Genomic DNA, 56,997 nt, shown 5'->3' with positions numbered 1-56,997 from the left:
GGATAAAGTTAATTCGCGGACTGCATTGTAATTTCTGGAGGCTAAAGGTGTTGTATATTCTCTCGTGTATAAAACGAGGGACCTGCCATGCCATAAATTTAAGTTGGTGGTAACTATGAATACGAAAAAGGTTTTTCTGCTCAGTTATGATATTTTTCTTTTCTCAGGGATAAAAGCGTGGTTGCCAAATCTGGTGTTGGTCGATGCGCGGGCATTTATTTCTGGTTCACAGTCAATTATTCCACGGCATCCATCCTGTTTACTGGTGATCGATAACCGGTTACCATTATTCCAGGTCAGGAAGTGGTTTCAGAGAAATAGCACGCAGTTTATCAATATAAACTGTATTGTTCTTCGGATGAATGAAAATCGTTCTATTAATCGGGGGTATGAGGAGTATGCATTCATTAATGGACGGGAACTATCGGATCAGCTGATTTCTCAGTTGAGAGCCAATCTAATGGCTCCCAATGAGGTTGTGGAAGTCACTAAAGGTTCAGCGATATTTACTTTTCATTTGACTGAGTTTGAAGAGAAAATGCTGTATGCATCTTTCACAAAGGAAAAATTGCACGATTTTTGTCATGCTAACTCGATAACAATTAAGTCAGTGTATCGATATCGGGAACGAATTACCGCTCGTCTGGGATTTTCTCATTTTAATGAAACTATCATTTTTTTAACCAGGAATAATCTATTGCATGAAGGTTCCTCGACGAACAGTTATTCTGGTAAGAATGTAATATACGGCGAAGCATATGATGTCTCAGATTCTAGTCGACTGAGTATGGCAATAAGGAATGAAGAGATCATTCCTTATTTTCAACCCATCGTAAATATCAACGAAGATGTCTGTGGTGTTGAGGTTTTGGCTCGTTGGCCACAGGGAGATAATTATGCTATTTCTCAGCGTGAGTTTATACCGCTGGCTGAAAAATGTGGCTTAATGAATGAGTTAACGAGCTATTTAATGAACGCCGTCGCGCGTAATCTGGTCGGCGGAAGCGAGGATTTCAATAAAACTTTATTCGTCTCTTTTAATGTGAGTCCATCAGGTTTAAGTAACCCCGTCTTTTATTGGGAGTGTCTTAATTTTATGGAAATAACGCAAAGGCTACCGATAAAATTGATGATTGAAATAACTGAAAACCAGACTCTCACTATTACTCCTGCAATCAAAGAGCTGATACGATCGTTGCGAAACAGAGGGGTTCTGTTTGCTTTAGATGATTTTGGGACGGGATACGCTAACCTTTGCTATCTCAATGAGTTAGACCTGGATGTTATAAAAATTGATAAAACGTTTATCAAAGCTATTAAAGAAGTTGAGCAACATATCCCTATGCTCGAGTCAATCATTCACCTTTCCGAACTCCTGGGGTTACGCATGGTGGCGGAAGGCGTTGAACATGGCTATCAGCAGCAATGGTTGGGGAAAAATAATGTTGATTACCTGCAGGGTTATCAATTTTTACCGCCAGTGACGTTTGATGATTTTATGCGTTACTACAAGCAGTCTTTAGATTTTTTTGAATCAGCGTCGGATTCTACTTTCTCAACGTAAAGCCTTTCGGGAACATCAGGGGCGGATGCCTCTGATTCTGGTATTTTTGTCGAGGTGAGTACGACAACTCCCGCCTGTCTGGTGAAGGCGACAGTCTGTTGTTAGTGAAGCATCGTTTGTTTATGTATCTAATACGGGGTATTTATAGCGGTATCAGCGTTAATTAAACCGATTCCAAGGTGAGTTCCTGGCCATGCGTCATTTCCTGACAAAATTAAGAGTCTGGTTTCCGCCGCCTCTTATCTTAGTACTTTTTCTCGTTGCGGATGTGCTGACGGCGAGTCCGCGTTTCACATTCGGCGGGGTGAATATCGTGATAAGCGCATTGCTGGCCGGCGTCAGTCTGTTGGTGATATTGCATACCGCGTGGCAGATGCGGATGAAACGTACGACCCTGAATCCGCTGCATGCACATAAATCGACCACGCTTGTTACCGACGGATGTTACGCCTGGAGCCGCAACCCGATCTACCTTGGTATGAGTGGAATCCAGTTGGCCTTTGCTCTTTACATCGGTAGCCTGACTGGAGTACTGGCTGTACCTGTATTTATGCTGGCGGTTGCCAGATTGCATATCGACTTTGAAGAGGAACAACTGCGAAAACATTTCGGGCTGGAGTGGGAGCGCTATGAACAACACGTTCGCCGCTGGTTATAGTAATACCCGACCGCGTATAAGCATGCCTGTAACGACACGATTCGTGCGTAATTGAAACCGGATGATGCAAAAATAGGCGTTTGATTCGCAAGGCCATTGACGCATCGCCCGGTTAGTTTTAACCTTCTACCCCGTGCTCACATTCGTGGACATGTCCTTTTCAGGGCCGATATAGCTCAGTTGGTAGAGCAGCGCATTCGTAATGCGAAGGTCGTAGGTTCGACTCCTATTATCGGCACCATTAAAATCAAATTGTTACGTAAGATCTTATCATTCTCCCACCAAAAAATTATCTTAATGTAACAGCTGGTGTAAGTAAATTCTATCAACGAAGATCAATCTTATCTACTGACCAAAAAGGCCTGATAGGGCTTCGCTCACTATACATCCTTGGCTGCAGGTTTAGTTGTACACTACTCCTAAATTTAATGTGTTGGCAATGTGTTCAATAAAGCTCGAACAAATTAGCTCATTATGATCGGTTAATACTTCAACTTCTGGTTGCATGATTGTTTGTCCGTAAAAAGATAACGCGCCTGCCGGGTAGTAGCAGGCGCATTACGCAATAGGTAAACAAGGGAGGAAGTTCAGAAATGTAAATCGGGAAGGTTGTACGCAATGTTCATCGTACTACGTTGTTACGGCTTTGCCGCAACAAGCCAGTTGCCTGCCGTGCTCGCAGAATGTCTACAGCCCGGAGATAAGGGGATTGTTCCTGCCAGTTAAATCCCTTCCTGTCGATACGCACCAGTTCGTATTTTTCCACCAGAAAATTCACGGCATCGGCTAGGGTGATACCGGCATCGATGTGTTCCTTAATCACAGCCTCATTGCAGAATGGCGTGTCGTTTATTGTCAGACCATAGTGCTGTTCCAGCAGACGTGTCAGTAACATTTGCCAGACAGCCACGGGTGACAGGCAGGGCTTCGCCGCCCGCTGAGTTGTTGCAGGTAAAGTTTTCATGTTTACTCTCGTGAAGGTAATTAACTCTGAGTGGGGTAAATGGCGATGTATACGTAGCCGCAACTGCCAAGAGTATCGGCTTCGCAGGTGAAACCGTTGTGGTACAGGGTGACGCAGTGGGCGTGTTGGGGACTGAGTTCACCGGTGGTTAGCATCGACTCCATATGGCGGATAAAGTGCGGGCATGTTTCATCCAGCTTCCGGCATTCGGTGTCACTGAACCTGCCGGTGATGCTGGCCCTGTCAGCCAGATAGTGCAGTCGGTTACCCTCCTGCACCAGACGGGCTCCCAGGCGCGGCGTGATAGCCCGCTGCAGGCCCCTGGTAGGGTTGCTCATTACAGTTCTCCACTATTGCCAGTTCAGGGTGATGCTCATCAGGCAGGTATAGGGCCCATTGCGGTCCTGGCGGCGTTCGGCGTATACCGCGAGGACTCCGGCGATATCCGGAACGTCCCTGCCGGTGTAATGACAGACGCTACCGTGCCACTGGTATTTGCCGGTGCAGTAGCGAAAGATCCGGGACTCAGGATGCTGGCGGTATATCGTCATTGCCCGGCGTTTACTGATAATTTTCATGTCATACCTCACAACAGACCGTGTTCTGCGAACGAATAGATTTGCCTGCCACCGACAATCAGATGGTCAGGGACACGGATATCCACCAGCTGAAGCACCTGAACCAGTCGCTGCGTGAGGGTTTTGTCGGCCTGGCTAGGTGTCGTCTCGCCGGAAGGATGGTTATGCGCGAGTATCACCGCCGCCGCGTTGAAGTGCAGAGCACGTTTGACCACCTCCCGGGGATGCACCTCGGTGCGGTTAATCGTGCCGGTGAAGAGCGTTTCATGGGCAATCAACTGATTCTGGTTGTCCAGATACAACACCCGGAACTCTTCCCGCTCAAGCGCGGCCATATGCAGTCGCAGCCATTCACGTACGGCGTGGGTAGAGGTGAAGGCTACGCCGGGCTCATGCAGGTGGCGGTCCAGAGCCCTGAGCGCTCGCTGAATGAGACGCCGGTCCTGTGGCGTCATCTCGCCGGGTAAAAAGGAAAGCTGTTTCATCTGTTGCTCCTTCGGTCAGTCGATAATACGCAGAATGGCGTGAGCCTCTGGATGTTGCATGGCATACTCCCGCAGGCGGTAATAGTGTGCGGTCATCGCGTCACATTCTGTACGGCAGGCATGGTGGCTATACGCAATCAGGCAGACAGCAATACCTGCTGCTTCTGCACTCATTTGGGCATCGTTACCGTTCAGGCAGTTAAACAGACGCCATGTCTCATCGTTGTCAGGCTCGGGGGACATAAATGCGCCGCCATTGCTGAGGGTGTAGAACGACCAGATACCACCGCTGTAGCCCTCACAGAAGCGGTCCATCCAGGCGAAGATATGCGGCTCCAGGAGTAGCCACTGCGGGATAGCGCCAAAGTACTGTGGCCAGAAATCGATACGCTGTTCATCGGGGACCGGCGTGACGGTCAGTTCAAATTCGGGTTGGTTAGCGGGTGCGAGGTCGTGCTGCGTCTGTGTTGTCATGGGTATGTCTCCGTCAATAAAAACGCCAGCGGCGATGGCTGGCGTATGGGGATATAAAGTGTGTTCGGGGAGGTGAATGCGGGTAAATGCTTCGCGATCAGCGGGTGGCCGTGTCTGTACGGATGCCTGAGGTGCGGATATAGCGGTTAAGACCTTCACCGGCATCCGGCTCAAAGTTCCATGCCCGCCAGACCATCCGGCCTTCAGTATCACGAACCACCAGACGGAAGTGACTGCCCTGGTCGTCTTCGAGTGTGATATTGCTGTACGTGGTAGTGACCGCTTGCGCTTGTCTCCGGGTGAACGGTCCCGGTGACAGCAACACTGATTGGGACATTTGCAGGCTCCTGATAAAAGAAAACCCCGACAACCTAGTGGCTGTCGGGGTTAGTTTGCGGGGGAAGATGCGGCTGTCAGTCGTTACCGCAGTCTCCGGGAGTGGACAGAACTTTCTCAGCGTTCTTCCGGTCCGCAGTGAAGGTCCCTGCTTTGTGGTCATTGACGTAGACGTCGAACTGCCCGGCCTCAGAGATATTGCTGATGAAGTCAAACCAGGCGTTATCGCCGTTACGCCAGCCCAGGCTGGACGGAATAATGTACTGCTGGTGATCCATCACTACGGTGATAGTAGTGTCGTCATCGTGCGAACTGACCATCTTGTCATCGGCAAGGGTAAGAAAGACTGAATGCTGATAGAAACCATTCTGGTCCGGGTTCCCTGTGCAGTTGATGGTAAACGTCTTTCCGCTGGCTTCGGTCACGCTGTATTCCGTATTGCCCTGACCGTAACCCTGCTGCCAGAACCCCGGGATAGCAGAGGCATTAAAGCTCGCGAGCAGTACACCCGCCAGCATAAACCGACTTAGTGAAAGTATTGTCATTCTTGTCTCCTTTGTCGTTGTTTTATTCCTGGTTCTCAGGGTTTGAGGGTATCAGCAGTCGCCCCATCAGTTTGCCGTCATGGGCGTACTCAAAGTATTTTTCTTTGGTATACGGGTCCGTCACCTCCTGGTATTCCAGTTTGATGTTATCGGCAATACACAGCGCATTCATCAGTGGCTGGACGGTTTTTTCCTGCATATCCACGAGGTAGTAGTAACTGCCATCCTCGCAGCCATCGGGCGACTGGCGGGTACGTAAAACCTGCAAGGTGGGACCGGATAAGTAGTCAACCTGTGACCATTCTTCGCTGACATCATCCTGGTGGCTGACCACATCACTGAAACGCGGTGGGGTGAGGTCCTTAAATTTACTGATGGCCTTCAGGTCATCACTTCTGTCATCGCATGCGATGAGAAACAGAGTGGTGGCAACCAGCGCCAGCAGAGGCAGTGTTTTACGTTTCATTATTTTTTTCCTGAAATCAGACGAACCACTTTGGCAAAGACATAAATGCCCACGAAAATACCCACCGGCACGCCGACGAACGGTGTCAGCGCGACACTGGCAGCACCGGCTGCGCCACCTCCCGTCAGCAGTGCGGCAACAGTGGCAAGGGTCAGGGCCGCGAGACTGTCGGACACCCCGGTTTTGTTCAGAATGATGACGATGACAACAATGGCGATAATGGCAATAACGGGCATAGGGCTCCTCCCTGTTGCCGGGTTGATAACAACGCTTACGCTATTCTGGTGGGCTGTCGGCCGGAACAAACGTAAGCAGTGACTGCTGGATAAAGCGAAAATGGGGTAAGGACTGAATAAAGCCCGGGTCTTCAACAAGACGACACAGACTGTCGTTACGCCGGAAAGTCTCCTGCAGGGGCTGAACCAGATGGATTTCATCCAGGGAGAATACGGCGATATGTCCGTCGTGCTCTGCCACCAGATACCAGGCCTGCTGGTGGATAAGTAACCGGCAGGGAGCCAGCCGCTCACAGCGCTGCCCCTCGGCAATCAGAGTCACCCGCCTGCGCCCGGTAATGGCCTGAATCAGTCGCCAGAAAGACAATGCGCCTGATGGCGAAGGAGCCGGACTGGCGGGTGCGATTACGCAGGGAGACTCATCGCACATCAGCAGTGCGTTTACCAGACGACGGTCAAAGCCAGGGAAAAGACCGGCCATCCCGCTGCGGTGGGCAAAGATAAGCACGTCGGGCACCATCTGCGTCTCACTGCCCGCAGTGCGTAAGCGGCAATATCCGGACTGATACTCCAGGTCCAGATACATCAGCCGCTCACGAAAATCACGCCGCAGCGTGCGCACCGACACACCAAACTCAGCGGCAAGCTTACGCACACTCAGCGTTTCCCCTGCCACCAGACGGCTGATTATCAGTGACAGCCTGACAGCCAGCCGGTCATGGCGGCGTTCTGCCTGTGTCATGAGACGTTCTCCGTGAAAGTTAACTGACTGAAAATGATGTGATTACTTTAAAGAGGGGGTCGGACAGGGTATGGACACCACAGAAACTATTTTTCATTTCTGTAAAAGCCAGAGGCAGCGGGGGTTACAGGCCTTCCCTCGGTGAGTGAGGACCGTCAGCACGGTGCGATGCGGACAGGTGGTGTCCGATATTAACAAAGCAGCAACATTAAACGGTCACTGCAGTTGCGTGAGCAGGGCTTCCGCCATCACCCACAGTGCCCGGTTAAGTTTCACGTCCCCGTCGATACCGCGAACGGCACGGGTATGTGACCGTCCTCCTTTGGCATTACGGCCACTGAGCCCGCCCTTAATCAGGTTCTCCTGAATACGCTGGTACGTGGTCCACAGGTCATTGCTCTCATCCTGCCAGCGGCGAGGGGAGAGGATCTGCGATTCAGTCACCGGCTGGTGGTCTTCACCAAAGCGGTATGTGAGGGCGGCTTTTGCCAGTGCCTGCTGTGCCGGGGGTGGCAACAGCAACGACTGCATGGCATCCCGTTTTTCCTCCACCCGGTCAAAAATCCCCAGCACCTCATACGCGCCTTCAATCACCTGACTCACCACGTCCCCCTTGTGTGGCACCCGCACCTCGCCAAACGACTCACCGCAGACGAGCCCGTTCTGACAAACCGCACGAAATAGTCCCGGCAACATCTGATACGAACTGGTTCCATCGTGAGAGTTGAGTAGAATAATTTCCGGCACCTGTATACCGGTGATCTGCCCTTCCCGCCGCAGACGCAGCATATGCTTTGTATGTTCACGACGACCCGGGTCACGCACGCGGGTCTGACAGGCAAAGAATGGCTGGAAGCCTTCTCGCTGTAGGCTGTCGAGCAGGGAGATGGTGGGTATATAGGTATAACGCTCACTACGGGACTCGTGTTTGTCCTCACTGAATACACTGGGCACTACGCGAAACAGCTCTTCACGGGTTAACGGACGGTCGCGACGGATAAGGTTTGCTGCGCCAAAGCGCGAAGCCAGACGGGTCATAAGCAGACTCCTCATAACGGGAAAACAAATAAAAGGGATCCCCGTCGCATCGGCGACAGGGGCAGGGAAGTAACAGGGATGGGTTAAATACTCAGAAGAAGAAATCCCAGACGGCGCGGGCCACTGACACCACCGTGGTGCGCACGGCCTGAATGACGGCCCGCACCGGGGCGGGTATCAGGGGAAAGGCACTGATGCTATCGAGTACGGCCCCGACGGTTTCACCAAAATCGCTACGAGCCTGTTCCCGGACTACCGTCGTGCGAAAGGAAGGATGGAGTTGCGACACCACCGGGCTGGTGGCCTCACGTGGCAGGCACTTAATCATCCGCTCGGCCATCACCTTAAGCCCCCATTGTAGACGGACCGACACAGCACACACCGGATGGACGGGCTGGAACAGCTCATGCAGCAGGCAGATTTTGCGGCTGATATTCTGCTTCTGCGCCGTGGACAACTGTCCCCCACCGCTGGTAGGTTCGGCCTTATCCGACTGGCTGATAACAAACAGCACCTTATGCCGGTAAGCTTCACCAATCACCTGATGGTAAAAATGCTCATCCACCGCCAGTGCCCGATCATCAGCCTTAATCAGCCACAGCACCTGGTCGAGCCGGGGAAGTTGTTCGCGGTACAGCGCAGCATACTCGGTATCGCGAACGCCACTTTCGCCCACGCCGGGAAGGTCCACGATAGTCATAAAACGCTCTCCAACCTGCAGACGAAATCGCAAAGGTACACGGGTGCAGGCCGCCACATCACTGACCGGCGACACCTCACCGGCAAACAGGGCATTGCACAGGCTACTCTTTCCCGCCCCGGTTTTACCCATAATGCCGATCACTGGCTCGTAGTGGGTTAACTGATTTACCTGCTGCAATATACGTTCAGACACCCACTGCGGCAGGCCGGAAAGCGAATGGTTTAATGGCTGCAAACCTTGCTGATTATTCATGACAACTCCTGCAATAAATAAAACTAAAAACGGCAGGACCGTGAAGTTCTGCCGTTATGCTGGTATGTTCATGAAAATGATATATATCTGAATATGGTTTGAATGATGATTTTCTATTGAATCATATTGAATCATCCTAAATGCTTCCAGTACTCGTAAGGAAGATTAATGGTGGCTTTAGGAGGATATAGTTGATTAGGCAACGCTTTATCGATGTGCAAAGCTGCAACAAAAATAAACCCATCCCGAAAGGCCGCAACAGGAACCCATGAAAGATACGCTGTATGCAGATACTTCTTATTTCTCTGCATGTATTCATTAATTCCAATATTGCAAAAATCAATAGCGCGAACATAGCAGATTGATTGGATATCAAACAAATACTTGTCAACAATGAAAAATGGAATTGTTATCTGGATTAAATCGAACTCGAACTTTTCAACAGGATGCTTTTTTATACATAAGTAAACATATTTAGATATACCGTCATCTTCTGGCATATGAACTTCAATATTTTCTTCTATCTTTGCCTTAAACTCTTTTTTGTAAGAATCCCATTCATCAAACATTGGAAGAGAAAAGGACATTATTGGTTCAGATCGAATACGAAAAACAAGTTTCTCAGACAGCAAATGAAGATACTTCAGCGTGGAATCATCTTTATGCTGCTGCGTTTCGAAGTGGCGGACCTCATGATAAAACATGCTAAAAAGCCTGCTTTCAACCTCCTGAGTAATTCTATTTTGATATGTCACAAAATCAAGAATAGGTGCAGTGGATCGTAATAACTCACATATTACTTTCGAACGTGACGTGCCATTGGATTCGGCATACCTGTCGATTGAATCAATCGTTAAATTATCATCGGTGTTAAATGTTATTCTCTTTATCATAACTGTTATGCATTTTGTTGATTATGCATAACAACCTATCACGGAGGTCAGTAAAACGCCAGATCGCACTGCAATACTTCAGATTTCGCGCACACATTTCTTCCCGTGTAAGACCACCCTGCGAACCTGCGATAGAATCCCTGAAACCATCTGTTCTTACTGAATTAAGGTTAATTAGTATTATCCCCCGGAGTTAACCGTTCCCCTCCTGTAATCAATACTCATCCCTGTATAAAAAATACATCACACATCTATCTATTGAACCCCGTTTAGTTTGAGGATAGATCATGAAAGAACCCTACAATGCCAACCCTAATTACCCTATGCATCGTTTTCTTCTCGAAGATATAAACCACCACCTGGATGAAATGTTTGAGCGTTATTCCCGCTTACTGGCTTTTCGTATGGATTTTGGCTGGAAACAAGGAAGTGAACGCTCGCAGCGTAATCTCATGGATGAGATGGAGGGCGAGATACAGCACCTGATGGACGTGGCAATTGGCCGAAAGATGGTTATTGGGTACTACTGGGTAATTGAATACAGACAGCGTAAGGGGTTGCATGTGCATGCCATGATTTATCTTGATGGGCAGAAGCATCGGAAATTCTATCCAACTTCGCGTGCGATAGGGGAAGAATGGCGCAGATTGACTGACGATGAAGGTCTCTTTCATCTGTGTTCCAAGAAAAAGCATTTCGTTGCGAGTTCCGGAACGATAGTGGATCACCGCAATAGGCAAGCAGTTGATGAACTACGTTACGTAATTAGTTATTTAGCCAAATCTGAGCAGAAGTCACGAGGGGTTATTGCAGGTATGAATGCTATACCACCACGAAGCCGTAGAGGCAGGCCCAGGAAGGAGTAGCGACAGGTAAACGTTAAGCTGAAGTTTTTTTACAACAGAAGCCATTGATGTGGAGGAGCTGACGGTAATGATTGGTTTACTAGCAGCTCCGGTTATTCATCTTTAACCGGAACACATCAACATGTATACAAAACCTGCACTACTTGAAGATCAATTCATTGATATGAAATTCATTACCCAGCTTACTGGCCTGAGCGATAAATGGTTCTATAAGCTGATACAGGATGGGGCATTCCCTAAACCGATTAAATTGGGCAGAGCTTCCCGTTGGTTAAAAAGCGATCTGGAAGAATGGTTATATTACCGTATCTACGAATCCAGAAAGTAAAGCGCTCTAGCCCAGAATTAGAAAACCAAAATCGTTATAATGTGTTTTCATCAATACTTAAGACATCAAGATCACTTACCTTCGATTTCGCATCCACTAAGCCCTACCCTGAGCCAGGGAATTAAACCTTGTAGAGGTAAAAGGTGTTCTTTCAGTGACCGCCGAAACTGACAAATCGAATACCTGTCCCTAAACAATACACCCTCTACGGGTCATACGCTTCTGCTACTGGATGCAACAGGAGCCTATCACCGGGAAATGGTGCGCCAGATGGGGCAAACACATGACCATGTGATGACGCCAATGATGCAATTGCAGGACCCGGAGAAGACGAAGGTGATTATCGTGACGCTTGCCGAAACGACACCTGTACTGGAAGCAGCAAACCTGCAGCAGGATCTGCGTCGCGCTGGCATTGAGCCGTGGGCATGGGTTGTGAATAACAGCCTGGCAGCTGCTGAGCCGTCTTCACCTTTCCTGAAGACCAGGGCAAACCGCGAGTTGCCTCTCATCTCTGATGTGGAAGAGCAGTATGCAAAGCGTATTGCATTAACAGCGTTACAGAGCGAAGAGCCGGTTGGTATTGACCTGCTGGAAGAAATGGCGAAGTAATAATGAAGGGGGCATTTGCCCCCTTCATCTTTATTTCAGTCGATTACCTACCTCATCAACGACTTTTTCACCGTCTTCCTTGGTGAAAGCCGCTTTCTGAGCCTCTGGCAGAATATCCAGAACCACCTCCGAAGGACGGCAAAGTTTAGTTCCCAGTGGCGTCACCACAATCGGACGGTTAATCAGGATCGGATGTTGCAACATAAAATCGATTAACTGGTCATCAGTAAATTTATCTTCTGCAAGACCCTGTTCCTCATACGGCTCGACGTTCTTACGCAGTAACGCCCGGACGGAAATGCCCATATCCGCAATGAGTTTGACCAGCTTATCGCGTGAAGGTGGAGTCTCAAGGTAAAGAATAACGGTCGGCTCGATACCGCTGTTGCGGATCATCTCCAGCGTATTACGCGACGTGCCGCAGGCTGGGTTGTGATAAATGGTGATGTTGCTCATATCAGTATCTTATTACAAAGTGAAAGAGAGACGTAGCGCCAGCGCGGCCAGCGTTACAAACAGCACTGGCAGAGTCATGACGATCCCGGTGCGGAAATAGTATCCCCAGGTGATGGTCATGTTCTTCTGTGAAAGGACATGCAGCCAGAGCAGCGTTGCCAAGCTACCAATCGGTGTAATTTTCGGTCCCAGATCGCAGCCAATCACGTTGGCATAAATCATCGCCTCTTTGATAACGCCTGTTACGGTGCTGCCATCAATAGAGAGAGCGCCAACCAGCACGGTAGGCATATTGTTCATGATGGAAGACAGGAAAGCTGTCAGGAAGCCGGTACCAAACGTCGCGGCCCAAAGTCCTTTATCTGCCAACACGTTCAGCACACTGGAGAGATATTCTGTTAGCCCTGCATTACGCAGGCCATAGACCACCAGATACATCCCCAGCGAGAAGATGACTATCTGCCATGGTGCCCCACGCAGCACTTTACCAGTGTTAATGACATGGCCTCGTTTCGCCACAGCAAACAGGATAACAGCGCCAACAGCCGCAATCGCGCTAACGGGAATACCGAGCGGCTCAAGGACGAAAAAGCCAACCAGAAGAAGGATCAACACGATCCAGCCGGTTCTGAAGGTTGCCAGATCTTTAATCGCTTTTGCAGGTGCTTTCAGGAGAGCCAGGTCGTAAGTAGGCGGAATATCTTTACGGAAGAACAGATGCAGCATCACCAGCGTGGCGATAATAGCGGCAATATCCACTGGCACCATTACCGAGGCATACTCAGTAAAGCCCAGTCCAAAGAAGTCCGCCGAGACTATATTCACCAGGTTCGACACGATAAGCGGCAGGCTGGCAGTATCGGCAATAAAACCGGCAGCCATGACGAATGCCAGCGTTGTGCCTTTGCTGAACCCTAATGCCAGCAGCATGGCGATGACTATCGGCGTCAGAATAAGTGCCGCACCATCGTTGGCAAACAGTGCCGCCACCGCCGCACCGAGCAGAACGATATACGTAAAGAGCAAACGTCCACGACCGTTACCCCAGCGGGAAACGTGCAGCGCTGCCCATTCGAAAAAACCAGATTCATCAAGCAGCAGGCTGATAATAATCACGGCAATAAAGGTCGCCGTCGCGTTCCAGACGATATTCCACACCACCGGAATATCGCCCACATGCACAACGCCAGATATCAGAGCCAGCCCCGCGCACAGCATTGCACTCCAGCCGATCCCTAATCCCTTTGGTTGCCAGATAACCAAAACAATGGTCAGGACAAAAATAGCACCTGCCAGTAACATAAAGCCTCCTGACAGGGCGACTTTGCCGCCCTGTATATGCAAAAAAATTAACTCATCAACTCTCTGAGTTTTTCAATACCAGCGGGCTCTGACGCCAGCACCGGAACAAGTGCTATACGGTCAGCGTGCTGATTCTTAACAGCCTCAATCTGAGGCTGTTCCTGACGAGCGCGCTGGCAAAGCAACGGAGAACGCGTATCCGCAATGGAAAGGCTGTTATTGATAATCCAGCCCCACGGATGAATCCCCGCTCTTTCAAGGTCAGCCTGCAGGTTTGCCGCTTCCAGTACCGGTGTGGTTTCAGGAAGTGTAACAAGCAGAACTTTGGTTCTATCCGGATCCTGAAGCTGCATCATTGGGGTAGTAAAATGACCTTTACCCCCCATTTTTTTGGCTATCTCCCGGTGGTAAGCACCGGTAGCATCCAGCAGCAACAGCGTGTGTCCCGTAGGGGCGGTATCCATGACAACAAACCGCTTACCCGCTTCACGAATCACTCGGGAAAAGGCCTGGAACACGGCAATTTCTTCAGTACAGGGAGAGCGTAAATCCTCTTCCAGTAGCCGTTTCCCTGCTTCGTCCAGATCTCTTCCCTTCGTCTCTAGGACATACTGGCGATAACGTTCGGTTTCATCGTGTGGATTAATCCTGCTGACCTGCAGGTTATTCAGGCTGCCGTTCAGCGTTGTACTCAGGTGTGCAGCAGGATCAGAGGTCGTGAGATGCACGTCAAATCCCATGTCTGCCAGCCTGACGGCGATGACCGCAGCCATCGTGGTTTTACCTACGCCACCTTTGCCCATCAACATAATCAGGCCGTGCTCACTGCGAGCGATATCATCGACCAGGCCAGAGAGCGATAAGTTTTGAGGCGTGCACGGAACGTTCATTGCTGGGAGGGGTAATCTCTCTGAGCGGGTGTCCAGCAGTCCCTTCAATGCAGACACGCCAACCATGTTGACTGGCTGTAGTAATAAGGTATCTGTCAGCAGCCCGGATAAACCGGCAGGGAGATTTGCCAGTGCCTTCTGCTCCCGTTGCCATATCGCAGCAGCCAAGGCGTCATGCTCTGCTTCGGCTGCAGGCAGCACACCATTAATCACCAGGTACTGGTTTTTCAGGCCAATCGCAGCCAGTTCTTCATGGGTGCGGGCGACTTCCTGTAGCGTCGATTTCTGCAGTCGTGCAACCAGAACCAGGCGGGTACTTTCAGGATCGGATAACGCCTCTACCGCGTGAACATACTGCTCACGCTGCTTTTCCAGCCCGGTCATTGGGCCAAGACAGGAAGCACCATCTGGATTGCTTTCAATAAAGCTACTCCAGGCACCAGGAAGCTGGAGAAGGCGAATCGTGTGGCCCGTTGGCGCTGTATCAAAAATGATGTGATCGAAGCGGGTCAGCAGGGAAGCGTCTGTCAATAAGCCGGTGAACTCATCAAATGCCGCGATTTCCGTGGTACAGGCTCCTGAAAGCTGCTCGCTGATACTGTTAACAACTTCATCAGGCAACAGACCTTTAATAGGTTCAACGATTCTGGAGCGGTATTGTTGGGCGGCTTCCTGCGGGTCAATCTCCAGAGCGGAAAGTCCAGGAACTGCCGTCACAGGGCGAATGGTGTTACCGATAGCCTGATCGAATACCTGACCGACATTCGAGGCAGGATCGGTACTGACCAGCAAAACCCGCTTACCCTGTTCGGCAAGGCGGATAGCCGTCGCACAGGAAATAGAAGTTTTTCCTACACCTCCCTTACCGGTAAAAAACAGGTAAGGCGGGATATTCTGTAAGAATTTCATATGTCCTCCTGACATATTCAGCAACAGGAAGTATTACCACCACAGCAGCTGGTGGGAGCTAACCCTACCTTCTCCAGCGGAATACCGAACCAGCGAGCCAGCTCAGCGCGTTTTGGGTATCGCCCAGCCATCACCGTTTCACCGTCCAACAGCAGTAGCGGAAGCCCTTCTGCTCCAGATGCTTCGAGGAATGCTTTCGCTTTCTCATTGTGAACAAAGCTCATGGGCTGCTGCACCAGGTTGTAACGTTCAACCTGTACGCCACGTCCTTTCAGCCACTGCACATCAGCAGAAAAATCAACCAGAACCTGATCGACATCTGAGCCACATACGCCGGTACTGCAGCACATTGCCGGGTCAAACACCGTTAACGTCTTCATTCTGAAAACCTCACATTTGAAAAAACATATATGTTCAGGCAAATTTTTTAAATGCAAACAGCCTTACCGCTACCAGAACAGTTTGCCGATGCCAGCTTACGGGCGATGGCCTGTACGTCGTCCTGTTGGCTTAACCAGGCCTGCTCAATCACCTGAGCGGCCCAGGAAGGAATATGTGGGGACAAGCGGTAGTGAACCCACTTGCCCTGTTTGCGATCCAGTAATAGACCACTTTCCCGGAGCATTGCCAGGTGGCGGGAGATCTTGGGTTGTGACTGATCCAGCACTGTACAGAGATCGCACACGCACAGCTCTCCCATCTCTCTGAGCAGCAGTACGATCCCTAGACGGGTTTCATCGGAGAGGTTTTTGAAGAGCTGTAATGATGATAATTGTGGCATAGGCCCTCCTGCTATTATCTCGCAGTTTCTCTCTATAACAGTACAATGTCAAAAATACATTTGAATTTTCATATATGAAGTAAACAAAAAGCTACTCTCTACATCTTTCATGGAAAGAGAGATAATCCAGAGTAACCTTCTATATCAGAAATCCCCGAAGACACTCTCAGGGCACATTTTGTTAGAGTTACAATACACAACAATTGCAAAGTCGCTGTATTAAGCGGGAGGCAGTGCCCAGAGTTCTTCAAGGTTCACATCATCACTGCTGGGTCGATGCTGTTTCAGCAGCGGGTCAATTTTCAATATCATTGGAAGATCAAAAGCGGTTCCAGTGACTACGCAGCAGCCCTTGGCTAGAGTCGGTATGAGAGTCTTAGAACTGGAATCTAACGTGCTGATAGTATTGTCTAGCAGCATAAGGTCGCGATCGTTCACTAATCGATGTATGAAGAAGTTGTGAATCTGGGAAACAATAGTAGGTGAAATATCGGCAGGCCGCTGACTAGATAGTGTGAGGTATACGCCATATTTGCGTCCCTCCTTGATTATTTCTTCAAAGAGTTCAAGCCGGTAGTCTTTCCAGATTTCATGCTCACGGGTGGACTGCTCTGACAAAATATTGTGTGCCTCATCAATGATAAGGTGAAGAGTCCGGCTTGGAGGGCTCTTGAGAGTCTCGGCATCTTTGTGATTTGTATAGAAATTCTTAGCAACAAGCAGTGGTAAGATCTTTTTTATCTCATTCTTGCATTTCTTTAAAGAGATGACATGTAAGAGATGTGGTGGTTGTGGCACATCAACGATTTCAAGAACATTACGCAGAGCCGATATAGATGATTTGGCCCTGGCAAGCACTGGTTGAATGTGTTCGTATTGGGCGTAGCCAAATACAACATCTGAACAGAGTTGGAGGTAGCACCTCAAGATTAGTTCGTCGAATTGATCAATGCCTTCTAAATTAACATTATCATCAAGAATAGGCTTGATGTTAGCGTCAAATCCATTGCCATTTGAATTATAGTACGTACCGCTGGCATGCTTAAAATATTTATCTTTATTAAAATAAATGATTCCCTTCAAATGGTCTTGAAGCAATTCGCAATCAATCATGCGTGCAATTTCACGGCTCAGGTCTAAAGCATCTGATTTCGCTTCGCCTGTACTAAAAACTTTTTCAAAAACCTTTTCCACATATCTTTTGAGTGGGGTAGTTTTAAATTTTTCCTTACCAGATAGAACCCGACGCAGAAATGGCTGTTGTGTGTTTGTAGTTGCCTGAAACAGGAGGCTCAGGGTTTCGACATCCCAAAAATGAGCGCCTTCAATCTTGAATTTATGTTTTGCTTTTTTAGAATCCAGCACTGTGATTTGTTTATTCTTGGCTGGTAGTAGCTGATCTTCCGTGTATTCACCATTAAAATCTATGATAACGAACTGGCTCTTGTGCTGTAATGCTTGGAGCCGCTCATTAAAAAGTGTAGTGTAAAGTTTAGCTAGCGTATTAGATTTACCACTCCCGGTGTTACCAAATATACCCAGATGGCTGTTGAATAAACGCATCCATGGGAGGTTGATTGGTACATTTTCTTTGAGCATAGAGCCAATAGAAAAGCCTGTTTTTCCGTCCGCCCCATAGATTTTCCCTACCATGAGTTCGCTGAGTAGAGATGCCTTGTCTCTGATCATCGGCATGTACTTCACACCTTCAAAAAACTTATCCTCAACTATATAACCGATGGGGCGAACATCCACTTTTCGTACGTATTGGATCTTCTCGGCATCAGCCTCTAGCCTTTTCTCATCCAAAAATTCACCTTCAACAAGGCAGACAATGTCTATAAACCCTCGCTGAATAGTTACGTGTTCCCGAAGTGAAATACCTCTGTACTTAACTCCTCCGTAGTAAATAGTCTCATGATTGGAGTCTTCAAAAATTCGAAGGGAGATACGTACTCCACTCACTGCAATGACCTCACCTACTATGATACTCATATCAGATCCTCCTCTTCAGCTTTTAATGGAGGTTCATAATTATCTGGTTTGAGTGAGAAAACATATTTGTTGAAATTGGTGAAGTCCATATTCATACCTTCAGCTGGTCCAATTACTTGGACGTTTTTCCAAGATTTGAATTCTTCCCGCATATCGTTTGCACTATTGTTGCTATAACAGCAAATAAAAGTATGAAGTTGTGGGTTGGAGAGGGAGCGTTGAATAAGTCTGAGAATGTGTTCATCAGCAAATGAAAAGCCAAATGTGATGAGTATAGAATTTGGTTTTTCAAGCTCATAGCTTAATAGCCTGAGCATCTGGTAGTAGTGTTCTTCGAAGACAGTTTCGTAAAACTTCCACTTCGTGGGGTTAACAATCGGGTGATGCTGCCAACTTACTGATTTAGTGTATGATGGTGTTTTTGAGGTGCTCCAGTGGCTTCTGTTTCTATCAGCTGTCCCTCCTGTTCAGCTACTGACGGGGTGGTGCGTAACGGCAAAAGCACCGCCGGACATCAGCGCTATCTCTGCTCTCACTGCCGTAAAACATGGCAACTGCAGTTCACTTACACCGCTTCTCAACCCGGTACGCACCAGAAAATCATTGATATGGCCATGAATGGCGTTGGATGCCGGGCAACCGCCCGCATTATGGGCGTTGGCCTCAACACGATTTTCCGCCATTTAAAAAACTCAGGCCGCAGTCGGTAACCTCGCGCATACAGCCGGGCAGTGACGTCATCGTCTGCGCGGAAATGGACGAACAGTGGGGATACGTCGGGGCTAAATCGCGCCAGCGCTGGCTGTTTTACGCGTATGACAGGCTCCGGAAGACGGTTGTGGCGCACGTATTCGGTGAACGCACTCTGGCCACACTGGAGCGTCTTCTGAGCCTGCTGTCGGCCTTTGAGGTCGTGGTATGGATGACGGATGGCTGGCCGCTGTATGAATCCCGCCTGAAGGGAAAGCTGCACGTTATCAGCAAGCGTTACACTCAGCGCATTGAGCGACATAACCTGAATCTGAGACAACATCTGGCAAGGCTGGGACGGAAGTCACTGTCGTTCTCAAAATCGGTGGAGCTGCATGACAAGGTCATCGGGCATTATCTGAACATAAAACACTATCATTAAGTTGGAGTCATTACCAACAATCGGTAGCTTATTGTACTCCCCCCAGAAAATATCTATCTGATCTTGTCTGAATTCTAAGGATGGAATACCTTCGGTCCTGTTGCCATCGACACCAAGAAATTCTGAATATCCATTCAAATTTCCAAGTGTCTCTTCTGTCAAAAGGTTAATAAAATCATTGCGATAATTGACTTCAATCTTATCACCGCTTTTTGACCAGTAAACCGAACCGCGAAGGTGGATAATGTTTAGCTGTGGGATGCCATAGTTGCTTCGTTCAAATACTCCAGTTTGACATTGAAACGTACTGAAGTTTTTGGAATGAAGATGCTTGGTATGAAAACCTGAGGTACCATCATTCACCACAAAATCATGTGAGCCCTTCATGAGAAGGCTATCAGCTGTATGGCACAGACATCCATCATAGTTGGTGGTAAAAATATTGATTTTGCGGTTGAGATCTTTCCTTCTATCCAACAACCCCAAAAGGGTTGTTAAAAAAACCTCATAATTCTTGAGGTTTTCTTTTCCTTTATCCGATGTAACGGAACTTGGATCGAACGTCTGTACTGGAAAAATACATGTGTTGTAGTAGTGCATGAATAAAGCGGTTCGCTTCTCTGGCGAGTTTTCAAACTGTGTGGCGAGCGTCTCGATCGTTTCTCGTCGTCCATCTGCATTCTTGATGGCTAGGGACAGCGTCGGGAACAAGTCTGCTGAAGCGCCTGAGCCAATCAGTATGTTGATGTTCTTATTGTATATATCCAGTGGCTGGATCGCCTCAAACATACTTACCTCCCTTATTTACTTTTGTCGAAAATAGCATCAGTGTATAGTCAGACCAAGTTTTGACTTAGGCAAAAAATTTGTAGCAATAGTCACTACTTCTCTGGTTTCCAACTATTGCAGTTAGCAGCATATATTGAATTACATCCGTCCAGACACCTAGACGGATGCTATTGCTTTTCGAGACTGCCTTTCAACCTATCAGCTTGTAATAATTCCTTCCTTGCCTAAATTACTAGTAAAATCACCATACCACTGCATCATCTCCCGCCTCGCCTCCAGATATTGAGCATTGTCATACGTTCCACGAATTGAGTTCTTATCGACGTGATCCAGTTGTAGCTCGATGCAAACCGATTTAAATCCCTGCTCATGCAAAATGATACTCATCCTGTGACGGAATCCATCCCCCTAACACGCCTTACGTAGCATATGTGTTCACTATCACATTGAAAATGTTGAGTACTGTCATGAGATGAGCGGCGTCGAATCAAAACCTCATTCAATTCCAATGAAAACTGACACCCATGATACAAAAACACCATGAATTCATTGACATAAATTGCTACCCGCTGAGATCATATAGCAAACCGCTCCTGAATGAGGAATGAGCAATGGCAGTGAGTATCGCGGAATATTTAGGCCAAAGAACAGACGTGGAACAACAGATTGTTCCCGTTTCAAAGGGCACGCTGGCGCAATGCCCTTTTATGGACCGTACCTGTGACAAAGTAAGTAAAAATAATCATCCAGTCTGCTCCGTCCGCAAACCAGACAGCACTATTTGGATCGTCTGTGAACATAGACTTTGTTCTACCCGCCAAAAAAAGACGATCATCTCAGGTGAGCGTACACAACTTGTCGACAATGTCTTGGTTGAACATCAAAGAGACATTCTAAGGAAAGTAGCAAAACTGATCTATCAGGATCCTGAACTGCAAGACTCAGAGATTGGCGTAAAAAGAGAAGTCAATATTCCTTTACCAGATTCAGATAATAGCTACCACGCAGACTACGTAATGAGAAACTTTTCCGGTAGAGGAAGAGTTGATGAAGTCCTCCTCGAAATGCAAGGTGGCGGAGAAACGAGCAGCACAGGTGCCATTACTCGCCATATTGCCACTTGGGCTGATCTCGAAATCCCAACAAATGAAATTCTAAGAAGGCCAGTGGCAGCAAATACTATCGAAACCAACGCATGGAGACGACAACAAGAACAATTTCTTGTGAAAGGGAATGTTGTTGATCAAACTGGTGGGAAAATCGTTTTTGCTGTAGGTAGCTTACTCTATGACTATTTACATAGACGTTTTAGGAATGCCAATCTCAGGGATCTAAAAGCCCATAACTGGACATTATGCATTTTAGCTTTCAAGGAAGATACATCGGATGAACCACGACCTGGCCCGATTCCGTTGATCATTGATGATTCAAAGACATTATTTACTAACTATTCAACATTTGTAAGATTTCTAACAGATCAGGGCGCACCGCGCCCTGAACTATTCGAAGGATCATTTTTACGTTTAGATAATAGTACTGTTACGATAATGCCTCGTTAAGCATCTGCTGATCTACAAGGACAATTCTTTTTCCTATCCATTCAACAATAGGGACCGCGACAGCGTTCCCTACTGCTCTGAATCGATTAGAGTCCAGTTCTCTGGAAATCCCTGCAGACGCTCGTACTCGGAAGGCAGCATCCGGCGCACATACAGCATCTGAACTTCCTCTTGAGTCAAGAGTGTAGGTTTCTCCGTCGTTCCGGTATCCTTTTGCTTGAGGTCCTGCGGTTGCTTTTCGTCCGATACTTGCATGCTGGATAGAATAGATATCTGCTTTTGATAGGCCTGTATCAGAGGCTCCGGAAGCATTTGCCCTCTCTCCTTGGCCCTGTTTATCAACGATTCTAGTTGCTCCGGGTTCAAAAAGGACTCGAGCGGAGCGCATGTCTCCAAGACTTGCGACAATGTACACTCTTCTTCTACGCTGGGGTGTTCCAAAGTATTTTGCATCCAATACTCTCCACGAAACGCCATACCCGAGTTCGACCAACGTATCGATGACAACTTTGAAGTCTTGTCCATTGTGGCTGTTGAGCAGTCCGGGAACATTTTCAATAACAAGCCATTCAGGTTTTCTTTCTTCGATGAGTTTTGCATATGTATAAAATAAGCCGCTTCGGGCTCCCTCTAAACCTTTCCGTTTTCCTTGGTTAGCTGACGACACATCCTGGCAAGGAAAACCACCACACCAAACACTGCTTTCAGGGATCTCATCAGCATTCAGTTGTGTAATATCAGTATGTAATGGTACATTTGGCCAATTCTTTCTAAGTACTTTCTGGCAAAACTTATTGATTTCGCATTGGAAAACAACTTCCATCCCCGCTTTCTCAAGACCAAGATCGAATCCACCAATCCCTGCGAAAAACGAGGATACCTTGTACTGCTTCAGTGGTTTCTTTTTCATATCGACTTTTTCATCACTTTTTGATCCGAAGATCCTAACGGAAACCAGTCGCGATGGCCACCTTTTTTTCTAACTAAGGCCACTTCCTTGGTATCCAAGCATTGATTAAGAAACAAAATAACTGTGATTATATACAGTGTATTTTAAATTCCAACAAGAGTGTGCTTCTTTGCGATAAGTCTTCCAATTTGGCTACGCTTTCGCATAGTCAAACGGGCTAATCCCTTTCTCGCGATTTGCATCCAGAAAATCCGCCCACCACTGCAGCATCAATCGTCTCTCATCCAAATGTTCAGCCTTATGAATGTATGCCGCTCGAACAGAGTTACGTTCCATATGACTCATCTGTCGCTCTACCGCATCCCTCGACCACAACCCCGATTCAATCAACGAGCTACATGCCATAGTCCTGAAACCATGACCACAAACATCGACCTTTGTGTCATAACCCATAACACGCAGCGCCTTGTTCACAGTGTTTTCACTCATCGGTTTACGCGGATTATGATCGCCAATGAAAACAAAATCGCGCTCGCCACTAAGCTTGTGAACCTGTTTAAGGATTGCCAATGCCTGACGAGACAGAGGCACTAAGTGAGGTGTTCGCATTTTAGAACCACGTTGCGAATGCTTAACACCTTCTATAGCTTCTCGTTCCGCCGGGATTGTCCACATTGCCCTTTCAAAATCGATCTCGGACCAACGGGCAAAGCGCAACTCACTGGAACGAATAAAGATTAATAACGTTAACTCAACAGCCAGACGGGTTAAAGGCCGTCCGGTGTAGTTATCAATTCGGTGGAGTAGTTCAGGTAAGCGTTTCAGTTCAAGTGCTGGTCGATGGACACGATTACTGGAAGCAACTGCCCCAGCCATCTCCTGAGCAGGATTGTAATCGATCAAACCGCTTTGCACTGCATAACGCATAATTGCATTGGTACGCTGCTGAAGACGCGAAGCCACTTCAAGACGCCCTGTAGCCTCAACTACTTTGATAGGCACAAGGAGATCGTAAGCGTCGTCTGAGTACCGTCTGGTCCCGAATCCAGGATCCTGTAACTTAAGCACCCACTTATTTTGCAGGTGGACACCTCATGCGCGCTAAAGAAAGACTTCCCCGGAAACACTATTCCCCTGAATTCAAAATGGAACTGGTCAGGCTGGCTCTTGAAGAAGAAGGCAGTATTGCCGCACTGGCCCGGAAACATGACGTCAATGATAACCTGCTCTTTAAATGGATAAGGCTCTGGCAGCGTGAAGGGCGGGTCTGTCGGCCCCGAAAAAACTCATCGTCGCTTCCTGCCCTGATACCCGTGCAGCTTCAGGCGGGCTCTTCTCTCCCAACCTTCGAACTACCATCCTGCTCTCCTCCCGCTACCTGCCACATAAAATGTCGGGGAGGAGAAATAACACTGACTCATCCCTCTGCTGAACTCATGAGCACTGTCCTGCGCGAACTGATGCGGGGGCCGGTATGATAAATCTTCCCGCAGGCACAAAAATCTGGCTGGTTGCCGGTATCACCGATATGCGCAACGGCTTCAATGGCCTCGCCGCAAAGGTGCAGACCGCGCTGAAAGATGACCCGATGTCCGGCCACGTCTTCATCTTCCGGGGACGCAGCGGCAGTCAGGTAAAACTGCTCTGGTCCACCGGCGATGGTCTGTGCCTGCTGACAAAGCGACTGGAACGTGGTCGCTTCGCCTGGCCCTCAGCCCGCGATGGCAAAGTGTTCCTGACGCCGGCGCAACTGGCGATGCTGATGGAAGGTATCGACTGGCGACAGCCAAAGCGGTTACTGACATCCCTGACCATGTTGTAGCGCTCTTTATCCTGGTTGTCGCAGAATAAGCCTGGTAAAATACAGGCTTATGAACGACACCTCTTCTGACGACATCCTTCTGCTGAAACAGCGCCTGGCCGAACAGGAAGCGTTGATCCACGCCCTGCAGGAAAAGCTGAGCAACCGGGAACGCGAAATAGACCATCTGCAGGCGCAACTGGATAAGCTGCGCCGGATGAACTTCGGCAGTCGTTCCGAAAAGGTATCCCGCCGTATCGCGCAAATGGAAGCTGACCTGAACCTGCTGCAGCAGGAAAGCGATACGCTGACCGGCCGGGTGGATGACCCGGCAGTGCAGCGCCCGCTGCGTCAGACCCGCACCCGCAAACCGTTCCCTGAGTCACTCCCACGGGATGAGAAGCGGCTGCTGCCGACTGAGCCGTGTTGCCCGGAGTGCGGTGGTTCGCTGAGTTACCTGGGTGAGGATGCCGCCGAACAGCTGGAGCTGATGCGCAGCGCCTTCCGGGTTATCCGGACAGTCCGTGAAAAGCATGCCTGCCGTCGGTGCGATCGCATCGTTCAGGCCCCGGCTCCTTCGCGCCCCATCGAACGGGGGATCGCCGGACCGGGGCTGCTGGCCCGAGTGCTGACCTCAAAGTATGCAGAGCACACACCGCTGTATCGCCAGTCGGAGATCTATGCCCGCCAGGGTGTAGTGTTGAGTCGTTCTGTACTGTCGGGCTGGGTGGATGCGTGTTGTCGTCTGCTGGCACCGCTGGATGAAGCCCTTCAGCACTATGTCCTGACCGACGGCAAACTCCATGCTGACGATACGCCTGTCCCGGTGCTGTTGCCGGGCAATAAGAAGACGAAGACCGGGCGCTTATGGACGTACGTTCGAGACGACCGCAACGCCGGATCAGCGCTGGCCCCCGCAGTGTGGTTCGCTTACAGCCCGGACAGAAAAGGTATCCACCCTCAGACCCATCTTGCAGGCTTCAGTGGCGTACTGCAGGCTGATGCCTACGCCGGGTTCAACGAGCTCTACCGCGACGGCCATATAAAGGAAGCCGCGTGCTGGGCCCATGCCCGCCGAAAAATCCACGATGTTCACGTCCGTACCCCGTCAGCCCTGACGGAGGAGGCGCTGAAACGGATCGGCGAGCTGTATGCCATCGAGTCGGAGCTCAGAGGTAAAAGAGCAGAGGAACGGCAGGCAGTCCGGCACCAAAAAGTGCTGCCGCTGCTGGCGTCACTGGAGGGGTGGCTGCGGGAGAAACAGAAAACCCTCTCAAGGCACTCAGAACTGGCGAAGGCGTTCGGGTATGCGCTGAACCAGTGGCCGGCGCTGATCCGCTATGCAGAAGATGGCTGGGTGGAGGTGGATAATAACATTGCCGAAAACGCCCTACGACGGGTCAGTCTGGGGAGAAAAAACTGGCTGTTCTTCGGCTCGGATCATGGTGGTGAGCGCGGTGCGTCACTGTACAGTCTTATCGGGACGTGCAAATTAAACGGCGTGGATCCGGAACGCTATCTGCATTATGTACTTGATGTCATCGCCGACTGGCCTGTGAACCGGGTGGGTGCTCTGCTCCCGTGGCGGGTTACTCTGCCTGCCTGACCAGCTTCACTTCGTCAATACGGTTCTCACTGCACGCTTACTGTTTAACTTTGCCTTCAGCGATCAGGTCTTTTACCGTACCGGCAACATCTTCAATCGGGACATCCGGGTCGACACGATGTTGATACAGCAGATCAATGACATCAGTCTTAAGACGGCGTAACGATCCTTCCACAGCTTCACGGATATGCTCCGGACGGCTGTTTAAAATCTGCTGCTTGTTGTCGTCGCCAAAAGTAAAACCAAACTTGGTGGCGATGACCACGCTGTCACGAAATGGTTTTAAGGCTTCGCCAACAACCTCTTCATTAAGGAAGGGGCCATACACTTCAGCGGTATCGAAGAAGGTGACGCCACGTTCAACCGCTGCGCGAATGAGCTCGATAGCCTGTCGGGTATCGGTCGCCGGGCCATAGCCGTGGCTTAATCCCATGCAACCGAGCCCAAGCGCGGAGACTTCGAGTCGGGATTTACCCAGATAACGTTTTTGCATTGAATGAATACCTCTTTTATCGCGACTTAAACATCAAGTTTGCGGCCCGTCAGCCATTCCACCATCGCCGGGTCGCGGTGAGAGAAGAAGGCGCTGGTTGCGGTGTCGAGGGCGGCAATTTGCAGCATATCCTCAGCGCTGAGTTCTAAATCGAGAATATTGATGTTCTCTTCCATGCGTTCTTTGCGCACCGATTTCGCCAGTGAAATGATGCCTCGCTGGAAGATCCAACTCAGTACAACTTGGCCCACGCTTTTGCCGTACTTCTGGCCAATTGCCGTTAACACGGGATGCTGGAACAGGCCATTTTTACCCTCAGCAAACGGTGCCCAGGCTTCCGGCTGAATACCACGGCTTTGATTCCATGGAACCGCATGCAGCTGCTGGTTGAAGGGGTTAACTTCAATCTGGTTCACCGCAGGGGCAATTTTGTTGAAGGCGATAAGGTCAGCCAGTCGGTCAGGATGAAAATTGCTGACACCAATGGCGCGAATTTTGCCTGCCTGCTGCAGTTCTTCCATAGCACTCCATGCCCCATGGACATCGCCATAAGGCTGGTGAATCAGGTACAGGTCGACGTAATCAAGTTGCAGCCGATTAAGGGAGCGTTCGAACTGGGCTTTAGCGCCTTCGTAATTGGTATCCTGCAGCCAAAGTTTGGTCGTTACAAAGAGTTCGTTGCGGGCGATACCGCTCTGTTTAAGTGCGTTCCCGACCTGGGTTTCATTCTGGTAAGACGCTGCGGTATCGATCAGGCGGTATCCCGTATCGATCGCATCAATAACCGCTCTTTCGCATTCAGCGGCATCCGTCATCTGGAATACACCAAACCCCAGCAGGGGCATTTCTATACCATTGTTCAGTTTTACAGTTTGCATGACGTTATCCTTCAGCTGTTGTGTTGGAAAAGCATAACGCAAACTGATTTATTCGATTAGGTGGGGTAATTAGCTAGGGTTTATTAGATGTGTTCATTAATTTAGAGGGGGCTGAAGGTCGGCTTTGTGCCACATATAGATGTTGTGGCTGTCTCCGCAACAGCAAGTCCTAAATCCAAGTGTTGAACTCTAGCAATTAACGGCCGATGATAAGAAAAGAATAAAGTAAAATCGCTCAGAACCTTCGCTGTTAAATTTTATGAGCTTTTTGCCAGAAGAACGTCTTTCCAAAGCCTATGTAATGCATTTAGAGGGAGTTTTATGTATTTATCAAAACTCGGAATCCGCAACTTTAGAAATTTTGAGGCGGCTGATATTCCCCTGGCAGATAATGTTGTGTTATTAGGGGAAAATCGTGTCGGTAAAAGTAATCTGCTTTTCGCAATTCGACTGGTTATTGATCCCACTCTGCCTGATTCAGCCAGGCAGCTTAAGCTGTCAGATTTCTGGGATGGCTGCGACCTTGAATCAAACCCTCAAATTGAGGTGCACCTTGAATTCGCCGATTTCGACAGTGACCCTTCCCTCTCAGCTCTGTTGACCGATTTTCGCATCGCAGAGGATCCTACCGTAGCAAGGTTGAGCTACATTTTTCGTAAAAAGGAAGAACTCGATGGGGCTCCACGTTCGGGTGAGGACTGTGAGTTTATTGTTTTTGGCGGAGGTCAGGAATCGCGAGCCATTCCTGGACGCGTCAGGCGGCGGATCTCCATTGATATGCTGGACGCGTTACGCGATGCGGAAGCACAACTTGCTTCCTGGCGAAACTCTCCGCTACGCCCCTTATTGGAAGATGCATTCTCTTCACTGAGCCGAGCCGATTTGGATCGCGTAGCAACTGAGCTTCAGGCAGCAACGGAAACCATGGAGAAGTTCCCATCAATTAAGGATCTCGAAGATTCTCTTCGTGGTGGCATTCTTGACTTGGCTGGAACTGCTCACGATTTAGATGCCCGCCTCCGTTTTGCGCCTGCTTACCCGCTCAGATTGATGCGTTCTATCTCTATGTTCATTGATGATGGAAAGAGAGGCATTATTGAAGCGAGCCTAGGTTCTGCGAACGTGGCTCTGATATCACTCAAGCTAGCAGAGTTTGCATGGCGACGTGAAAAGAATGAACGTAATTTCTCCCTGCTTTGTATTGAAGAACCCGAAGCACACCTGAAGTGGTTTACTGAATTTGGCCACCTGAACAGAGGTGATATGCTCACCTCAGAACAACACAGGTGTCATAATGAAAAAAAGAAATTTCAGCGCAGAGTTTAAACGCGAATCCGCTCAACTGGTCGTTGACCAGAACTACACCGTGGCAGATGCAGCCAGCGCTATGGATGTCGGCCTTTCCACAATGACGCGATGGGTGAAACAATTACGTGATGAACGGCAGGGCAAAACACCAAAAGCCTCCCCCATTACCCCGGAACAAATTGAAATCCGTGAGCTCAGGAAAAAGCTACAACGTATTGAAATGGAAAATGAAATATTAAAAAAGGCTACTGTAGATTCAATTGGTCAACGCAACAGTTATGTGAAAACATGGGGTTGCGGAGGTTTTTTGAATGAGACGAACATTTACAGCAGAGGAAAAAGCCTCTGTTTTTGAACTATGGAAGAACGGAACAGGCTTCAGTGAAATAGCGAATATCCTGGGTTCAAAACCCGGAACGATCTTCACTATGTTAAGGGATACTGGCGGCATAAAACCCCATGAGCGTAAGCGGGCTGTAGCTCACCTGACACTGTCTGAGCGCGAGGAGATACGAGCTGGTTTGTCAGCCAAAATGAGCATTCGTGCGATAGCTACTGCGCTGAATCGCAGTCCTTCGACGATCTCACGTGAAGTTCAGCGTAATCGGGGCAGACGCTATTACAAAGCTGTTGATGCTAATAACCGAGCCAACAGAATGGCGAAAAGGCCAAAACCGTGCTTACTGGATCAAAATTTACCATTGCGAAAGCTTGTTCTGGAAAAGCTGGAGATGAAATGGTCTCCAGAGCAAATATCAGGATGGTTAAGGCGAACAAAACCACGTCAAAAAACGCTGCGAATATCACCTGAGACAATTTATAAAACGCTGTACTTTCGTAGCCGTGAAGCGCTACACCACCTGAATATACAGCATCTGCGACGGTCGCATAGCCTTCGCCATGGCAGGCGTCATACCCGCAAAGGCGAAAGAGGTACGATTAACATAGTGAACGGAACACCAATTCACGAACGTTCCCGAAATATCGATAACAGACGCTCTCTGGGGCATTGGGAGGGCGATTTAGTCTCAGGTACAAAAAACTCTCATATAGCCACACTTGTAGACCGAAAATCACGTTATACGATCATCCTTAGACTCAGGGGCAAAGATTCTGTCTCAGTAAATCAGGCTCTTACCGACAAATTCCTGAGTTTACCGTCAGAACTCAGAAAATCACTGACATGGGACAGAGGAATGGAACTGGCCAGACATCTAGAATTTACTATCAGCACCGGCGTTAAAGTTTACTTCTGCGATCCTCAGAGTCCTTGGCAGCGGGGAACAAATGAGAACACAAATGGGCTAATTCGGCAGTACTTTCCTAAAAAGACATGTCTTGCCCAATATACTCAACATGAACTAGATCTGGTTGCTGCTCAGCTAAACAACAGACCGAGAAAGACACTGAAGTTCAAAACACCGAAAGAGATAATTGAAAGGGGTGTTGCATTGACAGATTGAATCTACAACCGCGCTCTTGATGTCAGACTCCCTGAACAGTTCTCGATAATCGGGAAACTCAGGGCGCGTTATCCTGTGGCCACTCTCTGCCATGTGTTCGGGGTTCATCGCAGCAGCTACAAATACTGGAAAAACCGTCCTGAAAAGCCAGACGGCAGACGGGCTGTATTACGCAGTCAGGTACTTGAACTGCATGGCATCAGCCACGGCTCTGCCGGAGCAAGAAGCATCGCCACAATGGCAACCCAGAGAGGCTACCAGATGGGGCGCTGGCTTGCTGGCAGACTCATGAAAGAGCTGGGGCTGGTCAGTTGCCAGCAGCCGACTCACCGGTATAAGCGTGGCGGTCATGAGCACGTTGCTATCCCGAATCATCTTGAGCGACAGTTCGCCGTAACGGAACCAAATCAGGTGTGGTGCGGTGATGTGACCTATAGTGTGCCCGGAGTTCAGGGCGGGCATGGATGCTTAAATGAACCGCGAGTCTGTCTGGAATATTGAACCGGTAACTCACGATGAGAAACCCAACAATCCCACCGGGTGTGACGGTGGAGAACCTGAGCGGCAGTGACCTGCGGCATGCCCGCAGGGTGATGTAACCCGCTGACAACGGGGATTGAGGCGAGATCACTAAGCCGAGATGATCCTCAAGGTTAAGTACTGAAAGGCTGAAGAACATGAACCCGTTAATCCGCCTCTGTGGGTTGAAAACGTCACCACGGCCTACGTGATCTGACAGGCCGTGCAGGAGGAACTGGCAGTGATACGTAAGCACTGCCGGTCGAAGGTGTTTTGACATGTATGCGAAACACCGGGGCAGCAGCGTCTATCACGCTTGCGTTGCTGACTTCTGCCAACTTGCGGCAAGCAAGGATAAAGAGTGCGACGGGCAGCCTCCTCAGTATGCCTGAGTCCAGGCAGGTAAACCGGGGAAGGTCAGCGACGGATGTTAAGGGGGCATGGCTCCGATGACGCGCTGGCTGGCGGAGCTTCCGTAGTAGTCCGCGATGGGGAAAGCCCATTACATGGCGAAGGGAAGCAGTTTGAATGTGTTTGCGACGTGAATTAACTGACCTAACGAGGTGAAGACCTTTGATAATCAGCGAAATGCAACGCAAGCTTGCCACATGGGCAGCCACCGATCCGTCCCTACGGATTCAACGGCTGCTGCGTCTGATAACACAACCAGAATGGCTGGCTGAAGCGGCGCGGATCACGCTTTCATCAAAGGGGGCGCATACCCCCGGCGTTGATGGCGTGAACAAAACAATGCTACAGGCCAGACTGGCTGTTGAGCTGCAAATCCTCAGGGATGAATTACTCTCAGGCCACTACCAGCCCTTGCCCGCCAGACGGGTTTACATCCCTAAAAGCAACGGCAAACTGCGACCACTGGGTATCCCCGCGTTGCGGGATCGTATTGTTCAGCGGGCCATGCTGATGGCGATGGAGCCGATATGGGAGAGTGATTTTCATACGCTCTCATATGGCTTCCGGCCTGAGCGCAGTGTCCACCACGCGATCCGCACGGTGAAATTACAGCTCACAGACTGCGGTGAAACCCGGGGACGCTGGGTGATTGAAGGCGACCTGTCCAGTTACTTCGACACCGTACATCATCGACTGCTGATGAAGGCTGTACGCCGCAGGATCAGTGACGCACGTTTCATGACTCTGCTGTGGAAAACCATCAAGGCGGGACATATCGATGTCGGTCTCTTTCGGGCGGCCAGTGAAGGTGTGCCACAGGGCGGTGTTATATCGCCGCTATTATCGAACATCATGCTGAATGAGTTCGATCAATACCTGCATGAGCGCTACCTGAGCGGGAAAGCCAGAAAAGATCGGTGGTACTGGAATAACAGTATCCAACGGGGCCGAAGTACGGCGGTCAGAGAAAACTGGCAGTGGAAACCCGCGGTGGCGTACTGCCGCTATGCCGATGATTTTGTCCTCATCGTCAAAGGCACCAAAGCACAGGCGGAAGCCATCAGGGAGGAGTGTCGGGGTGTGCTCGAAGGCAGTCTGAAACTCAGGCTGAACATGGATAAGACTAAAATCACCCATGTTAATGACGGCTTTATCTTTCTGGGGCACAGGATCATTCGCAAACGCAGTCGTTATGGCGAGATGCGAGTGGTCTCAACGATCCCGCAGGAGAAAGCCAGAAACTTCGCCGCATCGCTGACAGCACTGTTATCAGGCAACTACAGTGAAAGCAAAGTCGATATGGCTGAACAACTCAACCGAAAACTGAAAGGCTGGGCCATGTTCTATCAGTTCGTTGATTTTAAGGCCAAAGTCTTCAGTTATATCGACCGTGTCGTGTTCTGGAAGCTGGCTCACTGGCTGGCCCGCAAATACCGTACAGGTATCGCTTCCCTGATGAGGTGGTGGTGTAAATCACCGAAACCGGGTCAGAGCAAAACGTGGGTTTTATTTGGTAAAACCAATCACGGCAAGCTCAGCGGCGAAATACTGTACCGGTTGGTGGGGCAAGGCAAGAAGCTGTTCCGCTGGCGGCTACCCGAAGGTAATCCCTATCTGAGGACGGAGACCAGAAACACGTATACATCGCGCTTTACAGAAGTGGCAATGGCGTTCGCCAGCATTTAAATGGAGAGCCGGATGCGCTGAAAGGTGCACGTCCGGTTCGGGGAGGAGAGGCAGGGAAATAGTCCGACTACGCCCTGCCTCTTACTCTACTCTGGACAGGCAAGCGTTGGGCTTACCTTGCTGTTGTTCTCGATCTGTTCGCAAGGAAACCTGAGGGTTGGGCAATGTCATTCTCACCGGACAGCAAGCTGACATCAAAGCGCTGGAAATTGCGTGGGAAGCTTGCGGTAAACCCGCCGGAGTGATGTTCCACAGTGACAGTAATAATGCCGGTGTCAGTCTTTACCACCACTCAGTTTGCCGTTTAACCCGATTGGTGTGATTACTGATGCAGTGAAGACCTTTCCGCATCACATCACTACAAATATTGATTTTTGATTGTTGGATTCGCACCAGATTTCACCTCTGTAGGGTATTCAAAAATGCTCAGTTATTACTGATGCCTAAACTGCAGCGTTGCGGGCAGGTAGCGTTGTAGCGTTTCGGGCGTATCGCCCTCGATCAATTGGCTTATCAGATCATAGCAGTGCCAGGCCAACTGGCGGTTATCCTGCTGTACGGTATCGATACGCAGCGACAGCGAATCATAAAGATAGTGATCGTCAAAGCTCGTCAGATGGATATCTGAGTCGAGTAAATGGTGCTGGCTCATATAGCGCAGTACCCCTTCGAGCAGTCCACAGGCGGCAGTGAACAGCGCCTTAGGCGGCCGCCCAAGTCGCGCGCAGAGTGCGGCGAACATCTCATAGCCTGAGCTCGGGTGGTAGTTACCGTTAATCACCCATTCCGGGCGCAGTGCAATACCCGCCTGAGCCAAACCCTGCGTGAAGCCGGTCAGACGATCGCGTGAAGGCGACAGACGCGACTGACCGCCTAAAAACCAGAACTCATCGCTATGCTTAGGTGCAATGCGGGAAATCAGTTCCGCCGTTGGGGTAATCGAATCAGTCATCACCAGCGGCAGCAGGCTTTCATTAGGACAACGGTCAAACAGCACTACTGGCAGTTGTTGGCTGAGCTTAAGATAGTCGGCATCGTTGTGCATACATGAAGCGACGATCAGACCGTCAACCTGGCGGGAAATCATGTTATTGACCACCACGCTCTCCTGACCGGGGTTTTCATCAGTACAAGAGATCAATAGCTGGACGCCTGCTTCGCGGCACAGCATTTCCAGCTCATGTGAAAAGACCGCAAAGCCGTGGTTGGTGATCTCCGGCACCACCAGTCCGATGGTGTGGCTGCGGTTGTCGCGCAGCGAGCGGGCGTGAATGCTTGGCTGATAGTGCTGCTCACGGGCAATCGCCAGTACTCGCTCACGCGTTTCCTGCGCCACACGCAGCTCCTTACCACGACCGTTCAGTACTAGGCTGGCGGTCGCTTTTGAGACGCCAGCCTGTTCGGCGATATCTTTAATGGTTACGCGTTTAGTTTTCATTACGACGCCATGAGCTTGAGGCAAAACGCTTATTCTACCATGCAAGTTCGCAGCGGCCAGTAGCAGAATGCGTCCGGTGTGATGCCAGAGAACATTAGCTGCCCTGAACAGGCCGGGAAGTAGCGGCAGCTCATCACTCCTTCGCCGCCGTTGATGAAAATCTCCACGCTAGACTGGTCGATGAAAATATGCAGCGAGCGGACGTCTCCGCGCCAGTAACGATAATGCTTCTCGTCGCTGGCCAGACTGGGTCGGGCCAGGCGGATCCCGCTGGCATCGCGTTCAAGGATTAATGCGCCGTCAAAATCGAGGCTCAAAATATCGTCCCCAGTGGTTTGTAGAACGATTTCCATCGGTGCCAGCGGCAGGGAGTTCCCTGCCCAGCCGTGCGCTTCGCCGCGCAGGGCGCTCAGCTCTCGTAGAGGACGTTGGTATAGCTGACCATCGATAAACTCCAGCTCACGCAGGCAGGTCATCTGATGGATCCAGCCGTTGGTGAGGGTCGGTTGAAGCATCTCTTCGCCCTCCGGCACGCCCATCCAGCCGACCAGCAGACGGCGGCCATCACTGGTAAGCATGGTTTGCGGGGCGTAGAACTCAAACCCTGCGTCCAATTCGTGCAGTTCGCCATGCTCGAAGGCCGCGCGGTGGTAGTCGAAATCGCCGCTCATCCACACTGCCGGGTAGGTGTTGAGATAGCGCTCTTTCTCACGAGGCACGCCCTGCGGGCAGCAAATCAGGACATGCTGGTCGCCGAGGGCAAACAGGTCCGGGCATTCCCACATATAGCCCGCGTCGTCCAGGCCATTGATGCCATAACCGGCGATTTCGCCCTGACTCGTCCACTCATGAAGGTCCGCTGAGCTGAATAACAACACCTTGCCACGCTTTTGCAAATCCTGTGCGCCCAGCACCATGTACCAGCGACCTTCGTGCTGCCAGACTTTCGGGTCACGCACGTGGCCGGTATAGCCCTCCGGCAGCGGTAATACCGGGCCGAGTTTGGTAAACGTGCCGTCGGCATTTTCCGTCGCCAGGCACTGCCACGCGGTTCGGCTGCCGTCGTCAAATTTTACGTTGCCGGTATAGCACAGGGTGAGCGTGCCCTGACTATCCACGGCGCTTCCGGAGTAGCAGCCGTTGCGGTCATACTCTTCATCCGGCATGAGCGCGATCGGCTCATGTTGCCAGTGCAGCAGGTCGGCAGAGCTCCAGTGCCCCCAGCACTTGAACTTATGATCGCAGGCGAGCGGGTTCCACTGATAAAACAGGTGATAACGTCCGGCAAATTCAATAAAGCCGTTGGGATCGTTCATCAGCCCGGTCACCGGCGCATGGTGCCAGCGGGGATAGTGGCTGTCGGCCAGCGCGCGCGGCTGGCCCTGCATAACAGCCTGCAAAATCGCAGGCAGGCGTGATGGATGTGACATTATTCAGCGTCCGTTTTGTATTTCAGTACCAGGGAGACGACAAAGGCGACGCCAAAGGCGATAACCATCCCGATAATGTAGTTCAGCAGCGAGCTGGCCTGCACGATAGCCATGCCAGGGATAGCCGTCAGGCCCACCGCGGTCATGTAAACATGCATGGATACCACCCACGCGCCGCCCACCGCGCCGCCAATCAGGGCTGCGATAAACGGTTTTACAAAGCGTAAGTTAATACCAAAAATCGCCGCTTCGGTGATGCCGAGCATGGCAGAAAACGCCGAGGGCAGGGTAATGGCTTTGATTTTGGCATCTTTCGTTTTGAACCACACCGCCAGACAAGCACCGCCCTGAGCGACGTTGGCCATCGCCCAAATCGGCAGCAGGAAGTTGACGCCGATGGATGGGTTGCCCAGCAGTCCCGCTTCGATGGCGTGGAAGCTGTGGTGAATACCGGTAATGACGATAACCGAATAGAGACCGCCAAACAGCAGTCCGGCCAGCCAACCGGCGTGGGTAATCAGGGTGCTAAGGACAAACGAAATACCGTCGCCAAGCGCGCGACCAGCCGGGCCGATAATCAGCAGGGCGATAAAACCGGAAATGATCACCGTCAGGAACGGCGTCAGGATCAGATCCAGTGCATCGGGGATCACGCGACGCAGCTGTTTCTCAACGATGCTCATAAACCACACCGCCAGCAGCACCGGGAACACCGTGCCCTGATAGCCGATCATGGCAATCTCAAGGCCGAAGAAGTTCATGGTGTGGAAACCGGCGGCCACACCCCAGGCGTTGGTGAGCGCCGGGTGAGTCAGGATGCCGCCAAGCGTCGCGCCAAGATAAGGATTACCACCGAACTCGCGGGCGGCGGTGAAGCCAATCAGGATCGGCAGAATAATAAACGCCGCTGAGCTGCACATATCCAGCATGATGTAGATGGCGTTACCCGGGTCGACCCAGCCGTACGTTTTAACCATCCCCAGAAGGCCCATCAACAGGCCGGAGGCGACGATAGCCGGGATGATCGGCACAAAGATGTTCGACAACAGGCGGGCAATGCGCTGGAAAGGATTCAGTTTTTTCGCCGCAATGTCGGCAGCTTCCGATTTGCTGGATTCGCCAATCCCTGCCGCCTGGATAAAGGCGGCGTAGACTTTGTTCACCACCCCGGTGCCGAAGATAATCTGCATCTGTCCGGCGTTACGGAAACAGCCCTTCACCCCATCAATTTTGCCGATGGCCTGCTGATCGGCCAGTGAGTCATCGACCAGCACCAGGCGCAGGCGTGTGGCACAGTGCGCGGCGCTGGCGATATTTTCCTTGCCTCCCAGAAGCGGAAGTAGCGAGCGGGAAATCTGTTCAAAATCCATAGTACCCTCTGAATGCGTATTGATTTTCGAGTTGTCGTCCCGTGGTAGCCGGAGCGCATTCTCTTCGTTGTTATTGTGTCCGGGGCGACGAAACGTATTTTGTCGCCCCGGCGGTTACTGTCGCCAGGTGTTAACCATCAAAACCAGGTTTCCATCTGCATCCCGAACGACCATTCGCCGCCCGATTTAAAACCACTGCTGCCCAGCGCGTCATCGCTGGCGTAATTATTGAGTTTTTTGCTCCAGTCCATCCACGAGGTGTAAAGACGGATTTCAGGACGGCTGAAGAAATCGCCGATGTCGCCAACCTTAAAGGTCGGGGCGAAGGTGAGCTTGTAGAAGCTGCCGTTTACCGCATGGCGATCGTTATAACCTTCAGGTTTGAGATCCATATACTGGTAACTGCCTTCATAAGCGAGGGCGAAGTTTTGATTGATCTCCTGGATCAGACGCATGTTGAGGGTTGCCCACTGGTAGCTGTCGCCATCGACATAACGGTCTTTACTGGTTTGTGCCAGTATCGCCGGGGCGATAAACCAGTTCTTGCTCAGTGGCGTGGTGCCGTAGCTGGCGAAGCGCCAGGTGTTAGCCCCCGAGCGTAACGCGCCGTCAGAGCCGACACCTTTAACTTCGGCACCCAGTCCGTGACCGTAGAGCAGGGCGGTTTTGCTGGCACCTTCACGCAGGCCGTAAAAACTGTCGTTGTGCAACCCGAGCAGCGCATGTACACCGGTATTTGCCGCATCGCCTTTGACCGGATTACCGTTGGTATCCTGGCGTTCGTCGTTGTCTTTTGCCCGCATCCCGCTGACCATCATCTGCACCGGCCCGATGAAATTGTTCATGCTGACGATGTAGTTCTGCACACTGTTGCTGGTATCAGCAATATCGCCGAAGTTACGCCCGTAAAGAGAGAAGTTGCTGCGAACGCTGTCGTTCCACCTGACATCGTAAATACCGCCGCCGGTACCGGCGAGGAACACGACATCCGAGTCGATCCAGTGAATGTCAAAGTTATCCCGGTCAAAGCGTTTCCCGGCCCACAGGGTGGAGCCTTTAAACGGCCCGTCGAAGGTGGGCAAGTTGCCCAGTTCAACAAAGGCCTGACGCACGTTCAAATCACTGGTGCTCGCCGTCCAGTCGTTATAAGTGGTTTGACCGTCGGCGACCATGACTTTGAAGCGGGTCGTTGCCCCGTTATCCAGGGTCTGCTTATGTTCAAGATTCATTTCAACATAGGTATCGGCCTGGTTTCCCAGGCGGCCAATAGCCCCACCGGTTTCCCCTGCTGGCGTCATGTAGGCTCCGGATTTGGTGCTGGCGCCGGAGTCATTCATTATCACGCCGGAGCGGGCGTAGCCGTGGAACTCAAACCCGCTTTTCTCATCGGCTTTTTTCTCCAGTTTGGCGGTACGCTGAGCCACTTCCTGAGTGCTGTCCTGGGTTTTTTGTTGCTGTGTCGTGAGCTGCTGTACTTTCTTCTCTGCCGACTCTGCGCGGGTTTCTGCCGTTTGCGCTCTGTTTTCGGCATCCTGTAAGCGTTTTTCCAGCGCAATTAAACGGGCTTCGATACTGCTGAGATCCGTTTGTGCATGGGCTGAGGCGGCGCCGGTTAGCAAAGCGATAAGAACCGCGAGTGTGCTTTTTCTGAACATATTGATTGCATCCCAAAAGGAAAATAAAAAATTGTGTGTTTTTACTAAACCGGTTTAGTTGCAATGTTAAGCACGACATTTAACATTTTGAAATTGATTTTGCTAAACCGGTTTAATAAGTGTGATGGATGCAACAAAGTGGACCGCGTACGACGGTATTTAGGATCAAATCTGGCGGTGTAGATCGCGCTGGTATGGCAGGGCAGTCATCGCGCCTTTCGCCAGGGTTGCCAGGGCACCGCAGGTTTGCGCCAGAGCGAGCGTTGGCTCCAGGGCATTGATATCCGCCGGCATCCCGTTGGCAGCAAGGCTGGCAAGCAGTCCGGCGACAAACGCATCGCCCGCACCGGTGGTATCCACGCTGACAACCGGTTTAGCGCTGAAATGGATAAACTGCTGCTGGAATGCGGCGATGACGCCCGCTTTACCCTGAGTCACCAGCAGTAATTCAGGCTGATAACGCTCAGTGATGCTGGCGATCCCCTGCGCGATATCATTACTCCCGCTGATGAGTATCAGCTCTTCTTCGGACAGTTTCACCACGTTCGCCAGACGCAGGGCGCGGTCGAGACAGGCGTGCAACAGGTTCTGATCTTGCCAGAGATCCAGGCGGATATTAGGGTCAAAGCTCACCCGGCCACCGGCACGTTTGATGTTCTCCATAGCCGCGAAGGTAGCACTGCGGCTGGGCTCGGCGCTGAGCGCGATGGAGCAGATGTGCAACCACTGTCCGGCGGCAAACTGTGGCAGGTCTTCTTCAGCCAGGAACAGGTCAGCGCTGGGGCGTACCATAAAGGTAAAGGTGCGTTCACCTTGGTCATCAAGGTCGACCACCACAGTGGACGTGCGGTGATGATCGTCAAGATACATATGGCTGACGTCGACCTGCTCCTGTTGCAGGGTATGACGCATGTAGCGGCCAAACGGGTCACCGCCGACGCGGCCGATAAATCCGCTGTTGCCGCCAAGGCGGGCAACCCCTACCGCCACGTTAGCCGGCGCGCCTCCAGGGCACTGTAGCAAGCGCCCTTCACTCTCCGGTAGCAGGTCCACCACTGCGTCGCCCAGAACCCAAACTTTTGCTTTCATGCTAAAACCCTCCAAGGCTAAACTTAATTAAACCGGTTTAGCATATTAAATCACAGTGAATGAGTGGGGGAAAGTTCCAGCCGGAAAAGCACTGCTCAGGGCATAAAAACGTGAGCCGCCTTACGAAATAGAATTGATTCGACAGCTGTGAAGACTTACGTCCTGGACACAAATGGATCCTGGATAAATTACCATGCAACTTGATGAAATTATCATGTTTTATCTTATTTACAGATAAATCAAAGGGCTTTTAACACCACACTTCTTGGCATAATGGTTAAGTGTAGTAATGCTCGCTCTGGATGGGTTTGCTTCTATGCTGCGCAGGTATTTGTAAGAAATACCCATTCTACTGGCGAGTTGTTGTCGCATCAGGCCAGCGAAACTGCGCAATTTCATCAGCGTTTCTGGAGGGTTTCCTTTAAAACTTCATCGACAAAACCGCTTTTTACCGTAGATACAGTAAGTGCCTCTTCTCTGCCATTATCCCAGCATCCAAGGTTACCGGGTTCTGATGTAGTCTGCCGATATGCAAGAAATGCAACGGCATCATGCTGGTTATGATGCTGTTTAATCTTCATTGTCACATGGACTATTCAGGGAGCGACAAGCGCTCCCACATGAAAACAGAACCACTCGTTTCATTTACGTGCTTCCTCAAAAGTAATCTCATACCCAATACTTCTGATTTAGTAGGGTTCTGATCATATCATGCAGCTCGATTGCGCTCAATTTGACGGTTTTCATCTTTACACAATGCTCGGTTATGATACTTTGTGATAGGCATGACAAGATCTGGCCGTAATTTTTTAGAAGTGAGTTTGCCCGCCACTTCACGGGACAGCATACATCCGGATAAAACCGGTAACAGGAAAGGCTCCACGCTGCATACGGAGGAAACAGAATTAATGAATGATAAATTGCCGCCCTGCGCTGATACCAGGGTGGAACGTGTCCGTCTTAAAGATGGGGATTACTTTTTCCCTGCTGAACCCGCCATAAAAGCGGATTCTTTGCGGACAAAATCGCTCCTTCATCGTTTTAACCACACCGATCCTGCTCATATTGATTCCCGCCTGCTACTGATGAAAGAGTTGCTGCCTGAATGTGGGGAAGGGGTATCTGTCACCACGTCTTTCCACTGCAGCAGGGGGTATAACATTCGTAAGCGTCGTCTCAGCACCGTCTGGCAGATCCTGAAATTCCTGAGAGGATAGTGGACACCAAATATGGTGGACACTATCCATGAAATCATTAACCACAGTGCGTAAAAAAAGCCCTAATTATCCCGTTGAGTTCAAAATCAAAATGGTTGAACTCTCGCATCGACCAGATATCCGAGTCTTTGCGTTTGCCAGCGAGGATAAGGAGTACCAACCGTTACTCGATGATATTCTGGATGGTCCAATGGTTGGGCGTTTTGATACTGAGGAAGCCGGAAAGGCTTTGATCGATGGTGGATTGATTGAGCGTTTGATGTCAACTATCATGCCCTTTATCACTTCAGAGGCCCCTCTACCCGATACGCATCTACGTCGGGAAACAACCTGGTATTATCCACTGGAAGCTATTCGCGAAACTGTTGTAAATGCACTGGCTCATCGTGACTGGACACGCTTTGTTGAGATAGAGATTGGCTTGTATAGCAATCGATTTGAAGTTATTAGCCCAGGGGCGCTGAATAATTCGATGTCGATTGAAAAGATGGTTACAGGTCAGCGATCACCACGCAATACGATTATTATGGAAGTCTTACGTGATTATGGTTACGTTGATTTCAGGGGGATGGGAGTCAGGACAAAGATTATTCCACTAACACAGGCCATGAGTGGCCAACTCCCTGAGTTTACTGCAACAGATGATTACTTGAAAACAATACTTTATCGCTCACCATCTTCTTGATATATAAGGTCTGGCCTTTCCATCCATAAGAAAGGCCATTGCTGTAAAAAATAAATTACCCGCGACTGCAGCCGAAGCTACGGTCGCCATCTCCATATGCTTTTGTATCGAGTTTAGCTAGGTAGTCGAGACGATTCAGTAATTTATTGTATTCTCCTTCAAAGTTAAAATCATTGACGTCTAAAATATAACGACAATTTTCAGGGTAGTGAACCAATCCCGGATAATCATCCAGTTCCAATCCCAGTGCGCTATACCATGCTCTTACAATCATCATCCTTAAATTTCTTTCAGCCTCATAATCACCTAAATGGTAATAAGCATCTTTATTAAAAAAAAGACCAAGGTGAAAGTGACATTTTCCTTCTTCGGAAAACTCCCGTGCCCAAACATGACGAACACGGTTTGGATATATTCTTTTGCCGTTAGCTGCTCTGGTTCTCTCATTGGCCTCCAACATGGCATTTAATGCATTACGGAAACGGGATATGGCACCAGGCTCTAGATTAGGAAAACAGCAAACAGTGTCACCTCTGTCTAAAATGGGTGGATAATGAACATCAACACGTAACGCCATTGTTCTGGGGAATTCACTGATAGCATCATTGACGACTCGTTCAATATGTTTTTTATAGGCGAGCACATGCTCACCATGGGAACCATGATATAATTCCATGTTTCGATCCTGTCGTTAGCCCTACGGCTTTGGATAGCCGTATATAGTAATATGATCAGACATAGCTGAATGTCTGTGGTTAGTTATATTAATTAACTATTAATAGTAATGACTGTTATATAATACCTTTCCAACAATAAAACTTGTTATCAACCCATTACCCATGCAGTAAAATAATTAAAAAGCAACTCTGCAATTATAATCACCCAAAGATGCCGTTATCCCAGTGTCTTTTTACCGTGGAAATACTTATTCCTAAGATCTTTGCCACCTTGGATTGAGAGTAATGCTTAGCCTTCTCACTCTGAATTAAATGGGAATATTTACTTCCTTCAGGCCTTCCTAGAATTTTCTTTGATTTTGCTTTGTTAGTAGGCATCTTTTACCCTCATCAAGCTATTAGGTACTAACTCCATACTGTCGAGATGTATGCAACTAAGTGGTTATGCTTAACATTGGTATCAGAAAGTATGGCTTACTTCACCGTTAAAGGGGTTAATAATGATGGCATCTCCTCCTTTCATCGCCTTTTGAGGTGTATCGCCTTCGGCAATCACAGGGACCATTACCGCTAGATCATTTGTGTAATAAATTGGTATCCAGCAATAGCATGATTGTTTAGGGGGAGTTTTATTTCTTTTCAATACTGCTTCAACTCCAAATGTAATAAGTTCAAAGATTGGCATAATCACAATGCTGCTCAAATCAAAAAAACAACCATCGTAGACTGTTTCCTTTATCAGTATGATATTAGATAACCCTCCTGCAATGAGATGTTTGTGGTTCACGCGCCGATCTGTGTAAATAAAAATTGCTTTTTTTACATTGAAACTTTTTATAATGTATGAGAGCTTTTCATGAATTAATTTTTTTTCGCTCTTACCCATCTTATCATGAGGTATTTTGTGCGCATAAAAATCTTGATCGACAACCTCGTTCCGGTGTCGAATGTGAGTGTTCCAGACGGAATGAAAAAACTCTTCGTAAGTTAATTTTGGCTCCCCCCGTGCTATTGACGGGACCTTCTCTTCAAAAATACAGCCTAATGTTGACTCCAAAGTTTGAGCTATATGATATTGCGATGTTATTTTATTCAATGCTGGGACTGTGGCGTTTAATAAAAATGATATCACCTCTGACCTGGAGTATCCTTTTGCATTGCTATAGTCGTCAATTGCATCAATAGTAGAACTATTGTTTACGCTGAAAGTGATGCGTTTTTTCATATGTGACCTTGAATTTTGTTAATGTGAGATGTGATAAATAGTATTAATCTCCCCCCATTGTTAATGGAAGGTTTGTATTAACTAACCCGGCTATTCTTTAGAATAGCCGGGGGAGGCCTCTATTAGTTACTATATACTGAGAAGGTTAATAGGTATCTATCAATGTCTTTACGTGACCAATAGTGTCGGTTTTTAATTTTCTTCGGTCGCGGTAAACCATTAGGCAGTTTGTCTTTGCAAAGCCAAGCTCGAATAGTTTGTACTTCATAGCCAATAATATTAGCTAACTCGCGGGTAGAAATTAGTTGTGACTGAGAGGGTTTTTGATGTTTGATATCGCTCATTTCATCACCCCAACATTTGATATGTGGGCAAATAAGACGATCATTGTTTTTAACAGAGATGAAAGAATGAAATGAAAAGGGGTGAATATGGGGTCTCTATCGGGATCGGGGTCGCTACTACTACCATCCGATGAAGATGATGATGAGTTTTTTGATGACGTTGTTGAACTTCGGCGTGAGCGGGAAGTATTCCCCTTTGGTGGAAAAAGGCATGTTATAGTATTGACTACATTCCTAATAGCAACTAAAAGTTTTGAAACACGGTGCCAAAGAGGTAGTATTCGGTCAGTACTACTATTATTAAAACGCTGAATTGTTGTTTCCCAAAAATTAGAACTTTTGTTTTTAGTCGGATGTAAACCCCATCTCGCTCTGATTTCCGCACTTCGGTCTTCTCTTGATACAGTTATTGGGTTAGTCACTGTAGTTAATCTCCTGCTTAGTGAGTGAATGTAGTTAGCAGTAATAAAAGATAACTGAAAAAAAATTTCTGTCAACACATGTGATTTTATGTAAGTTGTTGATATTTGATAAAATCAACGCTTATCAACGTTGTTTTTTATTTTTGCTTCTTCTAAGATCCATAATTCAACTTTTTCATGCCATTTTCTTAGCAAATCTAATGGACGGCGGCGATAGTGCTTTTCAGCAAGAGCGCTAGGCTTATGGCCCATAATCTGCGCAACAATACCTGTTGGTACTTCGACCCATTCAGCGAGGGTCCCAAAACTACGGCGCAATCCGTGCAAGCTGATATGTGGTAACTCCGCGCGAGTTAATGCTCTATTATGTGCTGAACGCGGTTCAATAATTTTGCCACTTTTGCTGTTACTTCTGAAAACCCAATTCTCCTCGTTTGTACCACGATTGGGGATCTCCATCAGTGAGCGTAACAAGTCAGAAACATAGGGAGTGAGGGGGATAATTCGCTCGCCTTCGATCTTGTCTTTAATTCTCATGCTTGACCATTTGAAATCTATGTCAGACCAGCGAAGTGAGGAAATTTCTTCACGCCGTGCACCGGTGAGCAAAAGCACTTGGAGATAGGCTGATGCAATGGGATTATTGAGGCTACGCACGGCACTGAACCAGCTTTTGAGCTGTTCTTTTTGTAAGCAATCTCCCGCTTTGCTCGCTGATATTGGAACCATTTTTCTCACGTTATGATCTTGTGCAAGATCGCCATCGATTATTCCCTGATATTTTTTCTGGTAATTAGCCCATTTGATGAATGCACGCAACAGACGGTAGGCATGAGCAGTGACGGTAGGCCGATTTTGTCTCTCTGTACTTAGCCATTCGGCAATGTTCTCTGGTGTTAGTTCTGATAATGGTCGGTCGAGCAGGCTAGCCAGTGGCCCAGGTGAGGTTGGGCCCCGGCCTCTTTTTTTACTTTCGCCTCCACGACTGGACAAGTTAACGTGATCGGCAATGTAGCGTGCAGAGTAGGGGCGTTTAGTTTTTGCGCTGATTCCGGTTCTCAATTCATCAAGATAATCTTCCCAAGCGCTTGAAAAGGTTGCCTTCGTTTTACGAGATTCAGCCTGCTGTGATTCCGCTTCAGCAATTTTTTCCGCCTTAGCTATACGCGGATCTATCCCAGTATCGATTAATGTTTGCAGTCGCCTGGCTTCGGCCCTCGCATCATCAATCCTCCAATCGTTAATGTTGCCAATGGTCATGCGAAGGGTTTTTCCCGCATACAGGCTTTGGAATACAAAGGCTTTTGCTCCACGAGTTGCTCGACATGCCAAGCTTGTTACGTCCGTATCCCAAAGGAAAACTTGGTTTTTCCCTTCAGGTAAAGTAAATCTTCGAATTCGTTCGAAGGTTAGTTTTTGTCTTGAAAGCGCCATTTTTAGGGTTCCTGTTGGGGATTACGGTTTACAGTAATGTAACGGCTGGTGTAAGTAAATTGAAAGGATAAACATCAACACTCATCAATTTACATCAACAGGTTTTTTGTTTTAATATTATGATTTAAAATGATAAATTTGTGATTTCTGATGGTTGTTCAAGCAGTTAAAATATAAAAACTTCGCATTCGTAATGCGAAGGTCGGAGGTTCGACTCCTCTTATCGGCACCATCTCAACTTCCCCAAACGTCCGTATTCATCCATAATTACCCTGATTTATAACGATTTTACCGCTTTTTAGTCCATCATCGTCCGTAACCATCCAGTAGAATCCGATACAGAATGTGTATAGGATTGTGTATATGTTCCTGTTCGGTCTTGGATTCCTATACACATGCCTTTAAACGATATGCAGATTCGCCGTGCTAAGCCTGAAGATAAACCCTATACGCTTGGGGATGGGCAAGGGCTGTCTTTGCTTATAGAACCTAATGGAAGCAAGAGCTGGCGGTTCCGCTATCGCTATGCCGGTAAACCCAAAATGATCTCGCTTGGTGTTTATCCAACAATCACACTTGCCGATGCGCGTTCCCGTCGTGACGATGCCCGAAAACTGGTCGCGGAAGGAAAAAATCCGAGTGAGGTTAGAAAAGAGCAGAAAATTGCTTTGCAGACGGAGTCCGAGAGCGCGTTTGAAAAGATCGCTACAGAGTGGCACCAGATGAAATCTGCCAAATGGTCGGCAGGTTATGCGTCAGACATCATGGAAGCGTTTCAGAACGATATTTTCCCTTATGTGGGGGCGAGGCCTGTTGGTGAAATAAAACCACTAGAACTGCTTAATGTGCTGCGTAAAATTGAGAAACGTGGCGCGTTAGAGAAAATGCGTAAAGTTCGGCAGCGTTGTTCAGAGGTTTTTCGCTACGCCATAGCCACCGGAAGAGCTGAATTTAATCCTGCTGCGGATCTTTCTAGCGCGCTCGAGGTACATCATTCCAATCATTTCCCATTCCTAACAGTTGATGAGATACCTGATTTTCTGCATGCTTTAGACAGTTATACAGGGAGTCGGCTTGTCAAGATTGCTACAAAATTGCTGATGCTCACAGGGGTTAGAACCATCGAATTACGTGCGGCATTGTGGTCAGAGTTTGATCTGGGTAACGCTATTTGGGAAATTCCTGTTGAAAGGATGAAAATGCGTAGGGCGCACCTTGTGCCATTGTCTACTCAGGCGTTAGATTTACTCAATGAGCTTAAGATCATGACAGGGAACTATCGTTATGTTTTTCCGGGGCGGAACGATCCGAATAAGCCTATGAGCGAGGCAAGTATTAACCAACTTATCAAACGTGTTGGATTTGCCGGCCGAGTCACTGGACATGGTTTTAGGCATACAATGTCGACCGTTCTCCATGAGCATGGCTTTAACAGTACGTGGATTGAAATCCAATTAGCTCATGTAGATAAAAACAGTATTCGTGGAACTTATAATCATGCCGTGTATTTGCAGAAACGAAAAGAAATGCTATCTTGGTATTCAAATTATTTATTATCCATGTAGTATGAATTTTTCATACTTTCGTTGAATGTTCTAATACAGCAATGTCATAATTTAAGGGAATAAAATGAATAATTCTATCGAGGCAGTTCTATTTGATTTAGATAACACATTAGTGAATACAAACTCTTTAATGGAATATAGAGAAGGGCCGAAAGTAAATAGACTGACGAAGGATGAGTTGTCTACAACCAAGCTATACCCTAAAACAAAAACAGTATTAGAGTTGCTCAATAATTCTAATGTTTTGATGGGCGTTGTAACAAACTCACCAAAACAATATGCTCTAGATGTACTTAATTACCACGGTATTTATGAATATTTTAAAACAATTGTCACCTATAATGATGTTGGACCGAGTGGAGTTAAACCATCATCTCAGGGGATTAATTTGGCATTATCTAATTTAGGGCTTACCAATAAAAACAATGTTGTTTTTATTGGTGATGACGCCAAGGATATTAATGCTTCTTATGCCGCTGGAATAAAGCCGATTACCCCTGCTTGGGCCTCTAAAGATTTTATCGGTCAAATGCCTGCTGCTATGATTAGTACTAAATGCCTTGGCGAGGAAATTGAAAATTTTAATCATATAGATTTAATCGCTGACAGGTGTGCTAATTTTAATTCTTTCGACATTGATAAGAAGTGGTTGTTTTTTATTCCGATGGATAAAGATGGCAATATTGGCGCTGTGAAGAAGAATGAAATAAATTTCATCTGCTTGGGGCGTTATTTTAGCCAAAAAAATACCCTCACAGCAAAAATACATGAAAAACATACGTTATCGAAAGAGATTTATAGAAAAGAGCTTGAGCCTAAATATGTCGCCCCTGAATATTGGGTAGATCTGTTATCCTATTTTATTGATAAAATGCCTGCATACTTTTTTGATGAGAATTCTATTTTTGATATCATAACTGTAATACCGGCAAAAAAAGGTAAAAATAAAAGACTGGAGAACTTACTAACTCGATTAAGCCGGCACTCTACAAATATTCACACTCAATACATATCAGATTTATTCTATTTCTCGGAAGGAGCTAAGAGTCTAAAAACAATGGGTAGAGACGACCGAGCAAACGAGATAAGAGAAAACCTCCACTTTAATCCTAAGTACAGGGATTTAATCCCCTCAGCAAAAATATTAATTATTGATGATGTGATAACCACGGGTTCTACCCTAAAGGGAGCTCAATCATTATTAGATGCAATGTCTCCAGAAAGAGTATTGTCTATATCTATCGCGAAGACTGTTAGTATTAGTGAGGATATGCATGTATGTAATCAATGTGGGAAGCTAATGCGTGTTATGCGTAATAAAAAAACTGGAGAGCATTTCTTAGGCTGTACTGGTTATTTTGATACGCCTAAATGTAAAAATACTATGAGTATAGATTAAAAGATGGAGCGCCTGAACAGTGTTATGCAGGCGCTTTATTTATCTTATGGGATGACTTATAATGATACTAAGTTTTATTGTTCTTAAGGATGCTGAATGAAAACTGTATCTGCTGATACACAGAAGCTTTTAGCGATTAAGTATTTGAAAGGTATTGGCGACAAAACAATATCTTCACTTCATGTTATTGATGGTTTTTCAGATTTGACCATTAAGGATATATTGCGATTATCTCTTAATAAAAAAGATAGTTACACTGATTTTGATATCTCGAATGCCGTTGAACTGGCTCAGCAACAAATTGACATTGCAAATGATAATGGCCATTTTATAATATCTTTTTTTGATGATGTTTACCCGTTGAATTTGAAAAGCGCAGGTTATGCAGCACCAATCCTTTTTTGTAATGGTGATATATCTTGTCTCAATAATGATAATCTCACTGTTATCGGAACAAGAGAACCTACAGAACATGGTGTAGTGATTGCAAAGAGAGTTACAGAGTGGTTTGTGAAAAAAGGCTGGAGTATTGTCAGTGGGTTGGCGACCGGTATTGATAGCATTGCTCATTCTGCATGTATAGATAATGGTGGAAAAACAATTGCAGTTTTAGCTCATGGTCTTGAAAAAGTATATCCAGCCAAAAATAAAGAGTTATCAAAGCGAATTATAGATAATGGTGGGCTGTTAATTTCAGAGTATCCTTATAACTCATTCGTTGGTAAATCAAACTTTGTAGAGCGAGATACTATTCAAGCGGCAGTTTCATCTGGTGTTGTTTTAATTCAAACGGGAATAACTGGGGGGAGTTTACACGCGTCAAGAGCCTCTCTTCTATTAGGCCGCCCATTGATTATTGCCGGACAATCAAAAACAGATATCAAAAACCGCGAGGAAAAATCATGTGGGAATAATATATTGATTAACTTAAATTATGAAGAGGTAAAAAGAATATTAAAGCTAAATTCATATGATAAAAATATGTTGCTACCTCTTCAAAATAGTACTCAGTATGAATTTGTTAATGCTAAATTACATGAGCTATTAGAATATTCAAAAAAATGCAGTGAATCCACTAGTAAAAACATGGGATTAGATTTCTGAATTGTAAATAACAGAACGTGATTTATATTTTGTTTACAAATATTACATTAATTTTTTTATTATTCAAATAACACTGATGCGCAATGCTCTCCCCGCCCCGCCTGCCCGCTTTCTGGGGCACTTTTAATGCAGGTGCGTGAAGGGACTCAGGCCGCGCCAGAGCTGGTGCGGCGGGGTGTGGAAAATTCAGGTTTTTGCATGCAAAGCCATGCAGCGTAGGCATGCATGGCTATTTTTATTAAAAAGACGGGTATTTTCGGGGCGTTTTATGCGGATTTTTTGCGGGTCTGCGCGGCCTGTCGGCGCATGAAAATCTGACTCTGTTCAGGCGTATATTTTGCCCGGTTGTCGTCTCTCGATGCTCTGTCAGGCCGGAAACCGATGGTTGTCAGAATGTCGCGATCTTCCTCTGCGTAATCAATATTTCCTCCGCGGGTTACATGAACGGACAGCGCTTCGCGAACACTGGCGGCCGCCCGGTCGAGAGCCCGTTCTCTGACGATGTCAGGTTGTTCGCTGAGATGCATTAATTCCGGTGCCAGTGCGGCGGCCAGCGCGTCGCCGCTTACCTGCATAAAAGCGTGGAGCTGACGCCGGATACTGATACGCTGCACGGCCTCATGTGACCGGATGTACTGCCCGGCCGACTGATTTACCGCCCATTTTTTCAGGTCAATATCATCCCGCAGCGCCTGTGCGGCCTCCGGTTCATAACGGGTGCAGGTCAGCTCCAGCTCTTTCAGCGCCATTTCAGCCCGCGCCAGTGCTGACTTGCTGCTCATCCAGTCCGATTTATTCTTCTGACAGGTTTCAAAGGCCTGTTCCAGTAGTGCTCGTGCCATTGTCTTTTCTCCTGAATCAGTGGCGCAGCGATGAGCGGGCGCAGTCCAGAATTCGGGGCGGTGTTTCTGGTACTGTCTGCGGCGGTTCGGGCTTTTCTTCTGCCGGTGGCCGTATCACCTCGTCGATAGACTCGGTGGTGCGAAAGGTTGCGGAGCAAAAGACATTCACGCACTGGAGGTAGCTCTGTTTGACGTTATCCGACAGGTAACGACTGGTACGGACATGGGCAGCCTGTTTGCAGTACGGGCAGCGCATCATGGCTTAACCCCCCGCGACTTTTTCTTCTGTGCCAGCTCTTTAGCCCGCGCCATTCTGAGAACAGGGCTTTTAAAGAGCTTCATGTCCACGCCGGTGAGTGCCGGACGGTGAAGCCCAATTTTTGAAATTACCGGCTCCTGCGCCATGTTGAATGTGTAGTACCTGCTTTGCGCCAGTACATTCTCACCCAGCTCCTGAATGAGAACGTTGTGAGGGTGTTCTTCTCCTTTCATTTCAAGTTCACGCAGACGTAACGCAAATGCGCGCACCAGTGAGGGAGGGATGTCTTTCATCACGGTCGCCCACTCATTCCGGGAGTAGGCAGAGAACACCGTAAAATGCGTGCCGACGTACTTATCTCCTGATGTACAGGCGGACAGCATGGTACTGGCCTTATCATCGTTGAGTTCATCAATCAGGGCGGTGAATTCCTCCGCCAGCTCCCGACCGGCCACTCGCTGACTGTGTTCGGCTTTCAGTTCCGGGGTCATCATGCCGCGCAGTTCGCGAAAACGGGTACGCCAGTTCTGTTCCGCTTCGGCACTTTCATTCAGGGCGTTCTGACGCTCTTTCTCGCTGCGGGTAATGGCGGCATCAATATCATTCAGTTTCAGCATATTTTCCGTGTGCACGGATTTGGCCTTGCTGAATGCCTCAAGCGCATTATTTATCGTGGCCTCTGCGTTCTGGTTTGCTTTCTCGTTAAGGCTGTCCAGTGCGCTGTCAATGGCCGTGCGGATGTTCTCATCCTGCGTGCTGCCGATGGTTTTCATTACTGCGGTAAACAAATCTGGTTTCATCGTCGGGTTCTCTCTGTGTTTTCAACCTGACGCCATTCTGCCGTCCCTCAGACAACAACTCGATTCATTGCCGTTGTAGCAGACATGGCACAAACAGGACTTCAAAACCCGGCTGGCCAGAGAAAGGTCGCAGGGAAACCCCTCTCTCTGTTTGTTTTTTTACATGTAACTATTCACTACTGTTCACTCAGTATAAAAATATAAGTAAAACAATAAATTAAAGAGTGAACAGTTGAGAGTGAAGTGTTCACCAACTGTTCACTACTGTTCACGCTATAGAAATTGAGCATTGCCTTATAACCATGTTAATTCCTGTTAATTTCGTAATAACCATAGGTGCAACTAATCAAAAATAAATGCTGATTTCCACCTGAAGCCATTTAAAGTCATTTAAAGCGATTTGAAGTTTTGCTGCTCAAAATTCAGACAGCTTGTGCCATGCCTCATACAAAATTCGCTTGTTGCATCAGACCAAAATATTCACAAAATAGAGCGCTACCTGATACCGGACGGACACGTCCGGATCTCTGCGGATATTAACGAGGTAGCGTTATGCACACAGTTTCATCAGTACCATCGTCCCCCACAACCGCGCACCTGATGCCGGTTTCAGCCCCGGCTCAGGAACGTTTTTTACGTCTCCCGGAAGTCATTCATCAGTGCGGTCTGTCCCGCTCCACGCTCTACGATTTAATCGCCCGCAATGCTTTCCCGGCGCAGGTTTCCCTCGGGGGTAAAAATGTCGCCTGGCTACAGTCTGAAATCACGGCATGGATGGCAGAACGTGTCGCGCACCGCAACCGGAAATACGACGCATGAATCAGAGCCGATTTCACAAAGCCCCTTTTTCTGGCTTGCATCCGTTGTGTGTTTCCTGGTACAGTTTTGTCGCTGTCGCAAAATCGACAGCCGGGCGTAGGAACCCGTGTTACTTATTGGCGACTCAACACGCGCCATGCGTGTTTTTTTACGTCGTTGCTCAGGTACACCTTATTTTTGGGCTGTGGTGGTTTCACACTGGCCTGTATCAGATAATGGTGGTCCGGGCGGGGCAGCCTTCGGGCTGGCCGGTTTCCAATAAGGCCGGTATTCCTACCCCCGTCCGGGCTACCACCCATGAGTGTAGGAACTCCGGTGGTGGCAATAACCGCTACTTATTGGAGGTTGCCCTTATGGCTACGCCCCTCACACCGTCACACCCTCAGTTTGTCTTTGTGTTTGCCGCCATCCGTCGCGCAGACCGTAAACCCCGTATCTGTATGCTCCGCACCGTTGCTGGTGACGAGGTGGCCGCCCGCCGCACCCTTGTCCGGGAATACGTGCTTTCCCTTGCCGCCCGCCTGCCGGTGACGGGGGTGTGTCATGCATAATCAGCCTGTCGCTCAGACCGTCTCAGCGCGTCGTGATGACCTCAACGCCATCAGTGAACACCTGAGCCTCGAATCATTCCATAAACTCAACCGTGCCTGTGAAACCCTGCAGTATTTCGGCAGTGATTTACGACGCCACGAAATCAACGGACTCAGCCAGCTTTATACCCCGCAAATCCTGAGTTATGTGCATGAAGACATCAGCCATGTGCTCGAAGAACTCAAGGCCAAAGGCCTGTGCCGTGACTTTCTCGCCACGACGTCGGGAAACGGAGGTGAGCACCATGTTTGATTTCCCTCAGCCGGGTGAAACATATCGCTGTACAGGATTTCCTGATGTGGTGGTGTCGGGCGTGCTGGCCGACGGTATTCCGTGGGATATGCCGTACCGCTGTCCGGGGCTGGTCTGGAACCCGTACCGGCGCACCTACACTATCCTCATTCGTATTATTGCCGGTGGCCGTATGGCAGAAATTCCGCTCAGTCGTTTTTTGCGGGACTTTACCTGTGAGCATCCCGATATATTTAAACGCAACCCTGAAAACCGCCATGCCGTATTGCGCGAAATAGCCTCTGACCCGGCATTACAGCAATACAGGGCGCGGAATATCGATAACTATCCTGATGATATTCCCCCGGTTAAACGCCCGGCGCCGGTGGCGCATAAATGGCGGAATAATTTCAGGCCGGAAACGGAAATAAAACCGGATAACAACTACCGCCATTATCTGTAATTAAAAACGATACCCAAAAATAAAATGTGCGTATCTGCGCAGGGATACGCACGTCCTCAGGAGACGAAATAATGCCTGTTAAAAGTACGGAACGGCCGCAGAATATAAAACAGCCCACCATCAGCCGGGCAGACCTTGAATGCCTCGAACATATGCGCAACGTCGGCCAGCTCGTCGGCGACCTGATGCAGGTGCAGGGCTGCACCTCTTTGCGTCACAACCCGGCACAGCAGCTACAGCTCACCTCGGTGATTTACCTCATGACTGCCCGGCTCGACGGCGTGGTCGGCCGCTGCAATCAGCACTGGCTGACCGGGGAGGGCAGTGTATGAAAACCGCATTATCTCCCGTTCTGCGCGCTGCGCTCTATCGCCGGGCGGTCGCCTGTGCCTGGCTGACCCTGTGCGAACGTCAGCACCGCTACCCGCAGCTCACGCTCAGTACGCTGGAAAGCGCCATTGCGGCCGAGCTGGAGGGCTTCTACCTGCGCCAGCATGGCGAGGAAAAAGGCCGTCAGATTGCCTGTGCCCTGCTCGAAGATTTAATGGAAGCCGGACCACTCAAGGCCGCGCCGTCGCTGTCCTTTCTCGGGCTGGCCGTGATGGATGAACTCTGCGCCCGTCATATCACCGCACCGGCGCTGCACTGAGGGAGAAAATAACAATGAAAATGAACGTAACGGACACCGTAAAACAGGCGTGCGGCCACTGGCCGCGCATTCTCCCGGCGCTGGGTGTAACGGTCATCAAAAACCGCCATCAGGCCTGTCCGGTGTGTGGCGGCTCCGACCGCTTTCGCTTTGACGATAAGGAGGGGCGCGGGACGTGGTTCTGTAACCAGTGCGGCGCGGGAGACGGCCTGAAACTGGTTGAGAAGGTGTTCGGCGTATCGGCCTCTGAGGCGGCCGGGAAGGTGAATGCCGTGACCGGCAACCTGCCGCCGGTTTCCCCGGCGGTGACTGCGGCCGCAGAGGCTGAAACAGAGGCAGACCGCAAAGCGGCGGCCGCGCTGGCCGTAAAACTGACGGAGAAAGCCCGACCGGTCACCGGCAATGCCTACCTCACCCGCAAGGGCTTCCCCGGCCGGGAATGCCTGACGCTCACCGCCCTGCACAAAACCGGCGGCGTGACGTACCGCGCCGGGGATGTGGTGGTTCCGCTTTATGACGATACCGGCGCACTGGTTAACGTCCAGCTCATTAACGCGGACGGTCTCAAGCGCACCCTGAAAGGCGGTCAGGTGAAAGGAGCGTGTCATATTCTCGACGGGAAAAAAGAGGCGGGAAAACGGCTGTGGATAGCGGAGGGCTACGCAACCGCGCTCACCGTGCATCACCTGACCGGGGAAACCGTCATGGTGGCGCTGTCGTCGGTGAACCTCCTTTCTCTGGCGAGCCTTGCCCGTCACAAATATCCGGCCTGCCGGATTGTCATTGCCGCCGACCGTGACCTTAACGGCGACGGCCAGACCAAAGCGTCTGCGGCCGCAGAGTCCTGCGGGGGCGTGGTCGCCCTGCCGCCGGTGTTTGGTGACTGGAATGATGCGTATACACAGCACGGCGAAGATGCCACGCGTAAAGCCATGTATGACGCCATCCGGCCACCGGCTGACAGCCCGTTCAGCACCATGAGCGAGGCGGAATTTACCGCCATGAGCACCAGTGAGAAAGCCATGCGGGTGCATGAGCATTACGGCGAAGCGCTGGCGGTGGATGCGAACGGCCAGCTCCTGTCCCGTTATGAGGCGGGAATCTGGAAAATCATCCCGCCGTCGGACTTTGCGCGCGACGTGGCCGGGCTGTTCCAGCGCCTGCGCGCCCCGTTTTCGTCGGGGAAAATTGCCTCGGTGGTCGACACCCTGAAACTGATTATTCCGCAGCAGGACGCCCCGTCACGGCGGCTGATTGGCTTTCGCAACGGCGTGCTTGATACCAAAAGCGGTATATTCAGCCCGCACAGCAAAACGCACTGGCTGCGCACCCTGTGCGACGTGGATTTCACCCCGCCGGTGGAGGGGGAAACGCTGGAGACGCACGCGCCGAATTTCTGGCGCTGGCTCGACCGCGCTGCCGGTTCGCGTGCCGATAAACGTGACGTGATACTCGCCGCGCTGTTTATGGTGCTGGCGAACCGTTACGACTGGCAGCTCTTCCTCGAAGTGACCGGTCCGGGCGGCAGCGGGAAAAGTATTCTGGCCGAAATAGCGACCATGCTCGCCGGGGAAGATAATGCCACGTCAGCGACTATCGAAACGCTGGAATCCCCCCGCGAGCGCGCGGCGCTGATTGGCTTCTCGCTGATACGTCTGCCTGACCAGGAGAAATGGAGCGGTGACGGGGCAGGACTCAAGGCCATCACCGGCGGGGATGCGGTCTCCGTCGACCCGAAATATCGCGATGCATACTCCACCCATATTCCGGCGGTGATACTGGCCGTAAACAACAATCCGATGCGCTTCACCGACCGCAGCGGCGGGGTGTCGCGTCGCCGGGTGATAATGCACTTCCCGGAACAGATTGCCCCGGAAGAACGCGACCCGAAGCTGAAAGAAAAAATCGCCCGGGAGCTGGCCGTCATCGTGCGCCAGCTCATGCAGACGTTCAGCAACCCGATGACCGCGCGTACACTGCTCCAGTCGCAGCAGAACTCCGACGAGGCACTCAGCATCAAACGCGACGCTGACCCGACATTTGATTTTTGTGGCTATCTGGAGGCGCTGCCCGAACCTGACGGTATGTACATGGGGAATGCGAATATCATCCCGCGACAGCCGCGCCTGTACCTGTATCACGCCTATCTGGTTTACATGGAGGCGCACGGCTACAAGAACACACTCAGCCTGACCATGTTCGGCAAAGGACTGTCATCGATGCTGAAAGAGTACGGGCTGAATTACGGTAAGCGACGAACAAATCAGGGGATGCAGACGAACCTTGCGCTCAGGGAGGAAAGCAACGCCGACTGGCTGCCCCGGTGCGACGAAACCACCGCGACATAACCTACCCGGACCGGCATCAGCCGGTCTTTTTTTACCTGAAATCCCGGAAAGTGAACAGTAAAGTGTTCACTGTTCACGGACTGTTTACCGGGTATCACATTGAAATTAAAGACAAATAATGGCGAGTGAACAGTGTGAACAGTTTTCCGTAAAAAAAGTTTTTTTCGTAGTTTGAGGTTGTGCGAAAAATGAACGCATCCGGCAATGTGTATAGGTGTGTGTATAGTTTTATTCTTCAATATTGATTTCTTCAATAAAATCAATTGATTGATTCTATTTATCGACTCCTATTATCGCACCATTCAATCAAGCA

At 49.3% G+C, this 56,997-nt stretch carries 55 protein-coding genes, 1 tRNA gene and 9 pseudogenes; 28 read left to right on the top strand and 37 right to left on the bottom strand.

Annotated features, from left to right (window positions below):
* The first annotated feature begins 115 nt into the window (after positions 1-115).
* The 3 genes from HV229_RS19980 to HV229_RS19970 all read left to right on the top strand — a co-directional run bounded on the left by HV229_RS19980 (position 116) and on the right by HV229_RS19970 (position 2,463).
* Positions 116-1,564: an EAL domain-containing protein gene (locus tag HV229_RS19980; RefSeq protein WP_181546223.1), complete on the top strand. Its 1,449-nt coding sequence runs from the start codon at positions 116-118 to the stop codon at positions 1,562-1,564.
* A gap of 313 nt (positions 1,565-1,877) precedes the next feature.
* Positions 1,878-2,222 carry an isoprenylcysteine carboxylmethyltransferase family protein gene (locus tag HV229_RS19975; protein WP_249417773.1) on the top strand — a complete coding sequence of 115 codons (345 nt, stop codon included), beginning with the start codon at positions 1,878-1,880 and terminating at the stop codon, positions 2,220-2,222.
* A gap of 165 nt (positions 2,223-2,387) precedes the next feature.
* A tRNA-Thr gene (locus tag HV229_RS19970) sits at positions 2,388-2,463 on the top strand.
* 381 nt (positions 2,464-2,844) lie between these two features.
* Here HV229_RS19970 and ykfI read toward each other — a convergent pair.
* The 13 genes from ykfI to HV229_RS19905 form a co-directional block, all read right to left on the bottom strand.
* A complete protein-coding gene (gene ykfI / locus HV229_RS19965) occupies positions 2,845-3,186 on the bottom strand; it encodes a type IV toxin-antitoxin system toxin YkfI (RefSeq protein ID WP_008324514.1) in 342 nt (113 codons plus the stop codon).
* 20 nt (positions 3,187-3,206) lie between these two features.
* Complete coding sequence (locus HV229_RS19960; protein ID WP_008324516.1) at positions 3,207-3,524, bottom strand: type IV toxin-antitoxin system YeeU family antitoxin; 318 nt, start codon at positions 3,522-3,524, stop codon at positions 3,207-3,209.
* Between the two features lie 12 nt (positions 3,525-3,536).
* Positions 3,537-3,764, bottom strand: a complete 228-nt coding sequence (locus HV229_RS19955) for a DUF987 domain-containing protein (protein ID WP_008324517.1) — start codon at positions 3,762-3,764, stop codon at positions 3,537-3,539.
* Between the two features lie 8 nt (positions 3,765-3,772).
* The gene (locus HV229_RS19950; RefSeq protein WP_000811693.1) at positions 3,773-4,249 is read right to left on the bottom strand and encodes a RadC family protein; all 477 of its coding nucleotides are present in this window, start codon (positions 4,247-4,249) and stop codon (positions 3,773-3,775) included.
* A gap of 15 nt (positions 4,250-4,264) precedes the next feature.
* Positions 4,265-4,723 (bottom strand): antirestriction protein, encoded by a 459-nt coding sequence (locus HV229_RS19945; RefSeq protein ID WP_000211838.1) that lies wholly within the window; start codon positions 4,721-4,723, stop codon positions 4,265-4,267.
* A 97-nt stretch (positions 4,724-4,820) separates the two neighbouring features.
* Positions 4,821-5,060 (bottom strand): DUF905 domain-containing protein, encoded by a 240-nt coding sequence (locus tag HV229_RS19940; RefSeq protein ID WP_181546221.1) that lies wholly within the window; start codon positions 5,058-5,060, stop codon positions 4,821-4,823.
* A gap of 76 nt (positions 5,061-5,136) precedes the next feature.
* Entirely contained in the window at positions 5,137-5,604 is a 468-nt protein-coding gene (gene ykfB / locus HV229_RS19935) for a protein YkfB (RefSeq protein WP_181546219.1), read from the bottom strand.
* Between the two features lie 22 nt (positions 5,605-5,626).
* Positions 5,627-6,070 carry a YfjS/YafY family lipoprotein gene (locus HV229_RS19930; RefSeq protein WP_001547764.1) on the bottom strand — a complete coding sequence of 148 codons (444 nt, stop codon included), beginning with the start codon at positions 6,068-6,070 and terminating at the stop codon, positions 5,627-5,629.
* The gene (gene ypjK, locus HV229_RS19925; RefSeq protein WP_001144031.1) at positions 6,070-6,306 is read right to left on the bottom strand and encodes a protein YpjK; all 237 of its coding nucleotides are present in this window, start codon (positions 6,304-6,306) and stop codon (positions 6,070-6,072) included. The genes HV229_RS19930 and ypjK overlap by 1 nt, the downstream gene beginning before the upstream one ends.
* Before the next feature lie 40 nt (positions 6,307-6,346).
* The gene (locus HV229_RS19920) at positions 6,347-7,048 is read right to left on the bottom strand and encodes a WYL domain-containing protein (protein WP_001581462.1); all 702 of its coding nucleotides are present in this window, start codon (positions 7,046-7,048) and stop codon (positions 6,347-6,349) included.
* Positions 7,049-7,264: 216 nt separating this feature from the next.
* Complete coding sequence (locus tag HV229_RS19915; protein ID WP_001547762.1) at positions 7,265-8,086, bottom strand: DUF932 domain-containing protein; 822 nt, start codon at positions 8,084-8,086, stop codon at positions 7,265-7,267.
* 91 nt (positions 8,087-8,177) lie between these two features.
* Positions 8,178-9,041 (bottom strand): GTPase family protein, encoded by an 864-nt coding sequence (locus HV229_RS19910; protein ID WP_032170429.1) that lies wholly within the window; start codon positions 9,039-9,041, stop codon positions 8,178-8,180.
* 131 nt (positions 9,042-9,172) lie between these two features.
* The gene (locus HV229_RS19905; RefSeq protein WP_134900950.1) at positions 9,173-9,934 is read right to left on the bottom strand and encodes a hypothetical protein; all 762 of its coding nucleotides are present in this window, start codon (positions 9,932-9,934) and stop codon (positions 9,173-9,175) included.
* A 287-nt stretch (positions 9,935-10,221) separates the two neighbouring features.
* On the opposite strand from HV229_RS19905, the gene HV229_RS19900 reads away from it, so the two are divergent.
* From HV229_RS19900 to HV229_RS19890, 3 genes and pseudogenes are all read left to right on the top strand, one after another.
* On the top strand, positions 10,222-10,800 hold the full coding sequence (locus tag HV229_RS19900) for an inovirus-type Gp2 protein (protein ID WP_032170431.1): 579 nt from the start codon (positions 10,222-10,224) through the stop codon (positions 10,798-10,800).
* Positions 10,801-10,921: 121 nt separating this feature from the next.
* Complete coding sequence (locus HV229_RS19895; protein ID WP_032170432.1) at positions 10,922-11,128, top strand: AlpA family transcriptional regulator; 207 nt, start codon at positions 10,922-10,924, stop codon at positions 11,126-11,128.
* Positions 11,129-11,335: 207 nt separating this feature from the next.
* Positions 11,336-11,740: pseudogene (locus HV229_RS19890) on the top strand (ArsA-related P-loop ATPase); the annotation flags it as partial.
* Between the two features lie 30 nt (positions 11,741-11,770).
* Here HV229_RS19890 and arsC read toward each other — a convergent pair.
* The 7 genes and pseudogenes from arsC to HV229_RS19855 form a co-directional block, all read right to left on the bottom strand.
* The gene (gene arsC / locus HV229_RS19885) at positions 11,771-12,196 is read right to left on the bottom strand and encodes a glutaredoxin-dependent arsenate reductase (RefSeq protein ID WP_032170434.1); all 426 of its coding nucleotides are present in this window, start codon (positions 12,194-12,196) and stop codon (positions 11,771-11,773) included.
* 12 nt (positions 12,197-12,208) lie between these two features.
* Positions 12,209-13,498, bottom strand: coding sequence for an arsenite efflux transporter membrane subunit ArsB (gene arsB / locus HV229_RS19880; RefSeq protein ID WP_032170435.1), 1,290 nt, complete (start codon positions 13,496-13,498; stop codon positions 12,209-12,211).
* Positions 13,499-13,545: 47 nt separating this feature from the next.
* Positions 13,546-15,297, bottom strand: coding sequence for an arsenite efflux transporter ATPase subunit ArsA (gene arsA, locus HV229_RS19875; RefSeq protein WP_032170436.1), 1,752 nt, complete (start codon positions 15,295-15,297; stop codon positions 13,546-13,548).
* 17 nt (positions 15,298-15,314) lie between these two features.
* A complete protein-coding gene (gene arsD / locus HV229_RS19870; protein ID WP_032170437.1) occupies positions 15,315-15,677 on the bottom strand; it encodes an arsenite efflux transporter metallochaperone ArsD in 363 nt (120 codons plus the stop codon).
* Positions 15,678-15,724: 47 nt separating this feature from the next.
* On the bottom strand, positions 15,725-16,078 hold the full coding sequence (gene arsR, locus HV229_RS19865) for an As(III)-sensing metalloregulatory transcriptional repressor ArsR (RefSeq protein WP_032170438.1): 354 nt from the start codon (positions 16,076-16,078) through the stop codon (positions 15,725-15,727).
* A gap of 219 nt (positions 16,079-16,297) precedes the next feature.
* Entirely contained in the window at positions 16,298-18,073 is a 1,776-nt protein-coding gene (locus HV229_RS19860) for an ATP-binding protein (protein ID WP_032170439.1), read from the bottom strand.
* A pseudogene (locus tag HV229_RS19855) lies at positions 18,070-18,450 on the bottom strand (hypothetical protein); the annotation flags it as partial. The gene HV229_RS19860 and the pseudogene HV229_RS19855, both read right to left, overlap by 4 nt.
* Before the next feature lie 57 nt (positions 18,451-18,507).
* On the opposite strand from HV229_RS19855, the gene HV229_RS19850 reads away from it, so the two are divergent.
* A protein-coding gene (locus tag HV229_RS19850; RefSeq protein WP_223335778.1) for an IS1 family transposase occupies positions 18,508-19,205 on the top strand; the annotation gives its coding sequence in 2 pieces (ribosomal slippage) (positions 18,508-18,757 and positions 18,757-19,205; 699 coding nt in all).
* Here HV229_RS19850 and HV229_RS19845 read toward each other — a convergent pair.
* Both HV229_RS19845 and HV229_RS26390 read right to left on the bottom strand, forming a co-directional pair.
* Positions 19,140-19,994 carry a hypothetical protein gene (locus HV229_RS19845; protein WP_249417772.1) on the bottom strand — a complete coding sequence of 285 codons (855 nt, stop codon included), beginning with the start codon at positions 19,992-19,994 and terminating at the stop codon, positions 19,140-19,142. The two genes, HV229_RS19850 and HV229_RS19845, sit on opposite strands and share 66 nt — an antisense overlap.
* Before the next feature lie 198 nt (positions 19,995-20,192).
* Positions 20,193-20,410, bottom strand: a pseudogene (locus HV229_RS26390) (integrase); the annotation flags it as partial.
* 195 nt (positions 20,411-20,605) lie between these two features.
* Here HV229_RS26390 and HV229_RS19840 point away from each other — a divergent pair.
* Complete coding sequence (locus HV229_RS19840) at positions 20,606-21,553, top strand: hypothetical protein (RefSeq protein ID WP_032170443.1); 948 nt, start codon at positions 20,606-20,608, stop codon at positions 21,551-21,553.
* On the opposite strand, the gene dcm is transcribed toward HV229_RS19840, so the two are convergent.
* Positions 21,534-22,463 carry a DNA (cytosine-5-)-methyltransferase gene (gene dcm / locus HV229_RS19835; protein ID WP_032170444.1) on the bottom strand — a complete coding sequence of 310 codons (930 nt, stop codon included), beginning with the start codon at positions 22,461-22,463 and terminating at the stop codon, positions 21,534-21,536. The two genes, HV229_RS19840 and dcm, sit on opposite strands and share 20 nt — an antisense overlap.
* A gap of 192 nt (positions 22,464-22,655) precedes the next feature.
* A pseudogene (locus HV229_RS19830) lies at positions 22,656-23,474 on the bottom strand (site-specific integrase); the annotation flags it as partial.
* A gap of 463 nt (positions 23,475-23,937) precedes the next feature.
* On the opposite strand from HV229_RS19830, the gene tnpB reads away from it, so the two are divergent.
* Positions 23,938-24,285, top strand: coding sequence for an IS66 family insertion sequence element accessory protein TnpB (gene tnpB, locus HV229_RS19820; RefSeq protein WP_000609174.1), 348 nt, complete (start codon positions 23,938-23,940; stop codon positions 24,283-24,285).
* 49 nt (positions 24,286-24,334) lie between these two features.
* Entirely contained in the window at positions 24,335-25,870 is a 1,536-nt protein-coding gene (locus HV229_RS19815; protein ID WP_016239903.1) for an IS66 family transposase, read from the top strand.
* Positions 25,871-25,913: 43 nt separating this feature from the next.
* On the opposite strand, the pseudogene HV229_RS19810 reads toward HV229_RS19815, so the two are convergent.
* Together HV229_RS19810 and HV229_RS19805 are read right to left on the bottom strand one after the other, a co-directional pair.
* A pseudogene (locus tag HV229_RS19810) lies at positions 25,914-26,363 on the bottom strand (aldo/keto reductase); the annotation flags it as partial.
* Between the two features lie 26 nt (positions 26,364-26,389).
* On the bottom strand, positions 26,390-27,241 hold the full coding sequence (locus tag HV229_RS19805; RefSeq protein ID WP_016243458.1) for an aldo/keto reductase: 852 nt from the start codon (positions 27,239-27,241) through the stop codon (positions 26,390-26,392).
* Between the two features lie 321 nt (positions 27,242-27,562).
* Here HV229_RS19805 and HV229_RS19800 point away from each other — a divergent pair, with 321 nt between their 5' ends.
* The 6 genes and pseudogenes from HV229_RS19800 to HV229_RS26385 all read left to right on the top strand — a co-directional run.
* On the top strand, positions 27,563-28,567 hold the full coding sequence (locus HV229_RS19800; RefSeq protein WP_077760864.1) for an AAA family ATPase: 1,005 nt from the start codon (positions 27,563-27,565) through the stop codon (positions 28,565-28,567).
* A pseudogene (locus HV229_RS19795) lies at positions 28,536-28,793 on the top strand (transposase); the annotation flags it as partial. The gene HV229_RS19800 and the pseudogene HV229_RS19795, both read left to right, overlap by 32 nt.
* 67 nt (positions 28,794-28,860) lie before the next feature.
* Complete coding sequence (locus HV229_RS19790) at positions 28,861-30,012, top strand: IS30-like element IS30 family transposase (protein WP_016245512.1); 1,152 nt, start codon at positions 28,861-28,863, stop codon at positions 30,010-30,012.
* Between the two features lie 9 nt (positions 30,013-30,021).
* Positions 30,022-30,447, top strand: a pseudogene (locus tag HV229_RS19785) (IS3 family transposase); the annotation flags it as partial.
* A 672-nt stretch (positions 30,448-31,119) separates the two neighbouring features.
* Positions 31,120-32,628 carry a group II intron reverse transcriptase/maturase gene (ltrA, locus tag HV229_RS19780; protein ID WP_001189111.1) on the top strand — a complete coding sequence of 503 codons (1,509 nt, stop codon included), beginning with the start codon at positions 31,120-31,122 and terminating at the stop codon, positions 32,626-32,628.
* 80 nt (positions 32,629-32,708) lie between these two features.
* Positions 32,709-32,887: pseudogene (locus tag HV229_RS26385) on the top strand (DDE-type integrase/transposase/recombinase); the annotation flags it as partial.
* A gap of 174 nt (positions 32,888-33,061) precedes the next feature.
* Here the strand turns inward: HV229_RS26385 and HV229_RS19770 are convergent.
* From HV229_RS19770 to HV229_RS19750, 5 genes are all read right to left on the bottom strand, one after another.
* Entirely contained in the window at positions 33,062-34,066 is a 1,005-nt protein-coding gene (locus HV229_RS19770) for a LacI family DNA-binding transcriptional regulator (RefSeq protein ID WP_003029591.1), read from the bottom strand.
* A gap of 29 nt (positions 34,067-34,095) precedes the next feature.
* Positions 34,096-35,496, bottom strand: a complete 1,401-nt coding sequence (locus HV229_RS19765; RefSeq protein WP_003029589.1) for a sucrose-6-phosphate hydrolase — start codon at positions 35,494-35,496, stop codon at positions 34,096-34,098.
* Positions 35,496-36,866, bottom strand: coding sequence for a sucrose-specific PTS transporter subunit IIBC (locus HV229_RS19760; RefSeq protein WP_000345204.1), 1,371 nt, complete (start codon positions 36,864-36,866; stop codon positions 35,496-35,498). The genes HV229_RS19765 and HV229_RS19760 overlap by 1 nt, the downstream gene beginning before the upstream one ends.
* A 137-nt stretch (positions 36,867-37,003) precedes the next feature.
* A complete protein-coding gene (locus tag HV229_RS19755; protein ID WP_003029587.1) occupies positions 37,004-38,521 on the bottom strand; it encodes a carbohydrate porin in 1,518 nt (505 codons plus the stop codon).
* Between the two features lie 165 nt (positions 38,522-38,686).
* The gene (locus HV229_RS19750; RefSeq protein WP_003029584.1) at positions 38,687-39,610 is read right to left on the bottom strand and encodes an aminoimidazole riboside kinase; all 924 of its coding nucleotides are present in this window, start codon (positions 39,608-39,610) and stop codon (positions 38,687-38,689) included.
* A gap of 908 nt (positions 39,611-40,518) precedes the next feature.
* On the opposite strand from HV229_RS19750, the gene HV229_RS19740 reads away from it, so the two are divergent.
* Together HV229_RS19740 and HV229_RS19735 are read left to right on the top strand one after the other, a co-directional pair.
* The gene (locus HV229_RS19740) at positions 40,519-40,827 is read left to right on the top strand and encodes a maltose acetyltransferase domain-containing protein (protein WP_003029582.1); all 309 of its coding nucleotides are present in this window, start codon (positions 40,519-40,521) and stop codon (positions 40,825-40,827) included.
* Positions 40,828-40,855: 28 nt separating this feature from the next.
* Positions 40,856-41,512, top strand: coding sequence for an ATP-binding protein (locus tag HV229_RS19735; protein ID WP_003029581.1), 657 nt, complete (start codon positions 40,856-40,858; stop codon positions 41,510-41,512).
* A gap of 55 nt (positions 41,513-41,567) precedes the next feature.
* Here HV229_RS19735 and HV229_RS19730 read toward each other — a convergent pair whose 3' ends face one another.
* The 3 genes and pseudogenes from HV229_RS19730 to HV229_RS19720 form a co-directional block, all read right to left on the bottom strand.
* A complete protein-coding gene (locus HV229_RS19730; RefSeq protein WP_008321072.1) occupies positions 41,568-42,188 on the bottom strand; it encodes an inovirus Gp2 family protein in 621 nt (206 codons plus the stop codon).
* Positions 42,189-42,649: 461 nt separating this feature from the next.
* Complete coding sequence (locus HV229_RS19725) at positions 42,650-43,414, bottom strand: hypothetical protein (protein WP_008321066.1); 765 nt, start codon at positions 43,412-43,414, stop codon at positions 42,650-42,652.
* 880 nt (positions 43,415-44,294) lie between these two features.
* Positions 44,295-45,689: pseudogene (locus tag HV229_RS19720) on the bottom strand (integrase family protein).
* Positions 45,690-46,009: 320 nt separating this feature from the next.
* On the opposite strand from HV229_RS19720, the gene HV229_RS19715 reads away from it, so the two are divergent.
* The 3 genes from HV229_RS19715 to HV229_RS19705 all read left to right on the top strand — a co-directional run bounded on the left by HV229_RS19715 (position 46,010) and on the right by HV229_RS19705 (position 49,682).
* Positions 46,010-47,179, top strand: coding sequence for an integrase arm-type DNA-binding domain-containing protein (locus HV229_RS19715; protein ID WP_181546216.1), 1,170 nt, complete (start codon positions 46,010-46,012; stop codon positions 47,177-47,179).
* A gap of 64 nt (positions 47,180-47,243) precedes the next feature.
* Positions 47,244-48,578 (top strand): HAD-IA family hydrolase, encoded by a 1,335-nt coding sequence (locus HV229_RS19710; protein ID WP_181546214.1) that lies wholly within the window; start codon positions 47,244-47,246, stop codon positions 48,576-48,578.
* 96 nt (positions 48,579-48,674) lie between these two features.
* Positions 48,675-49,682: a DNA-processing protein DprA gene (locus HV229_RS19705; protein ID WP_181546212.1), complete on the top strand. Its 1,008-nt coding sequence runs from the start codon at positions 48,675-48,677 to the stop codon at positions 49,680-49,682.
* Positions 49,683-49,948: 266 nt separating this feature from the next.
* Here the strand turns inward: HV229_RS19705 and HV229_RS19700 are convergent, their stop codons facing one another.
* Genes HV229_RS19700 through HV229_RS19690 form a run of 3 tightly spaced genes read right to left on the bottom strand, consistent with a single transcriptional unit; the run spans position 49,949 to position 51,583 of the window.
* Positions 49,949-50,524, bottom strand: coding sequence for a phage polarity suppression protein (locus HV229_RS19700; protein WP_000090076.1), 576 nt, complete (start codon positions 50,522-50,524; stop codon positions 49,949-49,951).
* Positions 50,525-50,540: 16 nt separating this feature from the next.
* Positions 50,541-50,783 (bottom strand): ogr/Delta-like zinc finger family protein, encoded by a 243-nt coding sequence (locus HV229_RS19695; protein ID WP_000984214.1) that lies wholly within the window; start codon positions 50,781-50,783, stop codon positions 50,541-50,543.
* A complete protein-coding gene (locus HV229_RS19690; protein WP_181546210.1) occupies positions 50,780-51,583 on the bottom strand; it encodes a capsid protein in 804 nt (267 codons plus the stop codon). The genes HV229_RS19695 and HV229_RS19690 overlap by 4 nt, the downstream gene beginning before the upstream one ends.
* Positions 51,584-52,135: 552 nt before the next feature.
* On the opposite strand from HV229_RS19690, the gene HV229_RS19685 reads away from it, so the two are divergent.
* The 7 genes from HV229_RS19685 (at position 52,136) to HV229_RS19655 (ending at position 56,684) form a co-directional block, all read left to right on the top strand.
* On the top strand, positions 52,136-52,402 hold the full coding sequence (locus HV229_RS19685) for an AlpA family transcriptional regulator (protein WP_016242327.1): 267 nt from the start codon (positions 52,136-52,138) through the stop codon (positions 52,400-52,402).
* Positions 52,399-52,953, top strand: coding sequence for a host cell division inhibitor Icd-like protein (locus HV229_RS19680; protein WP_181546208.1), 555 nt, complete (start codon positions 52,399-52,401; stop codon positions 52,951-52,953). Before HV229_RS19685 ends, HV229_RS19680 begins: the two co-directional genes overlap by 4 nt.
* On the top strand, positions 52,946-53,245 hold the full coding sequence (locus tag HV229_RS19675) for a Derepression protein (protein WP_181546206.1): 300 nt from the start codon (positions 52,946-52,948) through the stop codon (positions 53,243-53,245). Before HV229_RS19680 ends, HV229_RS19675 begins: the two co-directional genes overlap by 8 nt.
* Positions 53,238-53,687, top strand: coding sequence for a hypothetical protein (locus tag HV229_RS19670; RefSeq protein WP_181546204.1), 450 nt, complete (start codon positions 53,238-53,240; stop codon positions 53,685-53,687). The genes HV229_RS19675 and HV229_RS19670 overlap by 8 nt, the downstream gene beginning before the upstream one ends.
* A gap of 104 nt (positions 53,688-53,791) precedes the next feature.
* A complete protein-coding gene (locus HV229_RS19665; RefSeq protein WP_181547738.1) occupies positions 53,792-54,019 on the top strand; it encodes a hypothetical protein in 228 nt (75 codons plus the stop codon).
* Positions 54,016-54,336 (top strand): DUF5375 domain-containing protein, encoded by a 321-nt coding sequence (locus tag HV229_RS19660; protein ID WP_016151192.1) that lies wholly within the window; start codon positions 54,016-54,018, stop codon positions 54,334-54,336. Before HV229_RS19665 ends, HV229_RS19660 begins: the two co-directional genes overlap by 4 nt.
* A 14-nt stretch (positions 54,337-54,350) precedes the next feature.
* Positions 54,351-56,684: a primase-helicase zinc-binding domain-containing protein gene (locus tag HV229_RS19655; protein ID WP_181546202.1), complete on the top strand. Its 2,334-nt coding sequence runs from the start codon at positions 54,351-54,353 to the stop codon at positions 56,682-56,684.
* Positions 56,685-56,997 lie beyond the last annotated feature (313 nt).

Origin of the sequence: Citrobacter sp. RHBSTW-00524, from assembly GCF_013747755.1 — a bacterium.
Taxonomy (GTDB): Bacteria; Pseudomonadota; Gammaproteobacteria; order Enterobacterales; family Enterobacteriaceae; genus Citrobacter; species Citrobacter braakii.
This window is presented reverse-complemented; position numbering and strand designations above follow the sequence as displayed.

Coding starts and splice junctions, on each gene's coding strand:
- HV229_RS19815 (WP_016239903.1), top strand. CDS start 24,335: ATGAACGACACCTCTTCTGACGACATCCTTCTGCTGAAACAGCGCCTG.
- HV229_RS19680 (WP_181546208.1), top strand. CDS start 52,399: ATGAATCAGAGCCGATTTCACAAAGCCCCTTTTTCTGGCTTGCATCCG.
- tnpB (WP_000609174.1), top strand. CDS start 23,938: ATGATAAATCTTCCCGCAGGCACAAAAATCTGGCTGGTTGCCGGTATC.
- HV229_RS19675 (WP_181546206.1), top strand. CDS start 52,946: ATGCATAATCAGCCTGTCGCTCAGACCGTCTCAGCGCGTCGTGATGAC.
- HV229_RS19660 (WP_016151192.1), top strand. CDS start 54,016: ATGAAAACCGCATTATCTCCCGTTCTGCGCGCTGCGCTCTATCGCCGG.
- HV229_RS19980 (WP_181546223.1), top strand. CDS start 116: ATGAATACGAAAAAGGTTTTTCTGCTCAGTTATGATATTTTTCTTTTC.
- HV229_RS19710 (WP_181546214.1), top strand. CDS start 47,244: ATGAATAATTCTATCGAGGCAGTTCTATTTGATTTAGATAACACATTA.
- arsR (WP_032170438.1), bottom strand. CDS start 16,078: ATGCCACAATTATCATCATTACAGCTCTTCAAAAACCTCTCCGATGAA.
- HV229_RS19740 (WP_003029582.1), top strand. CDS start 40,519: ATGAATGATAAATTGCCGCCCTGCGCTGATACCAGGGTGGAACGTGTC.
- ypjK (WP_001144031.1), bottom strand. CDS start 6,306: ATGCCCGTTATTGCCATTATCGCCATTGTTGTCATCGTCATCATTCTG.
- HV229_RS19750 (WP_003029584.1), bottom strand. CDS start 39,610: ATGAAAGCAAAAGTTTGGGTTCTGGGCGACGCAGTGGTGGACCTGCTA.
- HV229_RS19920 (WP_001581462.1), bottom strand. CDS start 7,048: ATGACACAGGCAGAACGCCGCCATGACCGGCTGGCTGTCAGGCTGTCA.
- ltrA (WP_001189111.1), top strand. CDS start 31,120: ATGCAACGCAAGCTTGCCACATGGGCAGCCACCGATCCGTCCCTACGG.
- ykfB (WP_181546219.1), bottom strand. CDS start 5,604: ATGACAATACTTTCACTAAGTCGGTTTATGCTGGCGGGTGTACTGCTC.
- HV229_RS19940 (WP_181546221.1), bottom strand. CDS start 5,060: ATGTCCCAATCAGTGTTGCTGTCACCGGGACCGTTCACCCGGAGACAA.
- dcm (WP_032170444.1), bottom strand. CDS start 22,463: ATGAAAAAGAAACCACTGAAGCAGTACAAGGTATCCTCGTTTTTCGCA.
- HV229_RS19860 (WP_032170439.1), bottom strand. CDS start 18,073: ATGAGTATCATAGTAGGTGAGGTCATTGCAGTGAGTGGAGTACGTATC.
- HV229_RS19760 (WP_000345204.1), bottom strand. CDS start 36,866: ATGGATTTTGAACAGATTTCCCGCTCGCTACTTCCGCTTCTGGGAGGC.
- HV229_RS19765 (WP_003029589.1), bottom strand. CDS start 35,496: ATGTCACATCCATCACGCCTGCCTGCGATTTTGCAGGCTGTTATGCAG.
- HV229_RS19700 (WP_000090076.1), bottom strand. CDS start 50,524: ATGGCACGAGCACTACTGGAACAGGCCTTTGAAACCTGTCAGAAGAAT.
- HV229_RS19695 (WP_000984214.1), bottom strand. CDS start 50,783: ATGATGCGCTGCCCGTACTGCAAACAGGCTGCCCATGTCCGTACCAGT.
- HV229_RS19945 (WP_000211838.1), bottom strand. CDS start 4,723: ATGACAACACAGACGCAGCACGACCTCGCACCCGCTAACCAACCCGAA.
- HV229_RS19915 (WP_001547762.1), bottom strand. CDS start 8,086: ATGACCCGTCTGGCTTCGCGCTTTGGCGCAGCAAACCTTATCCGTCGC.
- arsC (WP_032170434.1), bottom strand. CDS start 12,196: ATGAGCAACATCACCATTTATCACAACCCAGCCTGCGGCACGTCGCGT.
- HV229_RS19910 (WP_032170429.1), bottom strand. CDS start 9,041: ATGAATAATCAGCAAGGTTTGCAGCCATTAAACCATTCGCTTTCCGGC.
- HV229_RS19955 (WP_008324517.1), bottom strand. CDS start 3,764: ATGAAAATTATCAGTAAACGCCGGGCAATGACGATATACCGCCAGCAT.
- HV229_RS19805 (WP_016243458.1), bottom strand. CDS start 27,241: ATGCAAACTGTAAAACTGAACAATGGTATAGAAATGCCCCTGCTGGGG.
- HV229_RS19950 (WP_000811693.1), bottom strand. CDS start 4,249: ATGAAACAGCTTTCCTTTTTACCCGGCGAGATGACGCCACAGGACCGG.
- HV229_RS19655 (WP_181546202.1), top strand. CDS start 54,351: ATGAAAATGAACGTAACGGACACCGTAAAACAGGCGTGCGGCCACTGG.
- HV229_RS19730 (WP_008321072.1), bottom strand. CDS start 42,188: ATGGAATTATATCATGGTTCCCATGGTGAGCATGTGCTCGCCTATAAA.
- HV229_RS19735 (WP_003029581.1), top strand. CDS start 40,856: ATGAAATCATTAACCACAGTGCGTAAAAAAAGCCCTAATTATCCCGTT.
- HV229_RS19755 (WP_003029587.1), bottom strand. CDS start 38,521: ATGTTCAGAAAAAGCACACTCGCGGTTCTTATCGCTTTGCTAACCGGC.
- HV229_RS19900 (WP_032170431.1), top strand. CDS start 10,222: ATGAAAGAACCCTACAATGCCAACCCTAATTACCCTATGCATCGTTTT.
- HV229_RS19725 (WP_008321066.1), bottom strand. CDS start 43,414: ATGAAAAAACGCATCACTTTCAGCGTAAACAATAGTTCTACTATTGAT.
- arsD (WP_032170437.1), bottom strand. CDS start 15,677: ATGAAGACGTTAACGGTGTTTGACCCGGCAATGTGCTGCAGTACCGGC.
- HV229_RS19930 (WP_001547764.1), bottom strand. CDS start 6,070: ATGAAACGTAAAACACTGCCTCTGCTGGCGCTGGTTGCCACCACTCTG.
- HV229_RS19840 (WP_032170443.1), top strand. CDS start 20,606: ATGGCAGTGAGTATCGCGGAATATTTAGGCCAAAGAACAGACGTGGAA.
- HV229_RS19845 (WP_249417772.1), bottom strand. CDS start 19,994: ATGTTTGAGGCGATCCAGCCACTGGATATATACAATAAGAACATCAAC.
- HV229_RS19705 (WP_181546212.1), top strand. CDS start 48,675: ATGAAAACTGTATCTGCTGATACACAGAAGCTTTTAGCGATTAAGTAT.
- HV229_RS19685 (WP_016242327.1), top strand. CDS start 52,136: ATGCACACAGTTTCATCAGTACCATCGTCCCCCACAACCGCGCACCTG.
- HV229_RS19770 (WP_003029591.1), bottom strand. CDS start 34,066: ATGAAAACTAAACGCGTAACCATTAAAGATATCGCCGAACAGGCTGGC.
- HV229_RS19960 (WP_008324516.1), bottom strand. CDS start 3,524: ATGAGCAACCCTACCAGGGGCCTGCAGCGGGCTATCACGCCGCGCCTG.
- arsB (WP_032170435.1), bottom strand. CDS start 13,498: ATGTTACTGGCAGGTGCTATTTTTGTCCTGACCATTGTTTTGGTTATC.
- ykfI (WP_008324514.1), bottom strand. CDS start 3,186: ATGAAAACTTTACCTGCAACAACTCAGCGGGCGGCGAAGCCCTGCCTG.
- HV229_RS19690 (WP_181546210.1), bottom strand. CDS start 51,583: ATGAAACCAGATTTGTTTACCGCAGTAATGAAAACCATCGGCAGCACG.
- HV229_RS19905 (WP_134900950.1), bottom strand. CDS start 9,934: ATGATAAAGAGAATAACATTTAACACCGATGATAATTTAACGATTGAT.
- HV229_RS19800 (WP_077760864.1), top strand. CDS start 27,563: ATGTATTTATCAAAACTCGGAATCCGCAACTTTAGAAATTTTGAGGCG.
- HV229_RS19670 (WP_181546204.1), top strand. CDS start 53,238: ATGTTTGATTTCCCTCAGCCGGGTGAAACATATCGCTGTACAGGATTT.
- arsA (WP_032170436.1), bottom strand. CDS start 15,297: ATGAAATTCTTACAGAATATCCCGCCTTACCTGTTTTTTACCGGTAAG.
- HV229_RS19715 (WP_181546216.1), top strand. CDS start 46,010: ATGCCTTTAAACGATATGCAGATTCGCCGTGCTAAGCCTGAAGATAAA.
- HV229_RS19895 (WP_032170432.1), top strand. CDS start 10,922: ATGTATACAAAACCTGCACTACTTGAAGATCAATTCATTGATATGAAA.
- HV229_RS19790 (WP_016245512.1), top strand. CDS start 28,861: ATGAGACGAACATTTACAGCAGAGGAAAAAGCCTCTGTTTTTGAACTA.